Below are 57,221 nucleotides of genomic sequence, written 5' to 3' on the forward strand. Positions count from 1 at the left end.
GCCCGCCTGCCCGAGGGGCTGGCCTTGGCCGCAAGCGATCCTTGCGCCGAAGCCACCGGCCTCTGGCCAGACGAGGCCACCGCCATCGCGCGCGCGGTGCCCAACCGCCGCCGCGAATTCGCCGCCGGCCGCCGCGCGGCGCGCCGCGCCCTGGGCGCCCTTGGCCACGCCCCGGCCGCCATCCCCATGGCCCCCGACCGCGCGCCGCACTGGCCCGAGGGTGTGACCGGCACGATCAGCCACGGTGCCGGGACCTGTCTGGCGCTGCTTGGACATTCCAGGGACTGGGCCGGACTTGGCCTTGATCTGGAACCAGCCCTGCCCCTGCCCGATGACATCCTGACCACAATCTGCACCCCCGCCGAACAGGCGGCCTTGGCCCAAGACGCCGGCGGCCTCCTGTCCCGCCGCCTCTTTTGCGCCAAGGAAGCCACCTACAAGGCCCAATATGCCCAGAGCCGCAGGCTGCTGTCCTTCCACGATCTTGAGGTCACATTCGACGGGCCACACCGCTTTTCCGCCGAACTCCTGACCGTTTGCCCGCCCTTTGTCCCCGCCACGCGCTTTGCGGGACACATAGTCGAGGCGGATGGGATTATCGCCACCGTGGTCGCCCTGCCCCGCCTCTGAACACTCTGTTTCCAGAACGCGATGAATAACCTGTGGCGAAATTGTGGCACGATTGCTAGATTGTGGCCAAGTTGAGACTTAAATCTGTCAGGGCCGTTTGGGGGCATTCGGCTGACAGGATGGCATCCCGCGCGTGCGGGTCTGTCCGTCAGCAGGAAACATCCCGAGCGGCTTTTCGTTTTCGGCACCTGCGTTGACCACCTTGAAACGACACCGATAGGCAAGCCATGAGCGCGATCCAGTCCATGCCCGATCTGATGCGGCTCCTGCACCGCAGACTGTGGCTCATCGCGCTTGTCGGCGTTATCGGCGCGATCCTCTCGGTCCTCATCGCCCTCAGCCAACCCAAGGTGTTTCAGGCCACCGCCGTGATTCAGATCGAATCCCCGCAGGTGGGCAGTGATCTGGCCGGGCAGACGATTGCCACGGACGCCAACCACCGTCTGCAACTGATCGAGCAGCGCCTGATGGCGCGCGACAATCTGGTCAAGGTGATCGAGCGGCACGGCCTCTTTGCCAATGTTCCCAACATGCCGCTGGCCGAAAAGGTGCATCAACTGCGGATTTCTGCCCGGATCACGCCCATCACCGTCGGCATCCCCGGCATGGGACCGGCCACCACCCCCTCTGGCCTCAGCGTGACGGTAAATCTCAACGATCCGGTCAAGGCCGCCGAGGTGGCCAATGATTTCGTGGAAACCGTGATCACCCAGAACCGCGAGCGGCGCATGGACCTTGTGCGCGAAACGCTCGATTTCTTCAGCACCGAAGAGGCGCGGGTCAGCGCCCAGATCGCCGAAGTCGAAGGCGTGATTGCCGATTTCAAACGCGCCAACGGGGCGTCGCTGCCCTCCAGCATCACGCCCGTGCGCGAGGAATTGCGCACCCTGAATGAAACCCTGCTCGCTCTCGACCAGCAGATCATCGCGCTGGAAACCGAATCCACCCGCCAGCGGCAAGAGGTGTTTGCCCGCCAGATCGGCCAGTTGACCGACCAGCGCGCGCTGGTCTCGGCCCGTATCGCCGCGAATGAGGCTGCCTTGGCCGCAGCCCCCCGTGTAGAGCGGGAATTGGGCGCGCTCACCCGCAACCTCACCCAGCTTCAGGATCAGCTCAGCACCATCACCACCAACCGGGTCGAGGCGGAAATGGCCAGCGTCCTTGAATCGCGCCAGCAACAGGAACGGTTCGAAATTCTGGAAACCGCCATTCCGCCGGAATTTCCGGTGTCCGCCAGCCGCAAGAAACTGGCGATTGCCGGGGCACTGGCCAGCCTTGTGCTGGGTTTGGCGCTCGTCATCACGCTCGAGCTTCTCAACCCGGCGATCCGCAGCGCCGCGCAACTGGAAAAAGAGCTTGAGATCACGCCGGTCGTGACCATCCCCGTGGTGCGCCTGCGCCATGAACGCCGCCGCCGCGCGCTGCGCATTGCCGGAACGGTGCTTGCGGTCCTCTTGGTCGTGCCGCTTGTCCTGCGTCTGGTGCAGGACCGTCTGATGCCGCTGCGCCTCTTGGGCGGGAACTGATCCGGCTCACAGCTTGGATGAAATGACGCCCGTGTTGAACCCGCCCATGCGCAACTCTCCAAAGAGCCGCTGATATTCGATCTTGGGGCAGCGGTTCATCACCACATCGACACCCCGCGCTCGTGCCATTTCCGCAGCCTCCGCATTTTCAACCCCGATCTGCATCCAGACCGTGCGCAGCCCCGGCAGCACCTCCAGCGCCTCTTCCACGATAGGGCCGACATGCTCGGACCGGCGGAAAATGTCGATCATATCGACCGCGCCCGCAATATCGCGCAGCCCCGCCACCACCGTTTGACCAAAGAGCATCTCACCGGCATGGCCCGGATTGACCGGCACCACCTCGTATCTCTTGAGGCTGAGGTAGCGCGCCACATAGTAGCTCGGGCGCACGGGGTTCATCGACACGCCGACCACCGCCACACGCCGGGTGCGGGTCAGGATCTCGCGCAGATGGGAATCGCTATACTCTTCGCTCATGCCCCTATGAACCACGGATAGCGCGCAGAAAAAAGCGCCCAAGTCAAACTTGGGCGCAAGTCGCGGAACGAGGGACAGTGATAAAAGGCATCAATGTTCCGTATCGACGCCTCTGGGACAGATGTAGGTCCGATTCTCAGGATATAAAGGGTTTGTAATATACCTGTGACTGCCCTTGATCGCGCGTCATCGCGGCGGCTTCAGTCGAAAATGTCCTCGACCGCGTCCCAGATCTCTTCCAGCATCCGCCGCCCAAACCCTTTGCGCGGCTTGGATTTCCGCGCGCGCTCGGGGGCTTGCCGCTCGTGCCCATGCTCCTGCCGGGGCAGCGTCATGGGCCGCGTCTTGGGCCGCGCGGCGCCCCTTTCGCGCGCGGGCATCGCCTTCATCTCGTGCAGCGGCGCGCCACAGCTCGAACAGGCCAGCTCATGCCGGGCCCGGTCCAGCACCAGAACCGCCCGCGTGCCGCAATATGAACAGGTCGCAATCTTGTGTCCCATGCGCCCCATATCGGTCAGGGACGGCAGATTGCCAAGGGCTCAGCGCCAAAATGCCCCAACGCCACGCCGTTCTCAGTAATTCTGCGCCTTGCGGATCTTGGTCATGCGCCCCTCTTCGGCAATCGCCCCGCCCAGCGTTGTCACACCCTTGGCCTGCAAGAGACCCAGCATCCGCACGAATACCTCTGCCGTGGCCACAGTATCGCCCATCGCGGTATGCCGCGCCTCGGGCGGGATGGTGATCCCGAACCGCTCGCAGAGCGCATCCAGCGTATGCTGACCGCTGTGATCGAACAGCCCCGCCGACATCAACACGGTGCAAAGCACCGGATTGTCGAACCGCCGCCCGATGACCTTTTCCTTGAGCCGCAGAAACGCCAGATCGAAGGGCGCGTTATGCGCCACCAGCACCGCGCCCTGACAGAAATCGTGAAACCGCCGCCCGGCCTCGACAATATCCGGCGCACCCTGCACCATCTCGTCGCTGATATGATGCACCCGCGTCGAGGCAGGCGGAATCGGGCGGCCCGGATTGACCAGCATGTCGAAACTCTCGCCGCGCAGAATGCGCCCGTTGACGATCCGCAACCCGGCAATCTGCACGATCTCATCGCCCCCCCGCGGCGAGAGGCCGGTGGTTTCGGTGTCGAACACCACGAAACTCAGGTCCGACAGGGGGCGTTCGGCCAGATCTCCGCCCGCCACCTCTGGCAGGTTGAAATCATAGAACTCGGGCCGCGCATCGCCGGGCTGTAGCGGTGGTGCTGCGGTGGCAAGCGGCAACACGATCCGGTGCCCCCCGGCCATTGCCTCGGCCCAGACATCCGTCTGATGCGCGCTCAGCGCATCGCGCCCGGAATAGTCCCCATAGGCGGTGGACAGCGGCGCCTTGAGCCAGCCGGTCAATTGCCCATCCGTCACCGCCTCGCCCTGCCAACTCAGGATCAGCCGCGTTTCGGCCCCGTCCTGCTCGGCGCTCAGGCTGAATCCGTCGCGGCTGCCGTCCTCGGCCAGATGCCCCAGCAACCCGCCCAAGAGCGTGGTCACGGCAAAACCGTCGCAACTCAACATCGCCTCGCTGCGCGCCACGCTCAGCGGCACCCGCGCCTGCACGCTCAACCCGTCGAACACATGCGACGCCGCAACCGGCGACATCGGCCAGCGCCGCGATTTGACCCCGGCATGTTGCACGCCCATCTCGCGCAGGCACTCAAAGAGCCGCGCCACCTCGTCCTCGATCCCTTTGCGAAACTTGGCGCGGCTCTCGGGGGGCAGATCATCCGCTGATTGCAGCACATCCAGCAGCGCGCCAATGGTGGCCGCCGGTCGGCGCACCCCCTCCAAGAGCGTGTTGAACAGATGGTCCTGCTGCGCATGCGCGCTCAGATCCTCCGTCGCATCGCGGAAAATAAGCACATGCCCCGACAATTCCTCATCCGAAAGGATCGGGCTGACACGGCCCAAGAGAAACCGCTTGCCATTCGCAGAGGCCGCAAGGAATGTCTCGGCCCCGATATGCCCACGCACCCGCCCCTCCTGCATCCGCGACAGCGCATCCATGATCGGCTCGGGGCGCAGGACATTCGACAGCGGGCGATCCAGACCGATATCGCCCAACAGCTCTTGCGCCATCCGGTTATAGAGCATCACCCGATTGTCCGGCGTGGCCACCACCGCCCCCTCGCCCAGATCGCGAAAGAGCGCCTCGAAGAGCGCCTTTTCCCGAGCAATCCGTGCGGTCTCCCGCTCGACCGCGCGGGCGCGCGCAGCCCGCGCCTCCGACAGCGCCGCATTGATCGCATTGGCGGCGGGCGCCAGCGTGCTCAGATGCTTGGCCTGCGCCTCGTCGATCTGCAAATCCACATCGGCCCGCGCCCGCGTCGTCAGGTCCGAGGCCAGCGCCAGAATGGGCTTGGCCACGTTCTCATCGAACAACAGCCCGATCCAGGCGGCCAACCCCATCACGCCCAGCGCCGCAACCATTCCGCCGATGACATACCCATCCAGCGGCCCGCCCGCCCGCGTATAGCCAAACCAGAGCGCGCCCGCGATGACCACGGCCCCCCCCAGCGCAAGCGCGGCAAAGAAGAGCGCAAATCGCAGCCGTAGACCCAAACGCGCCGTCAGGCGCTCAATCATGATCCGCCCCGGCCAGCAACTCGCCGATCTGCGCGGTCAGATCAGCGGTGGCGAAAGGCTTGGTCATAAAGGCATCCGCCCCCACCGCCAGCCCCTTGCGGCGTTCGACCTCGCCCCCCCCGGCGGTCATCATCAGCACCTTGATCCCCTTGAGCGCGGCGTCGGCGCGGATCAACTGGCAAATCTCATAGCCCGACCGCTCGGGCAGCATTACATCCAGCACCACCAGATCAGGCCGGTCCTCGGCCATCGCCGCCAGCGCGGCATTGCCCGTGGCCACCCGGCGCAACCGGTATCCCGCGCGCCCGATCAGATGTTCGAGCGCAAGCGCGATATTGTCCTCATCTTCAACCAGCAGAACGGTTTTTTCAGGCATGACGGGCCTCCTCTCCCGGTTACGACTGACTTAGCTTTGGCAGAGCGCCTCGATCACGGGGTCCTCCAACCCCACGGCAATCCACTCCGCCTGCGACGGATCGGCCAGCGCCACCTCACTCACATCGGCGCGCGCCGCCTTGGCGCAATCCACCAGTTGCGGGCGCATCATCGGCGCGGCCCAACGCCCAAAGAGATAAATATCCGCCAAGAGGATCTCAGGTGCCGCCGGATTGGTCTGCACCCCGGCGCGGTCCAGCACCATCATCCGCGTGACCTGCGGTACGATATAGCTCCACGGCTTCCACGGCTTGCTTTCTTCAACCGCGCTGACCACCTCGACACTGTCAGGCAGGGTGCTGAGCGTGCGGTTGGCCCAAGTGTATTCCGACCAGACCACATAGCACAGCATCGCGATCCCCGCCGCAAAGGGCGCGGAGTAGCGCGGCAAACGGCCCCGGCTCAGATGCCCCACGACTAGGGCAGTACCGGCAGCGCCGATGCCAACGGCGAAAGTGGCGATCAATTCCAAAAACATAAGTTATCCCGGTGCTCCTCTGGATTGTCCGATGGCGGATTGCATGGTCTTGACCACCATGAACGCATCCCGCAAGTGGTTGCGCTCAAGGTCCGACAGATCGGCAGGGGCCATGAAATTGTCCGGGGTGCGTCCGGCGCGAATGCGCGATGCCTGATGCCGCAGCCGCGTTTCCGCAATGAGATCGTAGGCATCCAGCAAATCGCGCGCGCCGCTCTCGGAAATCACGGCCCCGGCCCGCGCGCTCGTGATCCGTTCGCGTGTGCCCGCCACCTCCAGCGATCCCAACAGCGCATAAATCCGCCCCAGATCGACCACCGGCACCACGCCCGAATGCTTGAGGTCGATCGTGTTCTTGTGCTCGCCCGACCGGATCAGGGCAAAGCCGCGCAAAAGGCCCAGGGGCACCGTATGCTTGAGTGAATTGGACACCATATGCGCGACAAAGATCGAATTCTTGCGCGCACTTGCCAGCACTTCGGCCTGCAAATCGTCAAACAGCGCATTCTCCCCCGCAATCGCCCGCAGATCGAACATCACCGAGGCCAGCATCTGCGCCTCCGTGTCCGGCTGCGCGATCCAGCGCGCGAAATAGCTGCGCCATACCCGGCGTGGCTGCCGCCAGCGCGGATTGGTCGCCATCATGTCGCCCGGACAATAGAAAAACCCGCAGGTGTTCAGCCCGTCGCTGACAAACTTGGCCAGCGCCGCGAAATAGGCGTCATGCTCCGGCTGGAAACTATCATCCAGGATCAGGCAATTGTCCTGGTCGCTCACGCCGGTCTGTTCCCGCCGCCCCTGACTGCCGCAGGCCGCCCAGAGATAGGGCACAGGGGCCGGGCCAAGCTGCTGCTCCGCCAGCCGCAGCAATCGGCGGGTAATCGCGTCGGTAATATCGGTGATCCGCCGCGTGATCGACTGCGGCCGCACCCCGGCCTGCACCAGTTGCACCAACAGCATCGGCACCCGTTCCATGACATGCGCCATGTCCTCGGGCGCCTCGGCACTGGCAATATCGGCCACCATATGGCTCGCCGTGGCGGCCTGTTGGCGAAAGAGATCGGTTTTGCCGATCATGCCCAGCACCCGCCCCCCCTGCGCCACCGGCAGGTGATTGACCTTGAGGTCCGACAAGAGCATCAGCGCATCAAGACCCAGCCGCCCCGGCTCGATTGTCACCGGGTCCGGCGTCATCACCTGGGCCACGCTGACATCCCCGCTCAGCCCTTCGGCCAATACCTTGTTGGCCAGATCGCGCACCGTGATGATCCCCGCCAGGCGCGCGCCCTCCATCACCACCACGGAAGAAATCACATTGTCCCGCATGAGCCGCGCCACATCTTGGATCGTGGCCTCTGGCCCGCAGGTGATCGGCGTGGCGGTCATAAGGTCCGACACCTGAAGGGCTGTCAAACCCGTGGCATAGGGCCCGTCATCGCCCTGCGCCGTGGGCCGCGCACGGGCGAACCAACGCGCAATCTCGTCCGATTGCTCCATCAGGTCGAGAAACGACTCGCGCGGAATAACGATAAGATCAGAGGGCTCCGAGGCCCGCGCCGTCAAGAGCGCATTGCCATCACGCAAGAGCCCGCGCTCGCCCATGATGTCGCCCGGGCCCCGGTGCGACACCAGATCGGCATGCCCCGTCTCGATATCAAGCCCACCTGTCTCGACCACGTATAGCCCGGCCAGCGGCGCGCCTTTTTCAAACAGCAAAGCGCCTTGCTCCAACACCACCCGCGCCAGCTTGGGCGCCAGTGCAGAGCGCAGAGCATGCGGCAAGCCGGAAAACGGCGCATGGCGTGTCAGGCTGTCAATGGGATCGGGTTTGACGTCGCTCATCGGGCGCGGCTCTCCTCGGATTTGGTGGGGAATCACCTAAAAGCACCCGGTTTCCGGAAATATCGGCAGGTGTCAGAGGGAACAGGGGCGGCACGTGCCGCCCCTGTCCATTGCTTGCTTAGTGATTCACAGCCGTGCCGGCACCGCGCGGAATACGCACGCTTTCGACCAGATCCTGAATCTCCTGCGGCGGTTCTGCCGTCATGCTCGACACGAGATAGGCAACTGCAAAGTTCAGCAGCGCGCCAATCGGGCCGAAATGGGTCGGCGGAATACCGAACAGGTATTGATCCGCAGTCAGCATGTTCGTGCCGGGGATAAAGAACCAACCCAGGTAGAGGAACAGGTAGAGCGTGGTCGAGATCAGACCGGCCAGCATACCCGCCGTCGCACCCGCAGAGTTGATGCGCTTCGAGAAGATGCCCATCATCAGCGTCGGGAAGAGCGACGCCGCCGCCAGACCGAACGCCAAGGCCACAACCTGCGCCGCAAAGCCCGGAGGGTTGAGGCCCAGATAGGTTGCCACCACGATCGCCACCGCCATCGAGACACGGGCAGCCAAAAGCTCGCCTTTTTCCGAGATGTTGGGATTGATCGTCGATTTGATCAGGTCATGGCTCACGGCCGAGGAAATGGCCAGGAGCAGACCCGCCGCCGTCGAGAGGGCCGCCGCGATACCACCTGCGGCGATCAGCGCGATCACCCAGCCCGGCAGACCGGCGATTTCGGGGTTGGCCAGCACGAGGATGTCACGGTTGAACGTCACAAGCTCGTTGCCCTGCCAGCCACGCTCGGCCGCCAGTGCGGTCATCGCTTCGGACTTGTCGTTGTAGTACTGGATCTTGCCGTCGCCGTTCTTGTCTTCCACAGCCAAGAGGCCGGTGGTCGACCAGGTGCGGAACCAATCGGGCAGATCGTCCACGGCCACAGCTTCGCCCTGAACGCCCTGCGGCCACATGGTGGTCATGATGTTCAGGCGCGCCATCGCACCCACAGCCGGAGCGGTGAGATACAGCAGCGCGATAAAGACCAGCGCCCAACCAGCAGACCAACGCGCATCAGACACTTTGGGAACGGTGAAGAAGCGGATGATCACATGCGGCAGACCGGCAGTACCGATCATCAGCGACAGGGTGAACAGCGCCATCAGCCACGGGCTCGACCCGGTGGTGTACTGGTTAAAGCCCAGATCGTTCAGCAGACCGTCCAGCGTGACCAGCAGATACTGACCCGATGCCGCATGTTCAGAGAACAGGCCCATCTGCGGCAGGAACTTGCCCGTCAGTTGCAGCGAGATGAAGATCGCCGGAATGGTGTAGGCGATGATCAGAACGCAATACTGTGCCACCTGCGTATAGGTGATGCCCTTCATCCCGCCCAGAACGGCGTACACGAAAACCACACCCGACGCGATCAACAGACCGGTGGTGTTGTCCACCTCAAGGAAACGCGAGAAGGCCACACCGGCACCCGCCATCTGACCGATCACATAGGTCACCGACATGGTGATGAGCGCGATCACGGCCACGACGCGCGCGGTCGGGCTATAGAACCGGTCGCCCACGAACTCGGGCACGGTGTATTTGCCGAACTTGCGCAGATAGGGCGCAAGCAGCATGGCCATGAGAACATAACCACCGGTCCAACCCATCAGGAAGGTCGAGTTGTTATAGCCCACAAAGGCGATGAGACCCGCCATCGAGATGAACGAGGCCGCCGACATCCAGTCCGCCGCCGTGGCCATCCCGTTGATGACCGGATTCACGCCGCGTCCAGCCGCGTAGAATTCAGCCGTAGATCCCGCCTTGGCCCAGATCGCGATACCGAAGTAAAGCACGAAGCTGAGACCAACGACGATGATATTGAGTGTTGTTTGATCCATTGTCCCTCCCCCTATTTATTCTTCACCGACGCCATGTTCGGCATCGAGTTTGTTCATCCGCCAGGCGTAGAAGAAGATCAGAACCAGAAAGACGATGATCGACCCTTGCTGCGCGAACCAGAATCCCAGGTCGGTGCCGCCAATGGCGATCCCCGACAGCATGGGCCGCAGCAAAATGCCAAAGCCAAACGAGGCAAAGAACCAGACCACCAGGCTCCATGTGATAAGACGCAGATTGGCCTTCCAATACGCGTTTGCTCTTTCTTGATCGGACAAAGCGTGCCCTCCCTTTTATAACGGCTTCCTCCAGACCGCGCCGGGACCATCCCGGCACGGGCACTCCTTTACGCGACCGCCTTGGCGACGATGGCGTTCAGCTCTCTTGCGACGGCCTCGATCTCGGCCATCGCATCGACGCGGGCCAGAACGCCGCGCGATTCGTAATAGGAAATCAGCGGCGCGGTCTGCGCGTGATAGGCGCGCAGCCGCTGTTCCACTGTCTCCGCATTGTCATCGGCACGCCGCTTCATCTCGGTGCCGCCGCATTTGTCACAGGCACCGGGCTTGCTCGGCACCTTGAACGTGTCGTGATAGCCCTCGCCACAGCCGCCGCAGGTGTAGCGGCCCGAAATCCGCGTCACCATCGCCGCATCATCCACCTCCAGGCTGATCGCGGCGCGGATACCTTGCCCGATCTCGGCCAAGAGACCATCCAGCGCCTCGGCCTGCACCGTGGTGCGCGGAAACCCGTCGAGGATCACGCCCTTGGCACAGTCCGGCTCGGCCAGACGGTCGCGCAGAATGGCGATGACGATCTCGTCGGACACCAGATCGCCCGCTTCCATCACCGCCTTGGCCGCACGGCCCGCCTCGGTGCCCGCCGCCACAGCGGCGCGCAAGAGGTCCCCGGTCGACAGTTGCACAAGCCCGAATTGCTCCTCCAGCATGCGCGCTTGCGTGCCCTTGCCTGCACCCGGCGGCCCCAAGAGAACCAGATTGGCGGCGTTGCGGGGTGTGTCGCTTCCGTCCATCATCATCCCCTCTCAGGCCTTGGTGCGATTGGCAATCAGCTCATCCACCACCGATGGATCGGCCAGTGTCGAGGTGTCCCCCAAGCTGTCAAAGTCATTCTCGGCAATCTTGCGCAGAATACGGCGCATGATCTTGCCCGAGCGGGTCTTGGGCAGGCCCGGCGCCCATTGAATGACGTCCGGCTTGGCAATCGGCCCGATTTCCTGACGCACCCAGTTGCCCAGCTCCGTGCGCAGCGCCTCGGTCGGCTCCACCCCGTCCATCAGCGTGACATAGCAATAGATGCCCTGCCCCTTGATGTCATGCGGATAGCCCACAACGGCGGCCTCGCTCACGGTGGCATGGGCGACCAGCGCCGATTCCACCTCGGCGGTGCCCATCCGGTGCCCCGAGACGTTGATCACGTCATCCACACGGCCCGTGATCCAGTAATCGCCATCCGCATCACGACGGCAGCCATCACCCGAGAAATAATAGCCTTTGAACATCTCGAAATAGGTCGAGACAAACCGGCTGTGATCGCCCCAGACGGTGCGCATCTGCCCCGGCCAGCTATCCTTGATCGCCAGCACACCCGAGGTTTCGCCCTCCAACTCGTTGCCCTGATCGTCCAGCACGATGGGCTGCACCCCAAAGAACGGCTTGGTGGCCGAGCCCGGCTTGGGCGTGTCGATCACACCGGGCAGCGGCGTGATCAGGATGCCGCCGGTCTCGGTCTGCCACCAGGTATCGACGATCGGGCATTTGCCCTTGCCGACATTCTCATTGTACCAGTTCCACGCTTCGGGATTGATCGGCTCGCCGACCGAGCCAAGGATACGCAGGCTGCTCAGGTCGCTGCCCTCGACAGGCCCGGTGCCCTTGCCCATCAGCGCGCGAATGGCGGTGGGGGCGGTATAGAACTGCGTGACCTTGTGACGCTCGCACACCTGCCAGAACCGGCCGGCATCCGGATAGGTCGGAACCCCCTCGAACATCAGCGTGGTCGCGCCATTGGCCAGCGGTCCGTAAACGATATAGCTATGGCCCGTGACCCAGCCCACATCGGCCGTGCACCAGTAAATATCACCTTCGTGATAATCGAAAATGTACTCATGCGTCATCGACGCATAGGTCAGATAGCCACCGGTTGTGTGAACGACGCCCTTGGGCATCCCGGTCGAGCCTGAGGTATAGAGAATGAACAGCGGGTCCTCCGCGTTCATTTCCTCGGGCGGGCAGTCGGCGCTGACCTTCTCGGCCTCTTCATGCCACCAGAAGTCCAGATCGCGCCGCCAGGCGACCTGATCACCGGTACGTTGCACCACAAGGCACTTCACATCCGATGTATCATGCAACAGCGCCTGGTTCACATTGTCCTTGAGCTTGGTCTTGCGGCCCCCACGCGGCGCGTGGTCGGCGGTGATCACCACCTTGGCATCACAGCCGTTGATCCGCGCACCCAGCGCATCCGGGCTGAACCCCGCGAAAACGATCGAATGAATGGCCCCGATCCGCGCGCAAGCCAGCATCGCATAGGCCGCCTCGGGGATCATCGGCAAATAGATCACGACGCGGTCGCCTTTGCCCACGCCCATGGATTTCAGCACATTGGCCATCTTGCAGGTCTGCGCGTGCAGGTCCTTGTAGCTGATATGCTGCGGCTCATCATTGGGATCATCCGCTTCCCAGATGATCGCCGTCTGATCGCCACGGGTTGCCAGATGCCGGTCGATGCAGTTGGCCGACACGTTCAGCGTGCCATCCTCGAACCACTTGATCGACACATTGTCATATTCAAACGAGGTGTTCTTCACCTTGGTGTAGGGCTTGATCCAGTCCAGCCGCTTGCCATGCTCGCCCCAAAAGGCATCGGGGTTGCTGATCGAATCGGCATACATCCGCTCATACTTGGCCTGATCAATGTGAAATCCGGCTTTTTTCGCACCTGCGGTTGCGTTTGCGTCGCTCATGACTTGAAATCCTCCATCCCAGCGACCACCTGCTCCTCGTGACAGGCACTGCCGCATTCCTTGGCATACCCTAGCCGAAAATGCGCAGAAATTAACAAAATCCTGACAAACGCCCATAAGATCAGTGAATTTCTTGCATTAAACAGGGCGAAACTTTGTAAATAAATTTTCACACGATGTTTTTCTGGCCTTTAGCCCTTCCTTAAACGACCCATGTGCTCAAAATTGCGACAGCCCCCTTCGCGAAACCCGCATACGCCCGGCGGGTGCGGCACTATGCCCCGCACCCGAATCGTATGACGCAGCGTCACGAATCGCGAAATCGATTCGCGCACGCCCCGCGCCTGCTCTACCCAGAAGGGTCCGCGCGCGGCACCCGCTTTGGGGCTTGAACCCAACGGCAAAGAGAACAAATGTGGACATTGATCCACCGGAGCGCCCCATGCCCTATGCCCATTCCGACAAGACCCCGGCCGTGCTCAGCCATCCCGCGCCGGACGTAAAGTCCCGCCCCAAGCTCGAGGGTGGCAAGCGGTTTGTGCTGGCGTCGGATTTTGAGCCGGCGGGCGATCAGCCCACCGCCATCGCGGAACTGTCCCAAGGCATCACCGAGGGCGAGCGCAATCAGGTGCTTTTGGGGGCCACCGGCACCGGCAAGACCTTTACCATGGCAAAAATCATCGAGGCGACGCAGCGCCCCGCCATCATCCTTGCCCCCAACAAGACGCTGGCCGCGCAGCTTTACGGGGAATTCAAGGGATTTTTCCCCGAAAACGCCGTCGAGTATTTCGTCAGCTACTACGACTACTATCAGCCCGAGGCCTATGTCGCCCGCTCCGACACCTACATCGAGAAGGAATCCCAGATCAACGAACAGATCGACCGGATGCGCCACTCCGCCACCCGCGCGCTTCTGGAACGTGACGATGTGATCATCGTGGCCTCGGTCTCTTGCATCTACGGTATCGGCTCGGTCGAAACCTACGGGGCCATGACCCAGGATCTCAAACTCGGCGAGAGCTATGATCAGCGTGCCATCATGGCCGATCTCGTGGCGCAGCAATACCGCCGCAACGATCAGGCCTTTCAGCGTGGTTCATTCCGCGTGCGCGGCGACAGTCTGGAAATCTTTCCCGCCCACCTCGAAGACCGCGCGTGGCGCTTGTCCTTCTTTGGCGAAGAGCTCGAGGCGATCACCGAATTCGACCCCCTCACCGGCGAGAAAACCGACACGTTCGACAAAATCCGAATCTACGCCAATTCGCATTACGTGACACCCAAACCTACGATGCAACAGGCCATCATCGGCATCAAACGCGAATTGCGCACGCGTCTTGATCAGTTGGTCAACGAAGGCAAACTGCTCGAGGCGCAGCGTCTGGAGCAGCGCACCAACTTTGACCTCGAAATGCTCGAAGCGACGGGCGTCTGCAACGGGATTGAAAACTACTCCCGCTACCTCACGGGCCGCGCCCCCGGCGAACCGCCGCCCACGCTCTTTGAATTCATCCCTGACAATGCCATCGTCTTTGCCGATGAATCCCACGTTTCCGTGCCCCAGATCGGCGGCATGTACAAAGGCGACTACCGGCGCAAATTCACGCTTGCCGAACACGGCTTTCGCCTGCCCTCCTGCATGGACAACCGCCCGCTGAAGTTCGAGGAATGGGACGCCATGCGCCCGCAATCGGTCTTTGTCTCCGCCACCCCCGCCGCATGGGAGATGGAGCAAACGGGCGGCGTCTTTACCGAACAGGTGATCCGTCCCACCGGCCTTCTTGATCCTCAGGTCGAAATCCGGCCCGTGGAAACCCAGGTCGATGACCTTCTGGACGAGGTGCGCCGCGTGGCCGCCGATGGCTACCGGGTGCTTGTCACCACGCTGACGAAACGCATGGCCGAAGATCTGACCGAATACATGCACGAACAGGGCATCCGCGTCCGCTATATGCACTCCGACATCGACACGATCGAGCGGATCGAAATCCTGCGCGACCTGCGCCTTGGCGCCTTCGACGTGCTGATCGGCATCAACCTGCTGCGCGAGGGGTTGGATATTCCCGAATGTGGCCTTGTCGCCATTCTCGATGCCGACAAAGAGGGCTTCCTGCGCTCGGAAACATCCCTGATCCAGACCATCGGCCGTGCCGCCCGCAACGCCGAAGGCCGGGTGATCATGTATGCCGACCGCATCACCGGCTCGATGGAGCGCGCGCTCAATGAAACCAACCGGCGCCGTGAAAAACAGATCGCCTATAATGTCAAACACGGCATCACCCCCGCCACGGTCCGCAAGAATGTCGAGGATATTCTGGCCGGGCTTTACAAAGGCGACGTCGACATGGCGCGCGTCACCGCGCAGGTTGACAACCCCTTGGCCGGGGCCAATCTCGCCGCCGTGCTCGACGGGCTGCGCGCCGACATGCGCAAGGCTGCCGAAAATCTGGAATTCGAAGAAGCCGCCCGCCTGCGCGACGAGGTCAAGCGGCTGGAGGCTGTGGATCTGGTGATCTCCGACGATCCCCTGGCCCGCCAATCCGCCGTCGAGGCCGCCAGCGCCGAGGCCGTCAAAGGACGGGGACGGTCCACTGCGGGCAGACCGGGACAAAGGGGCGGGAATGTGAAACGGCGGGGGCGGTAGCGCACCAACCTTAACGCCTCCTTAACCCCTCATCCGGCATGGTCACGCAATGCAAAACCGTAACTCCCCCCTCTCGCCCGAGGTCTGGCTACATGACCTCTTCACGTCAAAATCGGTGCAGGAAGGTGCCGTGATCCGGCGCAAGGCCCGCGACATCGAACGTTTCGCGGGCATGGCGAGTTTCCTGCGCGAAATTGACCGGCGGGGCTATCAGGCCGTTGAGAACTCTGGCCAGATCGTGATTTTCTGCAACCGCGCCCCAATCCGCTGGCTCACCGCCCCAAACCCGATTTCTTCAAAAGAAATCGGACCGAAATCTTTTCAAGATTTCGGCACCCGCACTCTGGGCTGAACCCCGCACATCCCCCTTGCCTTCCAGCAGGGGGAAGCTCCTATATCCCGATTGCGACCACAACCGAGGATACACCCATGCGCCTTGCCCCCCTGACCGCCACGCTTCTGACCCTCACCCTCTCGCCCGCTCTTGCCGACAACCATGACCACAGCGGCCACGCCGCGCACATGTCCCACAACCTGCCTGCCTCGACCCGCGCCTATATGGCGGCGAACGCCGCCATGCACGGCGCGATGGACATGGAGTTTACTGGCGACGCAGACATTGATTTCCTGCGCGGCATGATCCCGCATCACGAGGGGGCGGTTGCCATGGCGCGGATCGTACTCGAGCACGGCAAGGACCCGGAGGTCCGCAAACTCGCCGAGAATGTGATCGCCGCGCAAGAGGCGGAAATCGCCTGGATGCGCGCGCGTCTCACCGAACTGGGCCATTGATCCGCGGGGGGCTTGCCGCCCCCCACCTGGACTTCCTGCAATCTTGTACAAAATCCGCGTACAAAGCTTACAGAGCTTACACGCAGACGCTACGGATCAGAGCTGTTCCATCACCGCATCCGAGGCCTCGAAATTGGTGGTGACGCGCTGCACGTCGTCATCATCCTCCAACGCCTCGATGAGCTTCATCAGCTTCTGCATGCTCTCAAGGTCCATTTCGGTCGTCGTGGTGGGTTTCCACACCAGCTTGGTCGATGTGCTCTCGCCCAAGGCGGCCTCCAGCGCCGTGGCCACCTCGCTCAAATCCGTATCCGCACACCAGATGGTGTGGCCGTCCTCACCAGATTCCACATCTTCTGCCCCCGCTTCCAGCGCGGCCATCATCACCGTATCGGCATCACCGACGCTCGCCGCATAGGTCACCTCACCTTTGCGCTCGAACATAAACGCGACGCTGCCGGTCTCGCCCAGATTGCCGCCGTTCTTGGTAAAGGTCGAACGCACGTTCGACGCGGTGCGATTGCGGTTATCGGTCATCGCCTCGACGATGATCGCTACCCCATTGGGGCCGTACCCTTCATAGCGGATTTCTTCATAATCCTCCGCATCGCCCCCCATCGCTTTCTTGATGGCGCGTTCGATATTGTCCTTGGGCATGGATTGCGCCTTGGCTTCCTTGATGGCCAGACGCAGGCGCGGGTTTTTGTCCGGGTCGGGGTCGCCCATCTTGGCCGCGACCGTTATCTCTTTGGAAAACTTTGAAAAAAGTTTCGCGCGCACGGCGTCTTGGCGCCCTTTGCGGTGTTGAATATTCGCCCATTTGGAATGGCCGGCCATGGTGCCTTCTCCTGCATATCCGGGAATCTGCCGCCTTTTATACGCTTGCCGCACCTAGGGCAACGCCCCGCCCCGCGACGTCGTTGTTTGATTTATGTCAAGTTTTTTAGACACATTAAACTGTAATCTAAAATGATACACAGGGAGTCCCGCCATGCGCATCGTCTTGATCCATCCCAACTACCACTCTGGCGGGGCCGAAATCGCCGGAAGCTGGCCCCCCGCTTGGGTGGCCTATCTGGCGGGCCACCTGCGCGATGCAGGCTATACCGATGTCACCTTTATCGACGCCATGACCAACAATCTCGAGGATGACGCCCTGCGCAGCCGTCTGCGCGATCTAAACCCAGATGTTGTGGGTGTCACCGCCATCACCCCCTCGATCTATGTTGCGGAAAACATTCTCAAACTCGCGCAAGAGGTGGTGCCCGGCGCGCTGCGGGTGCTGGGCGGCGTGCATGCGACCTTCATGTATAAGCAGGTGCTGTCCGAGGCCCCTTGGGTCGATGTTATCGTGCGCGGCGAGGGAGAAGAGATTTTCCTCAACCTGATCCGCGCCGCCGACTCTGGTGATTGGCTAGAAAAGCGTAAATCCATCAAAGGCTTGGCCTATCTCGACGGCGACACGATCACCGCCACACCCGCAGCATCGACCGTCAAGGACCTCGACGCCATCAACCCCGACTGGTCGCTCCTGGAATGGGAGAAATACATCTATGTGCCGCTTGGCAAACGCGTGGCCATCCCCAACATGGCGCGCGGCTGCCCGTTCACCTGCTCTTTCTGTAGCCAGTGGAAATTCTGGCGCGACTACCGCGTGCGCGACCCGAAAAAGGTGGTGGATGAAATCGAGAACCTTGTGAACAACCACGGCGTCGGCTTCTTCATCCTCGCGGACGAAGAACCCACTATAAACAAAAAGAAATTCGTGCAGTTTTGCGAGGAACTCATCGCTCGCGACCTGCCGCGCCGCGTGCAATGGGGCATCAACACCCGCGTCACCGACATCTACCGCGACCGCGACCTGCTGAAATTCTATCGCAAGGCGGGCCTCGTGCATGTCAGTCTTGGCACCGAGGCAGCGGCCCAACTCAAGCTCGATCAATTCAACAAGGAAACCACCGTCGCCCAGAACAAGGAGGCGATCCAGCTTCTGCGCGAGGCGGATATCTTTACCGAGGCGCAGTTCATCGTCGGTCTTGACAACGAAACCCCCGAAACACTTGAGGAAACCTTTCAGATGGCCTGGGACTGGCAGCCGGACCTCGCCAATTGGGCGATGTATACGCCCTGGCCCTTTACGCCGCTGTTTCAGGAACTCCGCGATCAGGTAGAAGTGTTTGATTTCTCTAAATATAACTTTGTCACACCAATCATGAAACCCGCCGCCATGACGCGCGGCGAACTGCTTGACGGTGTTATGAAAAACTATCGCCGTTTCTACATGCGCAAGGCGCTCTTTCACTATCCGTGGCGCGGCACCGGCTATCGGCGGCGCTATCTCTTGGGCTGTCTCAAGGCGTTTCTCAAGGCGGGCTTTGCCCGCACCTTCTATGATCTCGGCAAGGCGGGGTATTGGGGGCCACAGACCAAGAACACCGTTCACTTCGATTTCGACGAAACCCGCACCATCGCAGAGGCACAGATGGAGGATTGGGAGGCCAGCGCCGACCGTGCCGCACGCGCGGCCGAACGCCGCGAGGCCGTGCGCGCCCAGATGAAGGACCGCGCCATCGACCGCAACGAAGGCTTCAATATGCCCAATGGGGCCGAGGTCCGCGCCTGCGGCGGCAGCACGCAGCAGATGGATGCCTGACGGCAGTCATATAAGTGCCCGCATCGGCCCCAATTCGGTGCTGCAACTGGCCCCCGCGATGGACCACATCGCAGGAACGGGCGCACGCCGCGCCCTCTTCGCCCCCCTTGGCTTTGATCCTCTGCCCGATGCGACCTCGATGATCGACGAGGCGCACGTCGCGGCCCTGCACGGCGCGCTGCGCAGGCAACATCCTGAAAATGCGCGTGAAATCTTTGTCGCCGCGGGTCAGGGCACAGGCGATTATATCCTCGCGCATCGCATTCCACACGCGGCACAAACCCTGCTGCGTGCCCTGCCCGCGCGGGTCGCAGCGCCGATCCTGACGCGTGCCATCCTTGCTCATGGCTGGACATTTTGCGGCACGGGCACATTGTCTGCCAAATCCGGCCCTCCGGTGGTCTTTACCCTGTCCGATAATCCGATCATTCGAGGTGAATCCGCCCCGGCCCCCCTCTGCCATTGGCACGCCGCGGTATTCGAGCGCCTTTTTGCCCGGCTCGTCCACCCGCGCGCGCATGCGATGGAGACTGCCTGCTGCGCCGCTGGTGCCGCGGCCTGCCGGTTCGAAATCGATTGGCGGCATTAACCTCAAAGCGGCCAGAGTAGCGGGATCAGCGCGCTTGCCAACAGACCGATGCTCAGGTTGAGCGGAATACCTACCCGCAGAAAATCGGTGAACTTGTACCCGCCGGGACCATAGACCAACGTATTGGTCTGATAGCCGATGGGCGTGGCAAAGCTCGCGCTTGCTGACACCATCACCGCCACCACCAGCGGTCGCGCATCAATACCCATGGCATCCGCCAAACCGATGGCAATCGGCGTGACAACCACAGCGACGGCATTGTTGCTGATGAGTTCTGTCAGGAGCGAGGTTAAAAGGTAAATCGCCCAGACCACCATGAACCCTGGCAAAACCGACAGCGCGGGCGCAATTCCGCCCACCATCAACTCGACCGCACCCGAGGTCTGCAAGGCAGCACCGATTGCCAGCATGGCAAAGATCAACGCCAGCAACTGTCCGTCAATAAAGGAAAAAGCCTCATCTGCATCAATGCAGCGCGCCAAGAGCACCATCGCCACCGCGATCACCGCAAGCGCCAGAATGGGGGCCACGCCAAGCGCTGCCAGCACCACGATCCCCGCAAGGGACAAAACCGCCAGCGGGGCATGCCCGCGGCGAAAGGCCCGTGCCGAGGGGTGCGAGACATCGACCATCTCCATCTCGCGCGAGAGGCGCTGAATATCCTCGGGTGCCCCCTCCAGTAGCAGAGTATCACCCACCCGCACCACCAACTCGTCCAGTTGCCGCCCGATGTTCTGATTGCGGCGATGCACGGCCAGCGGATAGACACCGTAGCGCCGCCGCAATCGCAGCGCGCCCAACGATCGCCCTACCATCTTGCAGCCCGGCGTGATCAGCACTTCGACCGTTGTCGTCTCGACCGCCGAGACCTGATCGACCCGCTTGAGGCTCTTGTTGCGCTGCAGGCTGAGCAATTCCGTCATCTGCGTCCGTAGAACCACCCGGTCGCCAACCTGCAAGGTGACATCCGCCAGATTGCGCCGGAGCGATTGATCGCCCCGGATCACATCGATCAGCCGCACCCCTTCCCGCTTGAAGAGCTGCACGCCGGTCACGTCGCGGCCAATCAGGTTGCTCTCGGGGGGGATGACCGCCTCAGTAAAAAACTTCATCTTGGAACGGTCCGACAAGAGATCCGCCATACTGTCGCGCGCAGGCAAGAGGAAGGGACCGAAAAAGCGCAGATAGATCGCTCCCCAGATCACCAATACAATGCCGAGCGGCGTCACCTCAAAGATCGTGAATGGGGCCATGCCCGCTGAACGGGCCACGCCATCAACCAAGAGATTGGTCGAGGTGCCGATCAGCGTCGTGGTGCCTCCAAGGATCGCGGCGTAACTCAGCGGGATCAGCAGCTTGGATGCCGGAATCTTGAGCGTACGCGCCAGTTGCACAAACACAGGGATCATCACAACGACCACCGGGGTATTGTTCATAAAGGCGGATCCGATCACCACCGAAATGAGCAGCATCGCAATGGCCACGCGTGGATTATGCTTGGCCTGCTGGTCGGCCAGCGTTGTAAAGGCGTCAAGCGCACCAGTGCGCACCAAGGCCCCCATTACGATGAACATCGCAGCAATGGTCCAAGGGGCGGGGTTGGAAAACACCTCTAGTGCCGCGCCATAGGGCAGCACGCCAAGCCCAAGCAACACCGCCACACCCGCAATCGCCACCACCTCAGTCGGATAGATTTCGCGCACGAAGAGAACAAACATCGCCGCAACGACCAGTAGTGTCAGCAGCGCCTGACCGGTCTGGGATACCCCGAGCATCTCAATCACTTAAACATACCCTTTCATGGCCCGCGCCAGTTTCCCCGATCCGTCGAGGGGCGGCAAGCGCCATGTGCACCACTGCGGCAAAGAAGGGAAAGGATGCGCCGCGCCGACCGCCTGTCGCAGGGTTTGTGCCACGTCTCGCCCTTCAGGGCCCCGACTGTTCCAAGCGCCCACCCTGGCGCACCATTTCAATCCGCGTGGCCCGCCCTGTGGCATCGTCGGTCTCGATATAGACACCCGAAACCGTAACCGCGCCCATGGCCGGGGTAAACCGATCCTTGGTCATACCGGTGACAAAGCGGCGCATCGGCTCGGTCTTGTCCATGCCGATCACGCTCAGGTAATCGCCGCACATGCCCGCATCGCCCTGAAACGCGGTGCCACCGGGCAGAATCTGGGCATCCGCCGTGGGAATATGGGTATGCGTGCCCACCACAAGGCTGGCGCGCCCGTCGCAGAAATGGCCCATCGCCATTTTCTCGGAGGTCGCCTCGCAGTGCACGTCGACCACCGTCGCCTGCACAGCGCCCCCAAGGGGATGAACCCGCAACACCGCATCGATCGCTGAAAATGGGTCATCATAGGCGCGGCGCATGAACACATTGCCCAGCACCTGCGCCACCAGCACCTTGCGCCCACGCCCGTCGGTAAACACCCGGTTCCCGCGCCCCGGCGCAGCCTTGGCATAGTTGAGCGGGCGGATCAGGCGTCCCTCACGTTCGACCGCCTGCATCATGTCCTTTTGGTCAAAGGCATGATCGCCCAAGGTCACGCAATCCGCCCCCGCCTCGAACAGGTCCTTGGCATGCGCCGCCGTAAGGCCCATCCCACCCGAGGCATTTTCGCCATTGACCACGACAAAATCCAGCTTCCACGCCTCGCGCAGCTTGGGAAGCCGTTCCGCCACCGCCGCACGCCCCGCGCGCCCCATCACATCACCGAGAAAGAGTATTTTCATGGGTATTGGTGTTAGGCCCCTGTCACGCCAAGGGCAAGGGCGAATACAGTCCCTCAGCTTCCGCGATAGGTCGTGTAGCCATAGGGCGAGAGCAAGAGCGGCACATGGTAATGCATCTCCTCCGACAGGGTGAAGCGGATTGGGATGAGGTCGAGAAAGCCGGCGTCTTCTCCCGCCGCATGCAAGTAGTCGCCTGCATGAAACAACAACTCGTAGAGGCCGGGCGCATACTCTGCCTCGGGCAGAATGGGGGTATCGGTGCGCCCGTCCGCATTGGTGCGCATCTCACGCAACAACAGGCGGCCTGCCTCCGTGATCCGGCTCAGCCGGATCAAAAGCCCCGCCGCCGGACAGCCGCGCGCGGTATCCAGTACATGCGTGGTCAAATAGCCTGACATTTCGGGGGCTCCTTGCGTGACATGACGGGTGTTTTCTGTATCTCCTTACGGAACTGGACCAAGATCAACCCCAGAAATGCAGCAAGCCCATTGACCAAGGACCTGCCCGTGGCCCAAGACCGCCCCTCGCAAATGGATCGTAACCGGTTCGTCGCCCGCTTTGGTGGGGTGTTCGAACATTCACCATGGGTGGCCGAACGCGCCTTCGATCTCGGCATAACCCCCGTCCATGACAGCGCCACCGGCCTGCATGATGCCTTCTGCCGTGTCTTTCGCGCGGCTTCAGAGGCGGAGCGCTTAACTGTGCTGCGCGCCCATCCTGACCTTGCGGGCAAACTGGCACAGGCGCGGCGGCTGACGCCCGACTCGACCCATGAACAGGCAAGCGCGGGGCTTGATGCGCTGACCGATGCCGAGCGCGCGGCGTTCGAGAACCTCAACGCCGCCTACACCGCGCGTCATGGCTTTCCCTTCATCATCGCGGTGCGGGAACACGACAAGGCAGGGATCAAGGCCGCTTTTACCCGCCGCCTGACCAACCGCAGCATCACGGAACTGGACGAAGCCTGCCGACAGGTAGAGCGGATCGCGCTTTTGCGCCTGCAAGACATGCTGTCCTGAGCCGGACACCATTCATTCTGGCCTTACGGATCAGCCGCCGCAAATCTCCTGAAGGCGCAGCCAATCGGCATCGCTGAGCAAGGGCGGCGGCGGGGCTTTGTCGGCATAGGGATCGGCCTCGATCAATGCCACAGTGGTTTCGCCGGTGATGTCGACGGCATAGGCATAGGGCCGCGCGCGCACCTGCCAATGGGCGAACCCCGCCAACATCGTCTCTGGGGCCACAGCCTCGGGCGGATCGCGCATCAGGCTCTCGGCATGGGCGCGCAAGACGTCGTCGGGCAAGAGCCCGGTTGCCAACAATCGCAGCGTCGCCGACAGCCCGCCCTCTTCCAGAAGCTTGGACAGAGGGTCATGCGCCTCTGCGCGCAGATAGGCCGCGATGATATGCCCTGCCACAACATCCGGCTCGTCGTGATCCTCGACCAGATCGGTATTTATCAACACGGCCCCGCCGGGCAGACGCAAGGCCCCTTCGATACCGCCGCGCACAACCAGAAACTCTGCCGTGCTCCCCGCACGCGACGGCAGGCGGCGCGCCAACTGCGCGAGCGCCGTGGCACCGCCCGGCCCCTCGCAGACCGGCCCTGTCACCCGTTGCAGATGCCCCAGCAGCGCGCGACCAATCTCCGCGCGCTTGACCATGGGCACCACCTCCAACGCGTGTTGCCGCGCGGCCCCCGGCAACCAAAAGAGCACCAGCGCCGCGACCGCCGCCACACTCGCAAGCATGCCAAACAACCTGAGCCGTCCCGGCTTGGGCCGTTGCCGCGCGACAGCGCCGCGCAGCGTCTCGATGGCCGCGATCATCTCGGCCTCGTCCTCGGCCAGTTCCAACGTCTCGCCGGGATCGCCATCGGGATGATAGATGGCGGGGTTCTGCCCCGGATTGGTCCGCGCCACCGCCGCGATCGACCAATGGGCCTGCACCCGCTCGCGCATATCGGTGATGGTCAGCGTCGCCTCGCCAACAGAGACGATTACATCCACCCGCTGCGCGTCCGGATTGGCCCGCCAAAGGCCCGCCGCCTCAAGCCGCTGATATCTGGTCAGTGCCGTCTTTTTCATGTTCCGGGGGCTGCCTGCCTTTATTTCTGGCACGCTAGCACGCCAGGGCCAAGGCGGGCAATCGCAAGAGTGCGGCGTGAAGGTGCCGGATCGTGCGGGTCAGGCGGGTTGTTTGCTCACATCAGCGCCTGCAACTGCCTTGGAACCACCCGGCACTAAGGCCGCCCGCAAGAGACGCGGCACGCCATCCAGATCGAATTGGCGCAAGCCACATGCATGCAGGAAACGCCCCGCGGGACCATGCCACAAACCGCACCACGCGGCTGCGCGGCGCGCTCGGCCCGATGCTGCGCGCCATCGCGGCGCTTGATCTCTGCCGGTAACGGCCTTGCCATGACAGAGCGGTTTGCATAGCCTCTGAAGGGGTATCCCACAGGGATGCTGGACAAAAATGCGGGGCATTCGAAAGACTGCGCCCTTGCCTAATCAGGGAGAAACAGATGCAACAGCTTGTCAGGGGCGCACGCGGCCTCATCGTAGGAGCGGCGCTGGTGGTCGGAATGGCCACGGGCGCGCTCGCGCAGGACCTCAAATTCTTTACCATCGGGACCGGCGGCACCGCCTATACCTACTATCCGGTGGGTGGGGTCATCGCCAACGCCATCTCAAACCCGCCCGGCTCGCGCCCCTGCGAAGAGGGCGGAAGCTGTGGCGTCGCGGGCCTCATCGCTTCTGCCGTGTCGTCGCGCGGATCGGTGGACAACGTCAACGCGATCATGTCGGGCCTGCGCAATTCGGGCTTTGCCCAATCTGACGTCGCCTATTGGGCCTATACCGGCACCGGCACGATGGCAGGCCAGCCGCCCGCCGAGAAACTTCGCACCATTGCGGCGCTATTTGACGAGCATATTCACCTTGTCGCTCTTGCCGACAGCGGTATCCAAAGCGTAAAGGATCTGGCGGGCAAGCGCGTCTCGCTCGATGAGCCGGGCTCGGGCACCTATGTCGATGCAGGGCTCATCCTCGAGGCAAACGGCCTCTCGGTCGATGACGTGACCGCCGAGGCGCTCAAGGGCGATGCCGCCTCCGAAGCGCTGCGCAATGGCAAGATCGACGCCTTCTTTGTTGTCGCGGGCTATCCGGCAGGTTCCTTGGTGGAACTGGCCTCTGCCGCCGATATCAAGCTTGTGCCCATCTCGGGCGACGGCGCGGCGACGCTGACCGAGAAGTACAACTTTTTCTCGCAAAGCGCGATCCCAGAAGGCGTTTACGAAGGGGTTGGCGCCACAGAAACCGTGTCGGTGGGCGCACAGTGGTTCACCTCCGCCGATGAGGACGCCGAACTGATCTACGAGATCACCAAGGCGCTCTGGAACGAAAACTCGCGCAAACTGCTCGATGTCGGCCATGCCAAGGGTGCCACGATCACGCTTGAAACGGCGCTGAGTGGCGTGGGCGTGCCGCTCCACGACGGGGCCGAACGCTTTTACAAAGAGGCCGGGCTGATCAAGTGACCGGTTCCGCCTGACACCCAATCCCGGCCGCCGCACCCCGGTGGCCGGGATTTTCTTTCCCCTTTTCTACGCAGGACAACCCCATGGCCGATCCCGAACTGACCGCCGAAGAGCTGCACGAGATCGAGCGGAAATACGATCCCGAACTGGCCTTTCGTCCGACTGGGCGCAGCATCGCTGTGCTGGTCTCGGTCTGCCTTGTCGCCATGTCGGCCTATCATTTCTACGCCTCGGGCTTTGGCCTTGTGCGCGAACTACTGCATCGGGGAATTCACCTCTCTTTTGTTCTGGGCCTCGTCTTCCTGCTCTTTTCATGGCGGCGCAGCACCAGCACCACGCTGCCAGCGTCAGCTTGGTTTCGGCTCTCCGGTGTGCCCATTCTCGACCTTGTCTTTGCCATCATGGCGGTGGCGGCCGCGATGTATCTGCCTCTGCTGCCTCCTGCGGCGCTCTCGGTCCGGGTCGGCAACCCTTCGGAACTCGACGTGCTGATGGGCACGGCGCTCTTTGTGCTGACGCTCGAAGCGACACGACGCTCGGTAGGCCCTACGCTGCCGATCATTGCCCTAATCTTCGTGGCCTTTGCCATTTTTGGCCCCTACGCCCCCGGCGCCTTGAAACACGGCGGGGCCAGTTGGGGCGGGTTGATCAACCATCTCTATATGACCAACCAAGGCATCTACGGCATCGCCATCGGCGTCATGGCGCAATATGTGTTTCTATTTATCCTCTTTGGTGTATTGGCCACCCGCATCGGTCTGGGCCAGTTGTTCATCGACCTCGCCATGGTCATCGCGGGCCGCTACGCAGGCGGCCCGGCCAAGGTCGCGATCTTCTCCTCAGCCTTCATGGGGACCATCTCGGGCTCCTCCATCGCCAATACCGTGACCACCGGCGCGCTCACCATCCCGGCGATGAAACGAGTCGGCTATCCGCCGCATTTCGCCGGCGCGGTCGAGGCGACATCTTCGACCGGTGGCCAGATCACACCGCCCATTTTGGGCGCTGCAGCCTTTATCATGGTGGAATATCTGGAAATCCCGCTGCGCGACATTCTGGCGGCGGCGCTGTTCCCGGCCATGCTGCATTATTTTGGCATCTTCATCATGGTGCATTTGGAGGCGCGCAAGCTGGGCCTGCGCGGCCTCCGGGCGGATGAACTGCCACGCGCGGGGCTTGTCTTGCGGCAGCACTGGCTGTCGATCATTCCGCTTGGCATCCTCGTCTACCTCATCCTCAGCGGCAAGACCCCCGATTTCGCCGCCGTCTACGGCATCATCGCTTGTGTGGTCGTCGGTTTTCTCAACCCGGTCAACCGCCTCACTCTGGGCGACCTATGGCAGGCCTTGGCGGACGGCGCGCGCAACACACTCGCGGTGGGGGCCGCTGCCGCGACGGTGGGCGTGGTCGTGGGCGTTGTCACCCTGACCGGGGTGGGCTTTCGCCTGGGCTATGTGGTGGTGCAGACCGCGACCGACATGGGCGGCATGCTCAGCGAAATATGGCTCCTGAGTTATTTCACCCTGCAACAATGGGCGCTCTTCGTCTCGCTCGTGCTGATTGCGGTATCCTGCATCATCATGGGCGCAGGTATTCCTACGACCGCGACCTATATCATCCTTGTCGCGGTCGCAGCCCCTGCTCTTGCCCATTTGCAGGTCGAGCCGTTGGTGGCGCATTTCTTCGTCTTTTATTACGGCGTTCTGGCTGACATCACGCCCCCCGTCGCGCTTGCGGCCTATGCGGCAGCGGGCATCGCCGGGGCCAATCCGTTTCGCACCGGCAACACCGCCTTTCGCCTCGGGATTGCCAAGGCGTTGGTGCCCTTCGTCTTTGTGTATTCCCCGGCCCTCCTGCTGGTGACGGACGGGTTCACATGGTCAGCCTTCACCATCACGCTCACAGGCGCGATGCTGGGCATCGGCGGGCTGGGCGCCGCGTTCTCAGGCTATCTGCTGGCACCGATGCGCAGGTGGGAGCGATGGGCGGTGGGGCTGACCTCGCTCCTCTTCATCGCGCCGGGGCTCTCGACCATGGCAATCGGTCTCTTGCTCTGGTCGCCCATTCTCATCTTGCAATGGCGAAAGGCGCGGCGCGGTGGGGCTTTGCCCAGATGAAACCCCCGCAAAACCCCTATGACGTGGACGGCTTTCACGCCGAGGCGATCGCCGCCGGACGGCACCGTGACGTCGTGGGCGGGCGGTGGGATGAAACCGGTCGAGTGCAGATGACCCTTCTGCGCGATGCAGGCCTCTTGCCGCATCATCACCTGCTGGACATCGGCGCGGGGTCGTTGCGGTTGGGATGCAAGGCGGTTTCTTACCTTGAACCGGGGCATTACTGGGCCACGGATGCTTCGCGCGCGCTGATGCTTGCAGGACATGCGGCAGAACTGAATGAGCCTGCCCGCCTCAACCCCGATCACCTGATCGAGGATGCGCGGTTCGACTATCCCGCTGTGCCGGGGTGCATCACCCATGCCATCGCCTTTGCGGTCTTTCCGCATCTGCCTATGGCGTATTTGCGCCGCGCGCTCATTAACCTGCGCCGCTTCGACCAACTCGAGGTGTTTTTCTTTACCGTTTTCCTAGTCTCGGACGCCACCGAATCCGCGACCGCCTATCGGCAGCCAGACGGTGTCGTCACCCACGACATCCGCCCCCCCTATCACGTTCTGCCGCAGGATGTTGACCACATGGCCCGTGTAACGGGCTGGAGCGCGACACGCAGCCCGATGCGCTTGCCCCGTGGCCAAGTGCTCTTTACCGCGAGAGCGATCCACTGACCGCACTGCTGCATTTTCTTGCGGCATAATATTTTTGCATCTGCTAAGGTGCCGCAAACCCGAAAGAGGTCGGAATGAGCAGCAAGCCCGAAATGAACGATGCGCTGCGCGAACATATCATCGCGCAACCCGATCTGATCCTTGAAGATCAGGACCTGATGCGCGCGCTGATCGCGGCCAACGAGCGGGCGATGGGCGGGAATATCGTGGACCTGCGCGGCATTGCGATGGACCGGCTCGAGGCGCGTCTGGACCGGCTCGAGGACACGCATCGCTCGGTGATCGCGGCGGCCTATGAAAACCTTGCAGGCACCAATCAGGTGCATCGTGCGATTTTGCGCATGCTCGATCCCATCGAGTTTGAGGCCTTCCTGCGGGATCTGGGGGGCGAGGTGGCGCATATCCTGCGGGTGGATGCCGTGCGATTGGTGCTTGAATCAGTGCAGAACGATAGTGATCCGGCCGTGCGCCGCCTGGGCGATGTGCTCTCGGTCGCGGAGCCCGGTTTCATCAAATCCTATCTCACCGGCACGCGCGACGTGCCTGCCCGCCAAGTAACCCTGCGCCAGATCGACGAAGGCGATATGCGTGTCTATGGCCGCGAGGCGCCCTATCTACGCTCCGAGGCCTGTCTTTTGCTCGATTTTGGCGCGGACCGCCTGCCGGGCATGCTGGCCATGGGGGCCGAAGACCCGCATCAGTTCAGCCCGCAACAGGGGACTGATCTTTTGGCCTTTTTCGCAGGAGTCTTCGAGCGCACCATGCGCCGCTGGCTGTCATGATTTCAGAGGCCGCCCGCGACGCCCTGTCGGCGTGGCTGGCCACGCAAAAGGCGCTCAAGGGGGCCGCCGCGAACACGATCGACGCCTACGCCCGCGATGTCGGCGATTTCCTCCGCTTCATCACGCAACACTACGGCGAGACACAGGGTTTGGGCGCGCTGTCTCGTATCACCACCTCTGACATGCGCGCTTGGATGGCCCATACCCGAGGCGACGATGTCGGCCCCCGATCGCTCGCGCGCAAACTCTCGGCGGTCAAGAGTTTCTACCGCTGGCTGTCGGAGCGCGAAGAGTTCGAGCCGACCGCAGTCCTCTCTACCCGCTCACCCAAATTCCAGCGCAAACTGCCCCGCCCCCTCTCTCCCGAGGCGGCATCTGAGATGATCGAAACGCTCGACGCACAGAGCCTCACGCCCTGGATCGCCGCGCGGGATCAAGCGGTCGTCACCCTGCTCTATGGGTGCGGGCTGCGCATTTCCGAGGCGCTCAGCCTGACTGGCGCCGATCTTCCGCTAGGTCCGGCGTTGCGCATCATCGGCAAGGGCGGCAAGGAACGGCTGGTGCCTGTGATCGAACCGGCCCGCGCAGCAGTGGCGCACTATGTCCGTCTTTGCCCCTATGACATATCCCGCAACAGTCCGCTTTTCCTAGGGGCACGCGGCGGTGCGCTCAGTCCGCGTCTGATCCAGAAGGTGATGGAAAAGACCCGCGCACAGCTTGGCCTGCCCGCGACGGCAACGCCCCATGCCATGCGCCACAGCTTTGCCACGCATCTTTTAAACGCAGGCGGCGACTTGCGCGCCATTCAGGAGCTTCTGGGTCATGCGTCGCTCTCGACCACGCAGGCCTATACGGGCGTCGATACCGCGCGACTGATGGAGGTCTATGCCCGCGCCCATCCGCAAGGGGGCGGATGACGCGCGCGTCAGGCGATCCGCGTCAGTATCCGTATTTGGCGATACTCTCGCCCTCGGCCCGGTTCATCACCACACCCAACAGCGGCGTATCCGTGCCGAACCGCGCCTTGACGTCGCGGATATGCTGCGCGGTCGTGCGCCCGCCGCCCACCACGATCAACACCCCGTCGAATTGCGGACGGAACCCAAGGACATCGTCGTAATATAGCGCGGGCGGCATATCGAAAATCACCACATCCGGGGCAAGGCGGCGGTAGAGATCCTGCAACACCTCGCCCGTCTCGGGCGCGTGCAGGATTTCTGCGGCATAGGGTTCTGCCCGGTCGTTGAGGCCCATGGCCAGGGTCTGACCGATATTGAGCGCATTCTCCTCGGGGCAGGTCAGGAACCGCTGAAGCGGAATGTCACCGCTCAGAAACCCGGCCATGCGACCGGGGTCGGGCTGCCCCAGAGTATGCGCCAGTGACGGGCGGCGCAGGTCCATATCCATCAGCACGGAGCGCACGCTCGATTGCCGTGACAGGCTGATCGCGAGATTGGCCGCAACAAAGGATTTACCGCAATCGGGCGTGGGCGAAGTGATCGCCACGCGGTGCCAGCCATGGGTGCGCAGCGCTGCCAAGAGCTTGGTGCGCAGCACATCGAACGCCACATGCGCAGGGTCCTCACGCGTGGCGGAAATGAGGCGATGCTTGGCCAGATGTTTGGGGTCAAGCACGACCCGGCGCAGCGCAGGCCAGAGCAGCGGCTCGGGCTCGGGCTCGGGCTCGGGCTCGGGCTCGGGCTCGGGCTCGGGCTCGGGCTCGGAAAGCTCTAACGATTCGGGAGGGGCGGCAAGCGCCGTTTCCTCTTGCGCAATCTCGTCTTGCGCAGGCGCTTCAGGCTCGGGCGTATCGACAACCTGCGGCACCTCATCGTCCGCCTCGGCCTCCATTTCGGCCCGGCGGGCAGCGCGGCGGCGCATGTATTCTTCATGGCGTTTGAGGGTCATGACAGCACCCCATGACACAGCCCCGCGCCAGGGCGCGTGCCTGTGGGTTTGCCGGGGGTGGCCTGTCCTGCCATTGCAAGGTCTCCTGCCTGTTGGCACAGATATGCCCGGCAATTCCGGCAACAATGCGACCAAAACTTAGGGATTGTATGCCGCCGATTCATATCTCAAAAGCCAAGCAACCCGGCGCGATCCACGGCCTCTTGCAGGAATTCCTCACGGTTCGACACCGGCGTCCAGCCCAACAAGGCCTTGGGTTTGGTATTGTCGAACTGAGCGTAATGCGCCCGCGACTGCCAATCCCGTAGCGAGGCGCGGATCACGCCGGAGCGGCGGAGGGCATGGGTCTTGAGCACGGATTTGACCGCATCCGCCGCACACATTGCCGTGAGATTACCGGAACTCACGCGAATTCGCGCTCCAAGCCGCATATGGATCGCGTTGAAGTAACTGCGCGCCGTCAGGGGCACATCGCCTACAAGGTTGAAGGATTGGCCCGGCGCGGCCCCGCTCTCGCCCATGCGGATAAGCCCGTCGGAGACATCCCCGATCAGCACGAAGGGCAGCGGGTTATCCCCTGTCCCCCAAAGACGTACCGCCCCCGCCCCATGCCATCGCCCGATGCCCCAATGCTGCAACGGCCCTCCCTGTCCGACCACGATGCCGGGCCGCGCGATGGTCAGCGGCAGGCCATGATCACGCGCCATCTCCCACAGCCGCCGCTCGCATTCCGCCTTGGAGCGGGCGTAGAGATTGCGGTCGGTCATATCCTGCGCGAAGGGCGTCGATTCAGTGATCACCGTTTGCGGGTTGGACATGTCATAAGACGCAATCGTCCCGGTATAGACAAAACGCTTGACCCCAGCCGCCTGTGCTGCCCGCGCAATGCGGTCGGACACGGCCACATCGTTTTCCAGACAATCCTCCCATGTGGTGCCCAAAGCACGGGCAAGGTTGTAAACAACCTCTATGCCTTGCATCGCATGGCGGAGCCCTTCCTCATCACGCAAGCTGACTGCGCAGGTCTCGATGCTCTCGGGCAGGTCGTCAAACGGGCCATGCGCCCCGCGCGAAAGAACGCGCACATCCTGTCCCCGCGCAACGAGCCTGCGCGTGAGGTCACGACCCAGAAAACCGGTGCCTCCGATGACAAGGGCGGTGGGATTTGGCCTGCGCCGGGGCTTGGGCGGGGTCCAAGTCTCGCGGCCCTGATCGGGCATAAGGGCAATCGCCGCGTCAATCGCACGCATCACCCCCTCTGCGGCCGCCCCGTCAAACCGCGTATCCAGCGGCTTGCCGTCGCGGATGGCACCATAAAACGCCTCGAATGTGCCAGCAAAGCCAAGGGCATAGGGCGATTTTCTGTTCAGCGATCCAATTTGCCGCGCGGCATTGCCGATGCCGTCGCGCAAATGCCCCCATGCCCCGCCCATTTGGCGCAGAAAAGGGTTGAGGACTAGATCAGCGGTGTTCTCATGGCTGACGCTCAGCACATCGGCGGCATAATCCAGCCGTGCCAGCCCCGAGGACCCGCGCAACGTAACAGAGCGGTCATCGACGCTCTCGACCAATTGCATGTTGAATGCGATATCGACGCCGCCCGCCTCTGCGGTGATCCGCCAGCTTTGCGGCCGCGTCCCCGCACCCGGCAGCGCCACCGGCTTGCCCAGATAGAGCCCGGTCACTGTGACAGGACCAAAGAGGTCATGGGCAAAGGCAAAAAGATGCGGTCCAAGCTCCAATAACAGGTTGCGCGGCTCACGCAAAAGCCAGAGGCCATAGGGACCAGAACGCAATGGGGCGAGGGGCAAGGCCCATGTCATCTCGGCGCTCGAAATACGGCCCAAGTCACCCCGCGCAATCTGCTGCTTGAGCCGTTGATAGCTGGGCAGCCCGAGGAAATTGTGACCGGCGGCAAAATGGCGATCCGCCGCCCGCGCCACATTGGCAATTCCGGCGGTTTCGTCCCCCGAGAGGGCCACCGGCTTTTCCACCAACACATGCAGCCCCGCCGCCAAACATTTGCGTGCCAAAACCGCGTGGCTATCTGGGGGCGTCAGGATATGCACCGCCTCGACCGTTCCGCTCGCGATCATATCGTCGAGCGCGGAGAACGCCTGTGCTCCATGCGCCGCCGCCAACCCATCGGCGGCCGAGGCCGACAGATCGCAAACCGCCGACAAACGCGCACCCGGCGTCAGCTTTAACGCCCCCGCGTGCCAGCCCGCGATATAGCCCGCACCGATGAGACCCACGTTGATCCGTTTATCCACCATGAAAATTGCTCACTTATATTCGATGATCCGCATTGCCGCACCCCGCCGCTTGCGCAAGCGATAGGTGAGCATGCCAATCAGGTTTGGAAATTTGGACAGGCTGAGAAAGACCGCCTGATGCAGCGCCGCCCGTGTGGCCATTCCAGACTTGCGCAATCCCTGCGCCGTCTTGACATAGGACATCGCGTAGGCAGCCACCACAGCCACCAAAAGCGGAAACCAGAAGAGCCCCGCGAAAGCCAACAGAGGCAGGACCAGACCATAGACCCAGACTCGCGCCCTCTCTCGCGCGAAGTAGCCGGGGTGCATATCCCCAACTTGCGCAAACCCATGCCCCGTCCGGACCGCGCGCCGCCACCATTGCCCAAAAGTTCGCATCGCGGCATCGTGCCGGGTCATCGGATGCGGCAACCGGATCAGGCGCCACCCTGCCTTGCGCAGCCGTTGACACAACTCGTCATCCTCGGCGGCGATAATTGACCCGTCAAAGCCGCCGACCTCTTGATAGGCTGCAACGCGAACCATCATGTCGCCGCCACACGCGGTAATTTCTCCTGCCGGTCGGTGCCACTCATGATCGCACAGCGCATTGTAGACCGACGCCTCGGGGTGAATTTCCGAGCGCCAGCCGGTCACAAGGCCGATTCCATCATCCGCCATCAGCGCCGCCGCCGCCCGGTCGATCCAGTCTGGCACCACGATGCAATCACCGTCGATGAATTGCACCGCGTCGGGCCAGTGCGGGGCCAGTGCGGCAAAACCCGCGTTGCGCGCGCGCGCGGCGGTAAAGGGTGTGGATGTGTCCAACTCCACCACCTCGGCCCCTGCCGCCCGCGCCGCCGCCACGCTGCCGTCGGTCGAGCCGCTATCGACATAGACCACCCGCAGCCCCTGCCCGTTGAGCGAGGCCAGGCTTGCGACGAGACGCGCACCCTCATTCCGCCCGATCAGAACAACCGCAATGCGCAGGGTCATGTGGTGGCCTTTGGTCGGAGGGATTTAGGCGGAACACCCGCGGAGTAGCCTGCAAAGAGCGCGGCAAGCCATGCCGCCTCGTGATCCGAGGCGAACTCGGCCTCAACCCGCAGCCGTCCCGCCTCGCCCACGTCTCGGCACAGGTGCTTATCGTACAGCAAGCGCCCAATTGCCGCTTGGAGGGCATGGACATCACCGGGGGGCACCAAGAGACCACTCACACCGTCCTCGACCAGTTCCGGCACGCCCGCGATACGCGTTGTCACGACCGGCACCCGCGCCGCCATCGCTTCCATCAGAACGACCGGCACGCCTTCGGCAAAGCTGGGCAGGACAAGAGCCGTCGCCGTGCGCAGCAGGTCCGCCACCTCGGCCTGAGATTTGTAACCTGCAAAGGTGATACGCGACGTTAGGACCATTTCGCGGGCACGCCGCTCCAGTGACGCGCGCTCTGGCCCGTCGCCCACCAGCGTCAGGTGCAGCGCGGGATGATCCGGGCTCAGGTCACGCAGGACGTCAAAGAGCATCGGCACGCCTTTGACTGCCGCCAGACGGCCCACAAAGAGCAATTGCGCTGGTGCAGGCGTGGCGGGGTGGTCATAGCGCGCGGGATCAACCCCGCAATGCACGATATGCAACTTGTGCCAATGCCGGGGGTCGGAAAAGGCCATCGCCTGCGAGCGGGCGAAATGGCTGATACAGGCGACAAAGCGCGCGCGGGCAATCTTTTCATCCAATCGCCAGCGATAGGGTTCGTAAAAGATATCCGGCCCGTGCAGCGTGAAGCTATAGGGAATGCCTGACATTTCGGACATGAGCATCGCCACCGTGCAGCTCGATTTGGCGATGTGGTTGTGCAGATGCGTCAGGCCACGGGCGCGCAGATGCTGCGCCAGAACGGCAGCCTCGGCAAGATAGATGAACTGGTATAGCGTCGCCTTGATGCCCCCGGGGCTGGTGCGCCACGCCAGACGCAAGGCGCGCAGCCACGCCCCCGGCCTGCGCCATGCCGCCAGATGCGCCGCGATCAGGCGGCGGGGCGAGCGGGCGGTTTCCAACACGTGAAACGTGCCTGCCGCCTCAGCCCGCTGTTCGGGTCCGGTGTGATGTTCGGCCCCGGTGCGGCGGATCGAACAGGTTTCGACCATGAGCCCCTGCGCGCGCAAGGCCGCCACCTCGCGCTGGATGAAGGTATCGGTGGCGCGAGGATACTCGCCAGTCAGATACGCGATGCGCAGGCTCATGTCGCCCCCTCCTGCGCCCGCGCCAGGGCGGTGTCGAAATCATCCTGCGGCACCCATCCAAGCGCCAACTCCGCCGCCGTGATGTCATAGCGAACCGGTCGCATCCGTGCGCGCAGGACGGCAGGGCGCAAGAGGCCCGGCACGCGCGCGCCAAGGGGTGAGAGAAACCATGCCAGGGGAACAAGCAGGCGCCAGTTGAGCGGCAGCACATGGCGGGGCCAGCCTGTGCGCCGCAGCGCCGCGACGTATCGCGCCCGCGAAGGCCGATCCGCCCCGAGAATATTCAGTGCCCGCCCCTCGCCCGATGCCTCTGCACCCAGAACAAAGGCGCGCGCGCAATCTCTGAGCGACACCACAGGCACCTCGCCCCCCCGCTCCATCAGGATAAGCGTGCGGCCGATCATCGGCCCCAGATGCACAGTCATCACCCGATCCGGCCCAAGGATCGCACCGGGACGCAGGATCGTATGGCGAAGGCCGCTGTCACGCATCAAGTCTTCCTGTGCCAGCTTGGCGCGGGCATAGGCATCGCGCCGCTCCGGTCGATCCTCGAGCGGCGTGGCCTCGGTGACAACGCCCGATGCATCGGCGCTATAGACGGCAATGGAGCTGGCCAGCACCAGACGTGGCGGAAGGGGCTGCGCCTGCATGGCGGCAATGAGGCACCGCGTGGCGCTGAGCGTATCGCGCGACTGCACGGCCCAATCCCCGGAAAGAGAGCCCGCCAGATGGATCACGCACTCTATCCCGTCCAGAAACCCGCTAAGGTCCCCTGTTGCCAGATCGACTTCGGCGCGCGTCACTTGGCGTACCGTGTGCCCTCGCGCGCGGGCTTCTGCAACCACGGCGCGGCCCAGAAACCCACCGGCTCCGGTTACAAGTAGGTTCAGGCCCATGTTGCCACCTCCATCGGGGCACAGCGGCTCTCGATCTCCACCACGCCACTGGGGCCCTGAAGGGCAAGCGTCACCTCGGTCAGGTGCAGCGCCATGGCGTTGGTCAACCGACAGGCGCGCCCTTCGGCCAGAGCCGCCAACATCTCGGCTGGACCAAGCGCGAAGTTCATCGACGCCGCCCCCCACCGCCCCACCTTGGGATGAGAGGGACCTCGCGCGCGGATGCGCCGCCCAAATGGATGCTCGATCAACCTGCGCCGCAGCGTGAAACGGCGGTGAAATCGCACAGCGGCTGCATTGTTCCACACCTCGCGCACCTGCAAAACGCCCTTGTCCCCAAAAACCCGCAGGCGGTGATCATGGGAGGCCACAATCGAGCAGGTGAGCCGCGCCATCGGACCTGTCTCGAAATGCAGCGTGGAAACCGAAACATCGGGCGCGTGCGCGTCACCGGGTTTGTCCGGGATAACCTCGGCAGAGGCCGACACCACCCGCGTCACGCTGCCGAACATGGCGATGAGCCAGCTTAGCACATAGCCCGCATGCTCCAGCGTGCAGCCAACCGCGAATTCATCGGCATGAGGCCACGGTGCTCCGCTCTCGCTCTGCCATTTGGCGTAGGGGGCTTGGGGGATGAACCCGTCGTCCATCTCGGCATAGATCAGCCGCGGCGTGCCCGCCACCCCGCGCCGCACCGCGCCGATCAGCACCTGCGCCGCCTCGCCCAACACAGATGAAGGCGCCGAGGCCAACATCAGCCCACGCGCCTCTGCCAGATCATGCAGGGCGCAGGCCTGCGACCGCTCCAGCGTCAGGGGCTTTTCACACCACACATGATGCCCTGCCTCCAGACAGGCGCGGCTCACGGCATAATGCGCCGAGGGGTTGGTCAGGTTCAGCACGACATCGTCGGGACCAAGCCGCGCCAAAAGCGCCGCAAGCGTCGGTTCCGCCACAACGCCCCAATGCGCCGCAAAGGCAGCCAGTCGCGCCGGGTCATGGTCGTGGACTGCGATCACGGCAATCTCGGGATGGGCCGCGAGCGACCGCATGTAGAGATCGGCCACGAATCCGCAACCCACCAGCGCCACGCGCCCCAGCCTTGCCTCTCGGCTGCTGTTCTCTTTGCCCTCTGCCTGCATCATTGCCCCTGTGTCTCGTCCTCTGGATAATCACAGGATCATGGCGAGAATCTGACCATTTCCCTACGGTTTCAAGCCTTTGAACACCTCTGATGCGACACGGTCACAGCCAAGCGCCGCGTCGCCGCGAAAGTCGCATAATTTCGCCCTAGTGTTACCATGGGCTGGGTTTGATATAGCATCAAAGTCCGCGACTGTTGCAGGGGGATCGGGTGGAATTTCGTATTCAGGATCAGGTGATACGCATTTCGCCCCGAGACGCTTCGCGCTTGCTGTCGGTCCTCACCGAGCGGTTGCAGGATCGGCGCGGCTTTGCTTTGGCAACGCTCAATCTCGATCATCTGGTAAAGTTGCGTCACGATTCTGCGTTTCTGGCGGCCTATATGCAGCATGATCTGGTGGTTGCGGATGGCAATCCGGTGGTGTGGCTATCGCGGATTGCCCGGCGTCCGGTGGGGCTGGTGCCAGGGGCAGATATGGTGGTGCCAATTGCACGCCTGGCGGCCGAGGCGGGGGTCAGCGTGGCCCTTGTGGGGAGCACCGAAGATGCCCTGCGCGCCGCAGGCGAGGGTCTCTGCGCCCACGTGCCGGGGCTGGTGATCGCCGCGCGGATCGCGCCGCCCATGGGGTTCGATCCGGCGGGCCAACAGGGGGCCGAGGTGATCGCCGCGCTGCGCGCCTCTGGCGCGGGGCTCTGCCTTTTGGCGCTTGGCGCGCCCAGGCAAGAGATTTTCGCCGCGCGCGCCCACACCGCTCTCCCGCAAATGGGCTTTGCCAGCATCGGGGCCGGGCTCGATTTCATCGCAGGGGTACAGCCGCGTGCACCTCTTTGGATGCGACGTCTGGCACTTGAATGGCTGTGGCGCGCGCTCTCAAGCCCGCGTCGGATGCTGCCGCGCTATGCGCGCTGTGCGGCTATTCTACCGGGCTTGATAATTGCGGCGTGGCGCCTGCGCCGCTAACGCTCTGCCTCTGTGGGCCCCATAGTGCCGCGGCCCCAAGGATCACGCCCGAGACCGTGGCGATCATGCCGGCCGCGCTGACTGCATTGTCATAGCCCAGCCAGAGCGGACCATAACCCGCCAGGACATAGCCCAAGACCGCCGACAGCGTGGCAAAAACAACGCTCCACGCCACCTGACGCCCCAAGCGGTCCGTCATCAGCCGCGCACTTGCGGGCGGGCATATGAACATCGCGATCACGATGATCGAACCCACCGCGTCAAAGGCAGCCACCGCCGACACAGCCGCCACTGCCACCAATGCCAACCCTAAAATGGCTGTGGGGATGCCCATGGCGCGGGCGAACCCCTCGTCAAAGGTGGCCATCACGAACGGCCGCCAAAGCAGCGCAACGAAGAGAGCGGTGAAGGCCAGTACAGCACCCATGCGCCCCAATTCGGGCGGCAGTCCAGCCAAGGCCGCCGGATCAGTCAGCGCCCCCCAGCCGTAACCATCCAGCCAGATCAGGCTTTCGAGATTGCCGTAGAGGGCGTGTTGCACATCGAGATGCACGCCGGACGCAGCGCTTTGTTCCAAGAGCAGCACACCGCCCGCAAACATGGCGGTAAAGACCACGCCCATCGCCGCCCCCGGCTCGATCCGGCCCAAGCGGCGGATTGTCTCGATCAGGATGACAGCCACCAGCGCCGCCGCGGCCGCCCCCAACATCATCGGTCCGGTGGCAACCATCCCGGTGACAAGGAACCCGGCCACGATCCCCGGCAACACCACATGGCTGATCGCATCGCCGATCAGCGCCTGCCGCCGCAAAAGCAGGAAGTTCCCCGGCAGCGCACAGGCCACCGCCGCCGCAATGCCAATCAGCAGCGGCGTGAGCGACAGCATAACAAAATCCTGTCCCATCACACCGCCCCCTCTGGCCCAAGCCCCCGGTCAAGGGCTGCAATCTGATCGCCTGTCAGCACCTCTTCCAAGGGTGTCAGCCCGTCATAGCGTGCCGCTGCCGCCTCGAACGCCGGGTCCGAGCGCAGGATTTGCCAACGCCGCTCGTCCAGGCGCGCGCGTGCCGCCATGGCGCGCCCTGCCTCGGTCGCAACCCCATCCGCCCGCGCCAGCCCGGCCCGGCGCATCAGGCGCAAGGTCAACGGTTCATAAACCGGCTGCCCGGCCCCCAGCGCCAACAATCCTTGCCGCAGATGCACTCGCCGCTGAAACCGCATATGCCGTACCGACGCCGCAAGCACGCCACGCCCCGGTGCCACCAAGAGCGACAGCACGAACAGCGCAAAGGCCGCCAACACAATGAGCGGTCCGGTGGGCAGGTCCGGCGCCGTTGCAGAAACCGCGGCCCCAAGATAGCCCGCCAGCCCGCCAATGATCCCTGCAATGACCACCACATTACCTGCACGTTCGGACCAGAACCTCGCCGCCACCGGCGGAATGATCAAGAGCGCCACGATGAGCACGAGGCCCACCACCTTGAGTCCCGTCACGGTGATGGCCAATGCCAACCCCATCATCGCCAGGTCGACACGTGCCAGCCGCATCCCCTGCCCCACCGCATATTCGGGGTCAAAAGCCACGAGGATCATGGGCCGATGCAAGAGACGCACCAGCGCGAGCACCGCAGCGCCACCCAAGGCAATGGTCAGCGCCTCATCGCGCAGCATCCCCGCCGTGGCCCCGAGAAGAAAGGTCTCAAGCCCTGCCTGACGCCCGGCATCCATTACCTGCACCACTGTCAGCAGGACAACGCCGAAGCCGAAGAATACCGACAGGACCGCGCCAATCGCTGCATCTTCATGCAAGCGCGTGTGCGTTGTCAGCCATGTGACGGCGAGTAGGCCAAGCCCCGCCGACAGCGCCGCCCCCAGCATGAGGCCGGGCAGAAACCGACCTTCGCCGCCGAGCGCTACCATCAGCATGAATCCCAGAACGACGCCAGGCAGAGTGGCATGGCTGATGGCATCCGACACCAGCGCACGCTTGCCCAGATAGAGATAGGTGCCTGTGGCCCCTGCGCCCACGCCCAGCATCATGGCCCCCAGCGTGACCAGCGTGGCGTTGTATCCCAGTTGCAGGGTGAGCGCGTCCCAAAGCATGCTCAGCCCGCCGCCGCGCCACCCATTTGCGCGAGCGCCAGCCGACCGCCATAGGCGGTTTGCAAATGGTCCGGGGTAAACACCTCGGTCACCGGTCCTTCGGCAATTGCGGTGGTGTTGATGAGAAACACGCGGTCGAAATAATCTGCCACCGTGGCCAGATCGTGATGCACGGCAATCACCGTCTTGCCCTCGGCCCGAAGCTCTTGCAGCACCGCGATGATTGCCTTTTCCGTGGCCGCATCGACCCCGGCAAAGGGCTCGTCCAAGAGATACAAATCCGCCTCTTGCGCCAAGGCCCGCGCGAGGAACACCCGCTGTTGCTGCCCGCCCGAAAGCTGCCCGATCTGACGATGGGCAAAGCCCGCCATGCCAACGCGATCAAGACAGGCCATCGCGCGGGTGCGGTGGCTGGCCCGCACTCGACCCAATAGGCCGAGTTCACGGGTGAGACCCATCATCACCACATCGAGCACACGGGCCGGAAAATCCCAATCCACACTGGCACGCTGCGGAACATAGGCAATCCGCGCGCGCTGATCATTAAGCGGGCGGCCGAGGCTTGTGACTTGCCCTGACAATGGCCGTATGATCCCGAGCGCCGCCTTGAGCAGCGTCGATTTGCCCGCACCATTCGGGCCGACGATAGCTGTCATCTGACCGGGGCGAAAACTGACATCAACGGAGAAAACCGCAGGCTTTTCACCATAGGACACTGTCAGACCCCGGATCGACAGAGGGCTGTCAGTATCGGGTGCGGGCCGTGATCCGACCAGTTCCAATGGCATTCTCATCCCCCTACTGACAGGTTTCCATCCATGCCCCGCGCCGGGGCGCTGCCGCCGAGGGCAATGGCAATGGTGGTCACATTATGATCAATCATACCAAGATAGCTACCTTCGTAGGTGCCGGGCGTGCCCATGGCATCCGAGAAAAGCTCGCCGCCGACGATCACCTCATGGCCCTGCGCCGCCGCTCCCTCGATCAGCGCGCGGATATTGCGATCCGAAACGGTGCTCTCGACAAACACCGCCCTGATTTGACGGCTGACCAACAGATCAACGAGATCACGGATACGCGCGAGACCGGCCTCGGATTCCGTGGACAGCCCCTGGATACCCTCGACGCGGTAGCCATAGGCGCGGCCAAAATAGCCAAAGGCGTCATGCGCCGTGACCAGCACGCGCGCCGGTTCAGGCACCGAGGCCAAAACATCCTTTGCATAGATGCCCAGCCGCGCCAAATCGTCCTTGTAGCGCGCGGCATTGGCAACAAAGAGCGGCGCACTCTCAGGTCTTGCGGCACTCAGCGCCTCGGCGATGCGGTCCACCACTGCGGACCATAATTCCGGCACCATCCAGACGTGAGGATCATAACGCCCTTCGTAATCCTCATGCGCGATGCGCGCGCTCTCCGGCACCGCCTCGCCAACGGCAACGACCGGCGACCGCGCCGCGAGTTTGAGGAGAAACTCCTCCATCTGCGCCTCGAGATAGAGACCGTGCCAGAGCACCAGATCGGCACGCGCGAGGGCGGCAATATCGCTGCGGGTCTGACGGTAAGAATGCGGATCGATCCCCGGTCCCATTAGGGCGCGCACGGCAACCCGGTCACCGCCCACAACGCGGGCCGCATCTGCAATCATGCCGGTGGTAGCGACCACCTCTAACGGGGCGGTTTGGGCAAAGGCTGGACGCGAGGTGAGGGCCACGGCACCCAGCGCAAGGCCAAGCACGCGGCGGCGGGTCAGTGAGGGAAGAGATTTCATAGGCTGCAACATGAGAATGAATATGAGAATTATTCGCAATAAGTCAAGGTCCCTCCAGCCGATTGATCCCCCTCCACTTTCATGCCACCGTCGCGACAGAGGCACGAGGGAGGGAACCACCATGCAGGGCCAGATGATGCATCGGCCGCTCAGGATCATCGACATCCTGTTGCACGCCGCCGAAGCGCATGCTGCCGAAGGCATCGTGTCCGCTCGGGTCGAGGGCGATCTGCACCGCCAGACCTACCCGCAAACGCTGGCGCGGGCGGCGCAGCTGGCGCAGGCGCTTACATCACTGGGTGTAGAACCGGGCGACCGGATCGGCACGCTGGCATGGAACGGACACCGGCATTTCGAGCTGTATTATGGGATTTCGGGCATCGGTGCGGTGTGCCACACTCTCAATCCCCGGCTGTCACGCGAACAATTGCTCTATATCATCGCCCATGCCGGCGACCGGATCTTGTTTCTCGATCTCACCTTTGTGCCGCTGATCGAGGCGCTCTTGCCCGACTTGCCACCCGATTTGCGCTTTGTCATCCTGACCGACCGCGGACACATGCCCGACTGCGCCTTTGACGCGCTCTGCTACGAAGAGTTGCTGGCGGCGCAGCCCCCCGATTTTGACTGGCCCAGCTTTCCCGAGGATACCGCCGCTGGTCTTTGCTACACCTCCGGGACCACCGGCAACCCCAAGGGCGCGCTCTATACGCACCGCTCCACGCTCTTGCATGCGCTGCAAGTGCCGCTCTGCCAGACCTCGAGCTTTCGCGCCGGGGCGCGAGCGCTGCCCGTGGTGCCGCTTTTTCACGTCAACGCGTGGGGACTGCCCTATGTCGCACCGCTCACCGGCATGACACTGGTGATGCCAGGGCCAAACCTTGACGGTGCCAGCCTCTTTCGTCTGATGGACGCAGAGAGTGTCTATTCCGCCTGGGGCGTGCCCACGGTCTGGGCGGGGCTGCTGGCGGAAATCAAGGCACAGGGGCGCGTTCCATCAGGTTTTGCCGATCTGGTGGTCGGCGGCTCGGCCATGCCGCGCGTGATGATCGAGGCCTATGAGACACGCGGCGTCGTGGTTTCGCAGGCCTGGGGCATGACCGAAACCAGTCCCATCGGCGCTTATGGTGTGCTGTCCCCCGCGCTGCAATCGGCACCGCTGACCGAACGTATCGCCGCCAAATGCTGCGCCGGGCGACGCCTCTTTGGAGTGGAGTACAAGATCGTCGATGACGCCGGCCAACGCCTGCCGCATGACGGACAGGCGGCGGGCGAACTCTTCATTCGCGGCAACACCGTCATCAGCGGATATTTCGAGAACCCCGAGGCCACGCGCGCTGCGATGGATGCCGAGGGCTGGTTTGGCACTGGCGACGTCGCCTCGGTCAGCCCCGAAGGGCGGCTCACGATCCGAGACCGGTCCAAGGACCTGGTGAAATCGGGGGGCGAATGGATCAGTTCGATTGATCTGGAAAACGCCGCCCTCTCGCATCCCGGCATCGCCGCCTGTGCTGTGATCGCCGTACCGCATCCGAAATGGGATGAGCGCCCCGTCCTGGTTGCGGTGGCCGCAGGGGCAGAACGCCCGACGCTGGCAGAGGTCTGCACCCATATGGAAACCCATTTCGCAAAGTGGCAATTGCCCGACGATCTGCTTTGGGTCGAGGCGCTGCCGTTGACCGCCACCGGCAAGGTCTCGAAACTCACGCTGCGCGACCAGTTCACCGATTACATCCACCCCGACCAACGCGGGGACGGCGCATGAGCGCGCTCGATACCGATGCCATCGCGGCATGGCTTGCCGCGCATCTGCCGGGCTTCGAAGGGCCGCTTACGGCACAGAAATTCAGCGGCGGGCAATCCAACCCGACCTACCGCCTGACAACGCCCAAGTGCAGCTACGTCCTGCGCCGCAAACCGCCCGGCGTGCTCTTGAAATCCGCCCATGCGGTCGAGCGGGAATTCCGCGTGCAGCGCGCGCTCCAAGGCACATCGGTTCCCGTGGCGCGCATGCATATTCTATGCGAGGATGAGCGTGTCATCGGCACACCCTTTTACATCATGGACGAGGTCAAGGGCCGCACCTTTGACGCCCCCGCAATGCCCGGCCTCAGCCCGCCCAAACGCCACGCCATCATCGACGAGATGAACCGCGTTCTGGCCGCCATACACGAGGTTGACCTGTTGGCGACGGGCCTCACGGATTATGGCCCCTCCGGCAATTACTATCGCCGTCAGGTGGACCGCTGGTGCGCGCAATATACTGCCACCGCCACCGAAGACCTGCCCGACATGACCGCCCTCATGGCATGGCTCGATGCGCATATTCCCGACGACGACGGGCAACGCACTCTGGTGCATGGCGACTACCGGCTCGACAATCTGCTCTTTGAACCCGAGGGCACCGCCTGCGTCGCCGTACTGGACTGGGAGCTTTCGACCCTCGGCCACCCCTACGCCGACCTTGCCGCCGTGATCATGCAATGGTCGATGCCCGCCACGGCAGAGGGGCGCGGCCTATCAGGTGTGGACCGCGCAGCACTTGGTCTCTGGTCGGATGCGGAGTTTATCGCCCGCTATTGCGAACGACGCGGAATTGCCCCGATCGAGGGGTTCCATTTCTACCTCGCCTTCAGCTATTTCCGCATGGCGGCCATTCTGCAAGGCGTCAAGAAACGCGCTCTGGATGGCAACGCCTCGGACCCTGCACGCGGCTTGCGTCTTGGGGACTATGTGCCGGAATTCGCCCGCGCGGGCCTGTGCGCTACCAAGGACAAGACATGACACAAGACCTTGACCCAAACCTGCTCGAACCGCCCTCGGCGCTGCAAAGCCATCTTGGATATCGCCTGATTGCCTGGTCCAAGGACTTTGCGCGGCTGGAATTGCCGCTGGAACCGTTCCTGATGAACCGCCAAGGCTTGCCCCATGGCGGCATTCACGCGACCATGCTCGATACCGCCATGGGGTTTTCCGGGTGCTATACCGGCGATCCCGCGCGACAGCAAATGGCGCTCACCCTGTCGCTTACGGTCAACTATCTGGGGCAGGCCAACGGAACGAAGCTGATCGCCGAGGCACGGCGCACGGGCGGCGGTAAATCCACCTATTTCGCTGAAGGCATGGTGTGGGATGATAACGGCACCCTCATCGCCACGGGCACGGGCGTATTTCGCTTGCGGCGAGATCACACGAAATAATCATAGATTATGGTTACATTTAGTAAATCCAATTATTAATTATTAAAAGCATCTGTTACACCGCGCGAGGATAACGCGCGTGGCCTCTGGAATCGGTCGCATCCTTAGCGGCGAATCCAACCACTCACCGACGAAAACGCTTCAGGTAGGAGACAAAAATGGACGGCAACAACATCGGCAAATGCCCGGTTATGCATGGCAGCGTGACCGAAACAGGCGCCAGCGTCATGGATTGGTGGCCTAAATCCCTCAATCTCGACATCCTGCATCAGCACGACCAGAAAACCAATCCGCTCGGCGCAGACTTCAACTATGCCGAAGAGGTCAAGACCCTCGACTTCGAGGCGGTCAAGGCCGACGTCAAGGCGCTGATGACCGACAGCCAGGATTGGTGGCCCGCCGATTGGGGCCATTACGGAGGTCTGATGATCCGTCTCGCATGGCATTCCGCCGGCTCCTACCGTCTGGCCGATGGGCGTGGCGGCGGCGGTCATGGCAACATCCGCTTTGCGCCCCTGAACAGCTGGCCGGACAATGGCAATCTCGACAAGGCCCGCCGCCTGCTCTGGCCGGTCAAGAAGAAATACGGCAACAAGCTGAGCTGGGCCGACCTTATCCTGCTCGCGGGCAACATCGCCTATGAGTCGATGGGCCTCAAAACCTTTGGCTTCTCGTTCGGTCGCGAAGACATCTGGCACCCCGAGAAAGACACCTACTGGGGCGCTGAAAAAGAATGGCTAGCCCCCTCTGACAGCCGCTATGAGAGCGTCGAGAACCCGGCAACCATGGAGAACCCCCTTGCCGCCGTGCAGATGGGCCTGATCTATGTGAACCCCGAAGGCGTGAACGGCAAACCCGATCCGCTGGCGACCGCAGGGCAGGTGCGCGAAACCTTTGCCCGCATGGCCATGAACGATGAGGAAACCGCCGCTCTGACCTGCGGCGGCCACACGGTCGGCAAGGCGCATGGCAATGGTGATGCGTCCGCGTTGGGCGCAGAGCCGGAAGCGGCAGATGTGGAAAATCAAGGCTTTGGCTGGGTCAACCCCAACCTTGGCGGCAAGGCCACCAATGCCGTGACCTCGGGTATCGAGGGCGCATGGACCACCCACCCGACCAAATGGGACATGGGCTATTTCAAGCTGCTTTTCGGCTATGACTGGGAACTCACCAAATCCCCCGCCGGTGCGCAGCAATGGCGGCCCATCGACATTCGCGAAGAGGACATGCCGGTCGACCCGACCGACGAGACCAAGCGCGTCATGCCGATGATGACCGATGCGGACATGGCGATGAAGATGGACCCGACCTATCGCGCCATCTGCGAAAAGTTCATGGCCGATCAGGCCTATTTCGAGGATTGCTTTGCCCGCGCTTGGTTCAAGCTGACCCACCGTGATCTGGGCCCCCGGACCCGCTACATCGGGCCGGACGCGCCGCAAGAGGATCTGATCTGGCAAGACCCGATCCCCGCGGGCTCGACCGGCTACGATGTCGCCGCCGTCAAGGCCAAGATCGCCGCAAGCGGTCTGAGCCTGTCGGACATGGTTGCCACCGCATGGGACAGCGCGCGCACTTTCCGTGGCTCTGACCTGCGTGGCGGTGCCAATGGCGCGCGCATCCGTCTGGCCCCTCAAAAGGACTGGGAAGGTAATGAACCTGCCCGTCTGGCGCGGGCGCTGGCCGCGCTCGAGCCCATCGCGGCAGAGACCGGCGCAAGTGTGGCGGATGTGATCGTTCTGGCGGGCAATGTCGGCATCGAACAGGCGGCCAAAGCCGCTGGTTTCGAGATCGAGGTGCCCTTTGCTCCCGGTCGCGGCGACGCGACTGCAGAGATGACTGATGCCGAGTCCTTCGGCCCGTTGGAACCGCTGGCCGATGGCTTCCGCAACTGGCTCAAGAAGGACTACGTCGTGTCCCCCGAGGAAATGCTGCTCGACCGGGCACAGCTCATGGGTCTCAGCGCGCATGAGATGACCTGCCTCATCGGTGGCATGCGGGTTCTGGGAACCAACCACGGCAGCACGGCCCATGGTGTCTTTACCGACAAGGTGGGCGCGCTGACGACGGACTTCTTCACCACGCTCACCGACATGAGCTACAAGTGGGAACCAAACGGCGATGGCACCTACAACATCACCGATCGCAAATCGGGCGCAGTGAAACACACCGCCACCCGTGTCGATCTGGTGTTCGGGTCGAACTCGATCCTGCGGGCCTATGCCGAAATCTATGCACAGGACGACGCCCCGGAGAAGTTCGTGCGCGATTTTGTCGCCGCGTGGACCAAGGTGATGAACGCAGACCGCTTCGATCTGGCCTGAACGCTTCTCTTGTTGAAATTAAGGAGGCGCGGCGAGAAATCGCCGCGCCTTTGCCTTTCCACACCCTTGATCGCTTTTGATTCGGAAACAATCGGGCTATTCTCTGAAGAGAGCCACATAACAAAGGGGCCGGACCATGCGAGCGGTATTTGTCGGAGTATTGAGCTTTGTAATCGGGGCACAGCCGGTGCTGGCCGGGGCGATAGAGCAATCGCTGCGCCCTCAGATGCGGCCCGGTTCTGGTCTCATCACGGCAGCGGTAATTGTGGCCAGTGACGTGCCGATACGCAGCCTCCGGCCCCAGATGCGCCCCTCTGGCGTGTCAGAGACTGCCATCGTGCCGGTTAACGCAAACCCCCGCTTCGACAGTTGGGTTGCCGGTTTTCGGGGCCGCGCCCTGTCGCAGGGGATCAGCGGACAGGTGTTCGACCGCGCCTTTCGCGGTGTGAGCTTTAATGCCGAAATCGTGTCCAAGGACCGCAACCAATCGGAATTCAAGCGCGAGATCTGGGATTATCTCGACAGCGCCGTCTCACCTGTTCGGGTCAATAACGGGCAAGAGGCGCTGCGCAAGCACCGCCGCGCACTAGAACGGATCGAAGCACATTACGGCGTGGAAAAAGAGGTGGTCGCCGCCGTCTGGGGCATGGAGAGCACCTATGGCGAACGGCTGGGCGATCTGCCGCTGATTCAATCGTTGGCAACGCTGGCCTATGACGGACGTCGCGGCGCGTTTTTTGAAAAACAGCTCATCGCCGCCTTGCAGATCCTGCAATCCGGCGATGTGACGCCCGAGAACATGAAGGGCTCTTGGGCCGGGGCCATGGGACATACGCAGTTCATGCCAACCTCTTACCTCGCCTATGCGGTGGATTTCACCGGCGATGGCAAGCGTGACATCTGGTCGGACAACCCAACGGACGCCCTCGCCTCTACCGCCGCCTATCTCAAGCGCTTTGGCTGGACCAAGGGTCAGCCCTGGGGTGTCGAGGTGCAAGTGCCGCGTGGCTTCAGCGCCGGGGCAGCCAAGGCCAAGCGCCTGCCGTCGCAATGGGCGTCGCAAGGCGTCGTCGGCATGGATGGGCGCGCGGTGCGCGATTACGGCAATGCCTCGATATTCTTGCCTGCGGGGCTTCAGGGGCCAGCCTTCATGGTCTTTGACAATTTCGGTGTGATCAAGCGCTACAACAATTCCGATGCCTATGCGCTTGGCGTCGGGCACCTGTCGGACCGGATCGGTGGAGGGCCTGAAATCCGGGGAGCCTGGCCTCGCGGCTATAACCCCCTGTCCTTTGAGGAAAAGATGGAGATGCAGCGCCGTCTGCAACGCAAGGGTTTCGCCATCGAAAAGATCGACGGCATCATCGGCCCCAACACGATCAACGCAATTCGCGCCTTTCAGCAATCCGTGGGGGTGACGCCAGATGGCCTGCCGTCGCAGGAACTGCTGGCGCTGCTGAAACGCTCGTGAGCGCCTGCGAGACGGACAGCGGCGCTCTGGCGGGCCTTATCTGCTGCCCGACCTGCGATCTGGTTTATACGGCGCCAGAGGTGGCGATGCGGCAACGCGCAGTTTGCGCGCGCTGCCATACGGTGCTGATCGCGCCCCGGCGCAAGGCGGGCAAGCAGTTGATTTCCCTGGCGCTGACGGTGCTCATTCTCATCGTGGCGGCGGTGCTCTTTCCGTTTCTGTCTATCGGGGCGGGCGGGATGCATCATGACGCCTCCATCCTTCAAGCGGCTTTCGTGTTTGAGGGCGGGCTGTCGGTGCTGGCGGTGGCCGTGCTTTTCTTTATCGTGGTGATCCCGGCGCTGCGCCTGCTCTTGTTGATCTATGTGCTCGCCCCCATCATCCGTGACCGCCCGCCTGCGCCCCTGGCGCGCCCCGCCTTTCGCCTCTCCGAGGCGCTCGTGCCTTGGTCCATGGCCGAGATTTTTGCCATCGGCTGCGCCGTGGCACTGGTCAAGCTGAGCGATTTGGCCGATGTGGTCTTTGGCCCGGCGGCGTGGATGTTCGCGGTGCTGGTGGTGCTCGTGGTGGCGACGGACAGCCTGATGTGCCGCTATTCGATCTGGGCCTCGCTGGATCAATGAGAACCGCGCGCGATATGGGGCTGGTCGGCTGCACCCGTTGTATGAGGGTTGCCCCTCTCGGCACGGCCCTTTGTCCGCGCTGCGGCAGCATCCTGCACTCCCGCGACCCCATGGCCCTGCAAAAGGTCTGGGCGTGGTGGCTCTTGGGTCTTGGGTGCTATATTCCCGCCAACCTCTACCCGATGCTAGAGACGCGGACATTGGTCAGCACGCAGTCCGATACAATCGTGGGCGGTGCCGTGACATTGGCGCAGCATGGCAACTGGGGGGTCGCGTTCATCATTCTGGTAGCCAGCGTGGTGATCCCGGTGGCCAAGTTCCTCGTCCTGGCCGGTCTGGCCTTTGGCGTCTGGCGTGGCACGCGCCTGTCAAAGGCGCGGCAACATCTACTTTACGAGATTGTGGAATATATCGGCCGTTGGTCCATGATCGACGTCTTCGTTGTGGCGATCCTCTCGTCTCTGGTGCAATTGCAGGCCCTGGCCACGATCACGCCGGGGCGCGCCAGCCTGTTTTTCGCCCTTTCGGTGATTTTCACCATGCTTTCAGCCCAGAGTTTTGATAGCCGCATGATCTGGGACAGCGCCCGCCCGCCTGACGATCAAGAGGACCGCCAACCGTGACCCAAACCGCCACGCCGCCGCCAGAGCCCCCCGTCACCCCAGCAGGGCGCGACCTGATCGACCGCATTTCGGTGATCTGGCTGGTGCCCTTGGCGGCGCTGCTCGTCGTGCTGGGTGTTGCATGGCAGGCCTATTCCGAACGTGGGCCACTTATCGAGATCGCTTTTGATAACGCGTCCGGCGTGCGCGCGGGAACGACGGAATTGCGCTATCGCGATGTCACCGTCGGAATGGTCGAGGACGTAAGCTTTGCGCCCGGGCTGGACCGCGTGCTGGTCAAGGTGCGCGTGGATCAAGAGGTAGCCCCCTATATCGACGGGGATGCCCAATTCTGGGTCGTGCGCCCCCAGGTCACGGCACGGGGGGTTACGGGTCTCGGGACGGTGCTGTCGGGCGTGTATATCGAGGGTCTGTGGGATAATAGCCCCGGTGCCGCGGTCACGCAGATCACCGGCCTGCCAGATGCGCCTCTGGAGCGTGTGGGGCAAGACGGTCTGCGCCTCATGCTGCGCGCACAGGGGCGTGCCTCGCTGGTCGAGGGCGCACCGGTGGTCTATCGCGGTATCGAGGTGGGGCGCATCGGGCGACCGCGGATCACCGCCGATGGGGCCTCGGCAGAAGCGGAGGCGCTGATCTTTGCCCCGCATGATCGGCTGATCAACAGCGCCACGCGGTTTTGGGACACGTCCGGCTTTTCCTTTTCTCTGGGGCCCGCCGGCGCGCAACTCGATTTTTCCTCCGTGGCAGCCCTTGTGTCGGGTGGTGTGACGTTCGAGACGATGATTTCAGGTGGCACCGCAGCACGCGCCGGGGACGACTACACGGTCTACCCCGAGGAATCCGCCGCCCGCGCCAGCCTCTTTCGCGGCGATGACAGCGAAGTCTTAACGCTGTCCGCGGTGTTCGAGGACAATATTGCTGGCCTCACCGTCGATGCTCCGGTGGAATGGAACGGGCTGCGCATCGGTCAGGTGAGTGCGCTCAATGGCGTGGTGGACGAGGACAGGTTCGGCGACGGGCGCGTGCGGCTCTTGGTTGATCTGGCGATACGCCCCGGACGGCTGGGGCTGGAGGGGGGCGCAGGGCGCGACACGGCATTGGAGTATCTGCACGAAAGCGTCGCGCGGGGGCTGCGCGCGCGCCTCGCCTCGGCCTCGCTTCTGACGGGCGGGCTCAAGATCGAACTGGTCGACGTCCCCGATGCCCCCCCGGCCGAGATCGAAACGATAGAGGGCGGCGACCTGCTCCTGCCCACCACCGAAAGCGAGATCGCCGATGTGTCCGCCACCGCGACGGGCGTGTTCGAGCGGATCAACGCCCTGCCCATCGAAGAGGTGATGGCCGAGGCGATCACGCTCATGCAAAACGCCAATGCTCTGGTCTCGAGCAGCGAGACCCGTGACATACCGGGCAGCGTCAACGCGCTTTTGGATGAGACACGCGGCGTCATCGGCGCGCCAGAGGTTCAGGCCCTGCCCGCGCGGCTTGATGCGGTGCTGACCGAGATGGAAACGCTGGTCGCACAAATCGCGCAAGAGGCACTGGCAACCAAGCTGAGTACCGCGCTCACCGATGCCTCCGCAGCCTCGCAGGGCGTGAGCGATGCCGTCAGCGGTGTGCCCGACCTAGTCGCGCGGCTGGATGCCGTGGCGCAAAAGGCCGAGAGTGTCGAGATTGACGCCTTGGCAGCAGAGCTGACCGAGCTCATCCGCAGCGCGGATGCGTTGATCGCCGGAGAGGGCGCGCAGGCGTTGCCAGGTACGCTGAATGCCACCCTTGAAGAATTGCGCAGCGTGCTCGCGCAATTGCGCCAAGGCGGCGTAGTCGAGAATGCGACCGCCGCCCTTGGCTCGGCCCGCGACGCGGCGGATACCTTTGCCGAGGCAGGGCGCGATCTTCCCGGTCTCATTGCCGAGGCCGAGGCGGTGCTGGCACAGGCGCGCGGCACATTGGCAGGCTATGCTGCGGACAATGGCGTGGGCCGCGACGCCCGCGCGGCAATGCGCGAGGTTGAACGCGCCGCCCGCGCCGTGTCATCATTGGCCCGTGCGATTGAACGCAATCCGAATTCGCTGCTGTTGGGAAGATGATGAGAATGAAGAACTTTTCCGCCGTCCTCGTGCTTGCCACACTCGCCGCTTGCACCTCTGCGCCCGAACAGCGCCTGACCGTGCCGCGCGCGCCGGTCGAGACCAAGCTGCGGATCGCCTTTGCGTCGGTCGCGCTGCGCGAAGTGTCCTTGCCAGGCTATGCAGCGGGCGAGGACGTCTATCTTTCGGATGCGGCGGGCGTATTGCGCACCCAACCGGGCCTCTTCTGGGCGGATGACCCAAGCCGCGCCATCACGCTGGAACTCAGCCGTCATCTGGCGCAGATCACGGGCGCCAGGATCGCGGCAGAGCCTTGGCCCTTTGGCGGATTTCCCGAGGCGCAGGTCGAGGTGCGGGTCGAAGAGATGCTGGCACAGGAGGGCGGCATGTTCCGCCTTGCCGGGCAATATTTCGTGTCGTCCGAGACTGGCCGCGCAAGGGCGCAACTCTTTGATCTGAGCGTGCCGTTGCCGCTTGAGGCGGGGGCCACCGCCATCGCCGCCGCGCGCGCCCAGGCGGTGCGGGATCTTGCGGTTGCAATCGCCCGCGACGGGCTTCGATAACACCTGCGCTACCGCCGCTTACGCTCCGCCTTGCGGCGATCAACCGCCGCTTTGCGCTTGGCGCTTCCCAGCTTGCGCTTGGGCGGTCTACCTCGAGAGGCCCGCGGGCCCTTTGGCAAAGTCTCGCCATCAAGGCTCACTAGTTCCAGCGCGATGCCACCTGTCACCGGCGCTGCCTCGGCCAGCTTGACCGTGACGCGCTGCCCAAGTCCAATCAGGAGCCCGGTATCAGACCCCATCAGCGTCCCCGCCTCGCGGTCGAAATGGAAATACTCACGCCCTAATGAGCGCACCGGGATCAGCCCATCGGCCCCGGTCTCGTCCAGTTTCACAAAGACCCCGAACTTGGCGATGCCGCTGATCCGTCCGGTGAATTCCTCGCCCAAGCGCTCCGACAGAAACGCCGCCAGATAGCGGTCATTGGTGTCACGCTCAGCCATCATCGAGCGGCGCTCGGTATCGGAGATGTGCTGCGCCGTGGCCTCAAGCTGAGCTTCTTCTTCGTGACTGAGGCCATCCTTGCCCCAGCCATGCGCCGAAATCAGCGCTCGGTGCACGACCAGATCGGAATAGCGCCGAATGGGCGATGTGAAATGCGCATAGGCCTGAAGGGCCAAACCGAAATGCCCGAAATTCTGCGGTGCATAGTAGGCCTGCGTCATCGCCCGCAGGGTGGACATGTTGATGACCTCGGAATGATCCGTATCGCGCGCGGCATGCAAAAGCGCGTTAAGATGCGCAGTTTTCAGCACCTGCCCCTTGGCCAGAACCATCCCCGCCGCCGCCGCCACGTCGCGCAGCGCGTCGAGCTTCTCGGGGCTTGGTTCCTCATGCACCCGGAACAAGAGCGCCGATTTGCGCGCCACCAGCGTTTCGGCGGCGGCCACATTGGCCAGCACCATACATTCCTCGATCAGCTTGTGGGCCTCCAACCGCTCGGTGAAATTCACCGACAGAACCTTACCCGCATCGCTCAGCACAACCTTGCGCTCGGGCAGGTCGAGATCAAGCGGCTGACGCCGCCGCCGCGCCTCTTCAAGGGCGGCATAGGCGGCATAGAGCGGCGTGATCACCTCCTCCATAAGTGGCGCGCATTTGTCATCCGGCGCGCCATCCTGCGCGGATTGCACCTGTTGATAGGTCAGCGAGGCGGCAGAGCGCATGAGCCCTCGCACAAAGCGATGCCCGATCTTGTCGCCTGTCGCGGTGATCTGCATCCGCACCGCGATACAGGCGCGCGGCACCCCTTCGTGCAGAGAACACAGATCGCCCGACAACCGGTCGGGCAACATCGGCACCACGCGGTCGGGAAAATAGCTTGAGTTGCCGCGCTTGCGCGCTTCATGGTCCAGCGCGGTGCCGGGGCGCACGTAATGCGCCACATCGGCAATCGCGACCCAGATCACATGCCCGCCCGGGTTCTTCGGATCGTCATCGGCATGGGCCCAGACCGCATCATCATGGTCGCGCGCATCCCATGGGTCGATGGTGATCAGCGGCAGGTCGCGCAGATCCTCTCGGCCCTTGAGCCCCGCCGGTTTCATCGCATCCGCCTCGGCGATCACCGCATCGGGAAAGGTATCGGGGATTCCGTGCTGATGGATCGCAATCAGCGACACGGCCTTGGGTGCCGAGGGATCGCCCAGCCGGTCGAGCACCCGCGCCCTTGGTAGCCCCATACGCCCCACCGGCCCCGCCTGTTCCCCTTCGACCAGTTCGCCGTCCTGCGCACCGCCTGTGGCATCGGCAGCCACCAGCCATTCCTTGCCGTCGCCCTTGTCGATGGGCAGGATACGCCCGCCCTCGGCCCCCTTGCGGAAAATCCCCAAGACCTTGCGTGGATTGGTACCGATACGACGGATCAGCCGCGCCTCGTAATGGTGGGTCTCGCCCTTGACCTCTTGCAGCCGCGCTAAGATGCGGTCGCCCGCTCCCATTGCAGGATCCGAAGCCCGTGGAACGAGCAGCACGACGGGTTCCACACCCTCGCCCGTCCACTCGAGGGGACGCGCCAAAAGCTCGCCGTCAGAGGCGGGTCCGGTGATCTGCAACACGCTCACGGGTGGCAGGCGATCAGGGTCACGATAAGTCTTCTTGCGCTTTTCCAGGTGGCCCTCGTCCTCCAGTTCCTTGAGCAGGCGCTTGAGGTCGATCCGCGCAGCCCCCTTTATGCCAAAGGCCTTGGCGATATCGCGTTTCGCGGTGAGGGTCGGGTTGTCCGAAATCCATTGCAGGATTTCGATCTTACTGGGCATCTGGCTCATGGATCGGCCCTAGCACGAAGCACGGGCGACGTCATCCGGGAAACCACCGAAATCCCGCGTCAGGCTTAGAGAATTCTTCACCCTTTGGCCTCTAAGGTCAGCCCTGACCCGCAGAGAGGCCCGCGATGAAAGCACCCACTCCCTTAGCCCGTCTGGCCCCGCCCCATCGTGGCGGGGTGGCGGCCCATCTGACGCGCTCGCAAAAGGCGGCTATCATCGTCCGGTTTCTGATCAATGAGGGTGCCGAAATCGCGCTGACCGACCTGCCGGATGTGCTTCAGGTACGGTTGACCACACAGATGGGGTCGATGCGTTATGTCGACCGCGGCACGCTCGCCGATGTGGTCGCAGAGTTCGCGCAGGAGTTGGAGGGCATGGGCCTGACCTTTCCGCGCGGGGTGGCAGGGGCGCTCAGCGCGCTTGATGGTCGGATCAGTCCTCAAACCGCCGCGCGCCTGCGCAAAGAAGCGGGCGTGCGTCAGCAGGGCGACCCCTGGGAGCAGGTCAAAAAGGCCGATCTCGACGCGCTCATCCCGATTGTCGAACGCGAGAGCACCGAGGTTGCGGCGGTGCTCTTGTCCAAGCTCAACGTGGCGCGCGCGGCAGATCTCTTGGGCAAACTGCCCGGCGAACTGGCGCGGCGGATCACCTGTGCGGTGTCGCAGACCGGCGCGGTCAGCCCCGAAGCGGTGGACAGGATCGGTCTGGCCCTCGCGGCGGAACTGCATGACATTCCAGAGGCCGCCTTTGCCCAAGGGGCGGTCGAGCGTGTCGGCGCAATCCTCAACTTCTCCCCCGCCGCGACGCGCGATGACGTCCTGACAGGATTGGACGAAACCGATCAGGAATTTGCAAACCTCGTGCGGCGGGCAATCTTTACCTTTGTGCATATTCCCGACCGGGTAAAACCCACCGATATTCCACGCATCACCCGCGAGGTGGATCAGGCTGTCCTCGTCACGGCGCTTGCAGGGGCGGCCTCGGGCGACCTGGCGCCGGTGGCGGAGTTCATCCTCAATAACATGGGCAAACGTATGGCCGAAGCCATGCGCGAGGAGATGCAAGAGCGCGGCCGCGTACGCCTGCGCGATGCCGAAGAGGCTATGACCGCAGTGGTCAACGCCGTGCGCACCCTCGAGGCGGCGGGCGAGATCACCTATGTCACCGCCCCTGAGGACGATGGCGCGTGACCACTGGACAAGCCCTGCCTTCCCTCCTACGCTTCTTGTCATGAGCGATTGGAATGGACGCCGTTGGCACGACATGGGCGGACAGGCTGCCGGGCCTGTGCCGATGCAAGGGCATGACTTCGCCCTTTGGGAGAAGCGTATCGACGCAATGATGGTGCTCTGCGGGCAAAAGGGACTGTTT

At 63.2% G+C, this 57,221-nt stretch carries 50 protein-coding genes and 1 pseudogene (1 of these 51 running past the window's edge); 25 read left to right on the forward strand and 26 right to left on the reverse strand.

The annotated features are described in order from the left end of the window. Both ROSMUC_RS13660 and ROSMUC_RS13665 read left to right on the forward strand, forming a co-directional pair. A partial coding sequence (locus ROSMUC_RS13660; protein WP_037274197.1) for a 4'-phosphopantetheinyl transferase family protein occupies positions 1-630 on the forward strand: 630 nt, incomplete at its 5' end. Positions 631-857: 227 nt separating this feature from the next. Next, positions 858-2,156 carry a GumC family protein gene (locus ROSMUC_RS13665; protein WP_037274199.1) on the forward strand — a complete coding sequence of 433 codons (1,299 nt, stop codon included), beginning with the start codon at positions 858-860 and terminating at the stop codon, positions 2,154-2,156. Between the two features lie 6 nt (positions 2,157-2,162). Here the strand turns inward: ROSMUC_RS13665 and ROSMUC_RS13670 are convergent, their stop codons facing one another. From ROSMUC_RS13670 to acs, 10 genes are all read right to left on the reverse strand, one after another. Continuing rightward, the gene (locus ROSMUC_RS13670) at positions 2,163-2,636 is read right to left on the reverse strand and encodes a CoA-binding protein (protein ID WP_037274206.1); all 474 of its coding nucleotides are present in this window, start codon (positions 2,634-2,636) and stop codon (positions 2,163-2,165) included. 200 nt (positions 2,637-2,836) lie between these two features. Then, on the reverse strand, positions 2,837-3,136 hold the full coding sequence (locus tag ROSMUC_RS13675) for a hypothetical protein (protein WP_037274575.1): 300 nt from the start codon (positions 3,134-3,136) through the stop codon (positions 2,837-2,839). Between the two features lie 72 nt (positions 3,137-3,208). Beyond that, on the reverse strand, positions 3,209-5,275 hold the full coding sequence (locus tag ROSMUC_RS13680) for a 3'-5' exonuclease (protein WP_037274213.1): 2,067 nt from the start codon (positions 5,273-5,275) through the stop codon (positions 3,209-3,211). Further along, positions 5,268-5,651 carry a response regulator transcription factor gene (locus ROSMUC_RS13685; RefSeq protein ID WP_037274216.1) on the reverse strand — a complete coding sequence of 128 codons (384 nt, stop codon included), beginning with the start codon at positions 5,649-5,651 and terminating at the stop codon, positions 5,268-5,270. The genes ROSMUC_RS13680 and ROSMUC_RS13685 overlap by 8 nt, the downstream gene beginning before the upstream one ends. A 30-nt stretch (positions 5,652-5,681) precedes the next feature. Further along, a complete protein-coding gene (locus ROSMUC_RS13690) occupies positions 5,682-6,188 on the reverse strand; it encodes a hypothetical protein (protein ID WP_037274219.1) in 507 nt (168 codons plus the stop codon). Positions 6,189-6,191: 3 nt separating this feature from the next. Further along, positions 6,192-8,030, reverse strand: coding sequence for a DUF294 nucleotidyltransferase-like domain-containing protein (locus ROSMUC_RS13695; RefSeq protein ID WP_037274222.1), 1,839 nt, complete (start codon positions 8,028-8,030; stop codon positions 6,192-6,194). A 118-nt stretch (positions 8,031-8,148) separates the two neighbouring features. Further along, entirely contained in the window at positions 8,149-9,912 is a 1,764-nt protein-coding gene (locus ROSMUC_RS13700) for a sodium:solute symporter family protein (protein WP_037274225.1), read from the reverse strand. A 15-nt stretch (positions 9,913-9,927) separates the two neighbouring features. After that, entirely contained in the window at positions 9,928-10,188 is a 261-nt protein-coding gene (locus tag ROSMUC_RS13705) for a DUF4212 domain-containing protein (RefSeq protein ID WP_037274227.1), read from the reverse strand. A 68-nt stretch (positions 10,189-10,256) separates the two neighbouring features. Continuing rightward, positions 10,257-10,943, reverse strand: a complete 687-nt coding sequence (locus tag ROSMUC_RS13710; RefSeq protein WP_037274576.1) for an adenylate kinase — start codon at positions 10,941-10,943, stop codon at positions 10,257-10,259. A gap of 12 nt (positions 10,944-10,955) precedes the next feature. Next, the gene (gene acs, locus ROSMUC_RS13715; RefSeq protein WP_037274230.1) at positions 10,956-12,896 is read right to left on the reverse strand and encodes an acetate--CoA ligase; all 1,941 of its coding nucleotides are present in this window, start codon (positions 12,894-12,896) and stop codon (positions 10,956-10,958) included. Between the two features lie 442 nt (positions 12,897-13,338). Here acs and uvrB point away from each other — a divergent pair, with 442 nt between their 5' ends. The 3 genes from uvrB (at position 13,339) to copM (ending at position 16,329) form a co-directional block, all read left to right on the forward strand. Then, the gene (uvrB, locus tag ROSMUC_RS13720; protein ID WP_037274233.1) at positions 13,339-15,537 is read left to right on the forward strand and encodes an excinuclease ABC subunit UvrB; all 2,199 of its coding nucleotides are present in this window, start codon (positions 13,339-13,341) and stop codon (positions 15,535-15,537) included. A gap of 49 nt (positions 15,538-15,586) precedes the next feature. Beyond that, positions 15,587-15,889 carry a hypothetical protein gene (locus ROSMUC_RS13725; protein ID WP_037274236.1) on the forward strand — a complete coding sequence of 101 codons (303 nt, stop codon included), beginning with the start codon at positions 15,587-15,589 and terminating at the stop codon, positions 15,887-15,889. Positions 15,890-15,966: 77 nt separating this feature from the next. Continuing rightward, positions 15,967-16,329, forward strand: a complete 363-nt coding sequence (gene copM, locus ROSMUC_RS13730) for a CopM family metallochaperone (RefSeq protein ID WP_037274239.1) — start codon at positions 15,967-15,969, stop codon at positions 16,327-16,329. Positions 16,330-16,425: 96 nt separating this feature from the next. On the opposite strand, the gene ROSMUC_RS13735 is transcribed toward copM, so the two are convergent. Beyond that, positions 16,426-17,166 (reverse strand): YebC/PmpR family DNA-binding transcriptional regulator, encoded by a 741-nt coding sequence (locus tag ROSMUC_RS13735; RefSeq protein ID WP_037274242.1) that lies wholly within the window; start codon positions 17,164-17,166, stop codon positions 16,426-16,428. 154 nt (positions 17,167-17,320) lie between these two features. Here ROSMUC_RS13735 and bchE point away from each other — a divergent pair, with 154 nt between their 5' ends. Together bchE and bchJ are read left to right on the forward strand one after the other, a co-directional pair. Next, positions 17,321-18,982 carry a magnesium-protoporphyrin IX monomethyl ester anaerobic oxidative cyclase gene (gene bchE / locus ROSMUC_RS13740; RefSeq protein WP_037274246.1) on the forward strand — a complete coding sequence of 554 codons (1,662 nt, stop codon included), beginning with the start codon at positions 17,321-17,323 and terminating at the stop codon, positions 18,980-18,982. After that, complete coding sequence (gene bchJ, locus ROSMUC_RS13745; RefSeq protein ID WP_037274249.1) at positions 18,975-19,571, forward strand: bacteriochlorophyll 4-vinyl reductase; 597 nt, start codon at positions 18,975-18,977, stop codon at positions 19,569-19,571. The genes bchE and bchJ overlap by 8 nt, the downstream gene beginning before the upstream one ends. Before the next feature lie 2 nt (positions 19,572-19,573). On the opposite strand, the gene ROSMUC_RS13750 is transcribed toward bchJ, so the two are convergent. The 3 genes from ROSMUC_RS13750 to uraH all read right to left on the reverse strand — a co-directional run bounded on the left by ROSMUC_RS13750 (position 19,574) and on the right by uraH (position 22,708). Further along, positions 19,574-21,346 carry an SLC13 family permease gene (locus ROSMUC_RS13750; RefSeq protein WP_075571742.1) on the reverse strand — a complete coding sequence of 591 codons (1,773 nt, stop codon included), beginning with the start codon at positions 21,344-21,346 and terminating at the stop codon, positions 19,574-19,576. 151 nt (positions 21,347-21,497) lie between these two features. Then, a complete protein-coding gene (locus tag ROSMUC_RS13755) occupies positions 21,498-22,310 on the reverse strand; it encodes a TIGR00282 family metallophosphoesterase (protein WP_037274252.1) in 813 nt (270 codons plus the stop codon). Between the two features lie 53 nt (positions 22,311-22,363). Then, positions 22,364-22,708 (reverse strand): hydroxyisourate hydrolase, encoded by a 345-nt coding sequence (gene uraH, locus ROSMUC_RS13760; protein ID WP_037274254.1) that lies wholly within the window; start codon positions 22,706-22,708, stop codon positions 22,364-22,366. A gap of 117 nt (positions 22,709-22,825) precedes the next feature. On the opposite strand from uraH, the pseudogene uraD reads away from it, so the two are divergent. Further along, positions 22,826-23,329, forward strand: a pseudogene (gene uraD / locus ROSMUC_RS13765) (2-oxo-4-hydroxy-4-carboxy-5-ureidoimidazoline decarboxylase); the annotation flags it as partial. A gap of 30 nt (positions 23,330-23,359) precedes the next feature. Here the strand turns inward: uraD and ROSMUC_RS13770 are convergent. Beyond that, positions 23,360-24,397, reverse strand: a complete 1,038-nt coding sequence (locus tag ROSMUC_RS13770) for a hypothetical protein (protein ID WP_037274260.1) — start codon at positions 24,395-24,397, stop codon at positions 23,360-23,362. A gap of 440 nt (positions 24,398-24,837) precedes the next feature. Here ROSMUC_RS13770 and ROSMUC_RS13775 point away from each other — a divergent pair, with 440 nt between their 5' ends. The 5 genes from ROSMUC_RS13775 (at position 24,838) to ROSMUC_RS13795 (ending at position 30,335) form a co-directional block, all read left to right on the forward strand. Next, a complete protein-coding gene (locus tag ROSMUC_RS13775; RefSeq protein WP_037274263.1) occupies positions 24,838-25,851 on the forward strand; it encodes a TAXI family TRAP transporter solute-binding subunit in 1,014 nt (337 codons plus the stop codon). An 83-nt stretch (positions 25,852-25,934) separates the two neighbouring features. Then, on the forward strand, positions 25,935-27,968 hold the full coding sequence (locus tag ROSMUC_RS13780; protein WP_037274266.1) for a TRAP transporter permease: 2,034 nt from the start codon (positions 25,935-25,937) through the stop codon (positions 27,966-27,968). Further along, on the forward strand, positions 27,965-28,636 hold the full coding sequence (locus ROSMUC_RS13785; RefSeq protein ID WP_037274579.1) for a class I SAM-dependent methyltransferase: 672 nt from the start codon (positions 27,965-27,967) through the stop codon (positions 28,634-28,636). The genes ROSMUC_RS13780 and ROSMUC_RS13785 overlap by 4 nt, the downstream gene beginning before the upstream one ends. Positions 28,637-28,710: 74 nt before the next feature. Beyond that, positions 28,711-29,418 (forward strand): DUF484 family protein, encoded by a 708-nt coding sequence (locus ROSMUC_RS13790; protein WP_037274269.1) that lies wholly within the window; start codon positions 28,711-28,713, stop codon positions 29,416-29,418. Further along, a complete protein-coding gene (locus ROSMUC_RS13795) occupies positions 29,415-30,335 on the forward strand; it encodes a tyrosine recombinase XerC (protein ID WP_037274272.1) in 921 nt (306 codons plus the stop codon). The genes ROSMUC_RS13790 and ROSMUC_RS13795 overlap by 4 nt, the downstream gene beginning before the upstream one ends. 22 nt (positions 30,336-30,357) lie before the next feature. On the opposite strand, the gene ROSMUC_RS13800 is transcribed toward ROSMUC_RS13795, so the two are convergent. From ROSMUC_RS13800 to ROSMUC_RS13825, 6 genes are all read right to left on the reverse strand, one after another. Beyond that, positions 30,358-31,326 carry a CpsD/CapB family tyrosine-protein kinase gene (locus ROSMUC_RS13800; protein WP_052115363.1) on the reverse strand — a complete coding sequence of 323 codons (969 nt, stop codon included), beginning with the start codon at positions 31,324-31,326 and terminating at the stop codon, positions 30,358-30,360. Positions 31,327-31,493: 167 nt separating this feature from the next. Further along, positions 31,494-33,602 carry an NAD-dependent epimerase/dehydratase family protein gene (locus tag ROSMUC_RS13805; RefSeq protein WP_037274276.1) on the reverse strand — a complete coding sequence of 703 codons (2,109 nt, stop codon included), beginning with the start codon at positions 33,600-33,602 and terminating at the stop codon, positions 31,494-31,496. Positions 33,603-33,611: 9 nt separating this feature from the next. After that, positions 33,612-34,577 carry a glycosyltransferase family 2 protein gene (locus tag ROSMUC_RS13810; RefSeq protein WP_037274279.1) on the reverse strand — a complete coding sequence of 322 codons (966 nt, stop codon included), beginning with the start codon at positions 34,575-34,577 and terminating at the stop codon, positions 33,612-33,614. Then, positions 34,574-35,821, reverse strand: a complete 1,248-nt coding sequence (locus ROSMUC_RS13815) for a glycosyltransferase (RefSeq protein ID WP_037274282.1) — start codon at positions 35,819-35,821, stop codon at positions 34,574-34,576. The genes ROSMUC_RS13810 and ROSMUC_RS13815 overlap by 4 nt, the downstream gene beginning before the upstream one ends. Continuing rightward, positions 35,818-36,717, reverse strand: a complete 900-nt coding sequence (locus tag ROSMUC_RS13820) for an NAD-dependent epimerase/dehydratase family protein (protein WP_037274285.1) — start codon at positions 36,715-36,717, stop codon at positions 35,818-35,820. Before ROSMUC_RS13820 ends, ROSMUC_RS13815 begins: the two co-directional genes overlap by 4 nt. Continuing rightward, the gene (locus ROSMUC_RS13825; RefSeq protein ID WP_052115364.1) at positions 36,708-37,862 is read right to left on the reverse strand and encodes a Gfo/Idh/MocA family protein; all 1,155 of its coding nucleotides are present in this window, start codon (positions 37,860-37,862) and stop codon (positions 36,708-36,710) included. The genes ROSMUC_RS13820 and ROSMUC_RS13825 overlap by 10 nt, the downstream gene beginning before the upstream one ends. 209 nt (positions 37,863-38,071) lie before the next feature. On the opposite strand from ROSMUC_RS13825, the gene ROSMUC_RS13830 reads away from it, so the two are divergent. Then, positions 38,072-38,821, forward strand: a complete 750-nt coding sequence (locus ROSMUC_RS13830) for a WecB/TagA/CpsF family glycosyltransferase (RefSeq protein WP_037274586.1) — start codon at positions 38,072-38,074, stop codon at positions 38,819-38,821. Here ROSMUC_RS13830 and ROSMUC_RS13835 read toward each other — a convergent pair. The 4 genes from ROSMUC_RS13835 to ROSMUC_RS13850 are packed head-to-tail and all read right to left on the reverse strand — an operon-like array spanning position 38,775 to position 42,692. After that, positions 38,775-39,725 carry a metal ABC transporter permease gene (locus tag ROSMUC_RS13835; protein ID WP_206018456.1) on the reverse strand — a complete coding sequence of 317 codons (951 nt, stop codon included), beginning with the start codon at positions 39,723-39,725 and terminating at the stop codon, positions 38,775-38,777. The genes ROSMUC_RS13830 and ROSMUC_RS13835 overlap by 47 nt on opposite strands. Continuing rightward, positions 39,725-40,924: a metal ABC transporter permease gene (locus ROSMUC_RS13840; RefSeq protein WP_037274290.1), complete on the reverse strand. Its 1,200-nt coding sequence runs from the start codon at positions 40,922-40,924 to the stop codon at positions 39,725-39,727. Before ROSMUC_RS13840 ends, ROSMUC_RS13835 begins: the two co-directional genes overlap by 1 nt. Before the next feature lie 2 nt (positions 40,925-40,926). Next, positions 40,927-41,718: a metal ABC transporter ATP-binding protein gene (locus ROSMUC_RS13845; RefSeq protein ID WP_037274292.1), complete on the reverse strand. Its 792-nt coding sequence runs from the start codon at positions 41,716-41,718 to the stop codon at positions 40,927-40,929. Beyond that, positions 41,715-42,692: a metal ABC transporter solute-binding protein, Zn/Mn family gene (locus ROSMUC_RS13850; protein WP_037274295.1), complete on the reverse strand. Its 978-nt coding sequence runs from the start codon at positions 42,690-42,692 to the stop codon at positions 41,715-41,717. The genes ROSMUC_RS13845 and ROSMUC_RS13850 overlap by 4 nt, the downstream gene beginning before the upstream one ends. Positions 42,693-42,813: 121 nt before the next feature. On the opposite strand from ROSMUC_RS13850, the gene ROSMUC_RS13855 reads away from it, so the two are divergent. From ROSMUC_RS13855 to ROSMUC_RS13895, 9 genes are all read left to right on the forward strand, one after another. Then, a complete protein-coding gene (locus ROSMUC_RS13855; protein WP_037274298.1) occupies positions 42,814-44,457 on the forward strand; it encodes a long-chain fatty acid--CoA ligase in 1,644 nt (547 codons plus the stop codon). Then, positions 44,454-45,476, forward strand: coding sequence for a phosphotransferase family protein (locus ROSMUC_RS13860; protein WP_037274301.1), 1,023 nt, complete (start codon positions 44,454-44,456; stop codon positions 45,474-45,476). The genes ROSMUC_RS13855 and ROSMUC_RS13860 overlap by 4 nt, the downstream gene beginning before the upstream one ends. Further along, the gene (locus ROSMUC_RS13865) at positions 45,473-45,892 is read left to right on the forward strand and encodes a PaaI family thioesterase (protein WP_037274304.1); all 420 of its coding nucleotides are present in this window, start codon (positions 45,473-45,475) and stop codon (positions 45,890-45,892) included. The genes ROSMUC_RS13860 and ROSMUC_RS13865 overlap by 4 nt, the downstream gene beginning before the upstream one ends. Positions 45,893-46,050: 158 nt before the next feature. After that, positions 46,051-48,216 (forward strand): catalase/peroxidase HPI, encoded by a 2,166-nt coding sequence (katG, locus tag ROSMUC_RS13870; protein ID WP_037274307.1) that lies wholly within the window; start codon positions 46,051-46,053, stop codon positions 48,214-48,216. Between the two features lie 136 nt (positions 48,217-48,352). Beyond that, a complete protein-coding gene (locus ROSMUC_RS13875) occupies positions 48,353-49,687 on the forward strand; it encodes a lytic murein transglycosylase (protein WP_037274310.1) in 1,335 nt (444 codons plus the stop codon). After that, positions 49,684-50,310 (forward strand): paraquat-inducible protein A, encoded by a 627-nt coding sequence (locus ROSMUC_RS13880; protein ID WP_052115366.1) that lies wholly within the window; start codon positions 49,684-49,686, stop codon positions 50,308-50,310. The genes ROSMUC_RS13875 and ROSMUC_RS13880 overlap by 4 nt, the downstream gene beginning before the upstream one ends. Then, positions 50,307-50,933, forward strand: coding sequence for a paraquat-inducible protein A (locus tag ROSMUC_RS13885; RefSeq protein ID WP_206018457.1), 627 nt, complete (start codon positions 50,307-50,309; stop codon positions 50,931-50,933). Before ROSMUC_RS13880 ends, ROSMUC_RS13885 begins: the two co-directional genes overlap by 4 nt. Continuing rightward, a complete protein-coding gene (locus tag ROSMUC_RS13890) occupies positions 50,930-53,023 on the forward strand; it encodes a PqiB family protein (RefSeq protein WP_037274312.1) in 2,094 nt (697 codons plus the stop codon). The genes ROSMUC_RS13885 and ROSMUC_RS13890 overlap by 4 nt, the downstream gene beginning before the upstream one ends. Before the next feature lie 5 nt (positions 53,024-53,028). Then, positions 53,029-53,586, forward strand: coding sequence for a PqiC family protein (locus ROSMUC_RS13895; RefSeq protein WP_052115391.1), 558 nt, complete (start codon positions 53,029-53,031; stop codon positions 53,584-53,586). Positions 53,587-53,594: 8 nt separating this feature from the next. Here the strand turns inward: ROSMUC_RS13895 and rnr are convergent, their stop codons facing one another. Continuing rightward, a complete protein-coding gene (rnr, locus tag ROSMUC_RS13900; RefSeq protein WP_037274317.1) occupies positions 53,595-55,850 on the reverse strand; it encodes a ribonuclease R in 2,256 nt (751 codons plus the stop codon). 125 nt (positions 55,851-55,975) lie between these two features. Here rnr and ROSMUC_RS13905 point away from each other — a divergent pair, with 125 nt between their 5' ends. After that, positions 55,976-57,040 (forward strand): flagellar motor switch protein FliG, encoded by a 1,065-nt coding sequence (locus ROSMUC_RS13905; protein WP_037274320.1) that lies wholly within the window; start codon positions 55,976-55,978, stop codon positions 57,038-57,040. A gap of 40 nt (positions 57,041-57,080) precedes the next feature. After that, on the forward strand, positions 57,081-57,221 hold the 5' portion of the coding sequence (locus tag ROSMUC_RS21685) for an SH3-like domain-containing protein (protein ID WP_037274322.1). 198 nt of this gene lie beyond the right edge of the window; the window shows 141 of its 339 coding nt (coding positions 1-141); its start codon is at positions 57,081-57,083; its stop codon lies beyond the right edge, outside the window.

It is taken from the genome of Roseovarius mucosus DSM 17069, assembly GCF_000768555.3.
Lineage (GTDB): Bacteria > Pseudomonadota > Alphaproteobacteria > Rhodobacterales > Rhodobacteraceae > Roseovarius > Roseovarius mucosus.

What these genes read in the sequence shown, in the direction of transcription:
- ROSMUC_RS13665 (WP_037274199.1), top strand. Translation starts at nt 858, where the DNA reads ATGAGCGCGATCCAGTCCATGCCCGATCTGATGCGGCTCCTGCACCGC.
- ROSMUC_RS13670 (WP_037274206.1), bottom strand. Translation starts at nt 2,636, where the DNA reads ATGAGCGAAGAGTATAGCGATTCCCATCTGCGCGAGATCCTGACCCGC.
- ROSMUC_RS13675 (WP_037274575.1), bottom strand. Translation starts at nt 3,136, where the DNA reads ATGGGACACAAGATTGCGACCTGTTCATATTGCGGCACGCGGGCGGTT.
- ROSMUC_RS13680 (WP_037274213.1), bottom strand. Translation starts at nt 5,275, where the DNA reads ATGATTGAGCGCCTGACGGCGCGTTTGGGTCTACGGCTGCGATTTGCG.
- ROSMUC_RS13685 (WP_037274216.1), bottom strand. Translation starts at nt 5,651, where the DNA reads ATGCCTGAAAAAACCGTTCTGCTGGTTGAAGATGAGGACAATATCGCG.
- ROSMUC_RS13690 (WP_037274219.1), bottom strand. Translation starts at nt 6,188, where the DNA reads ATGTTTTTGGAATTGATCGCCACTTTCGCCGTTGGCATCGGCGCTGCC.
- ROSMUC_RS13695 (WP_037274222.1), bottom strand. Translation starts at nt 8,030, where the DNA reads ATGAGCGACGTCAAACCCGATCCCATTGACAGCCTGACACGCCATGCG.
- ROSMUC_RS13700 (WP_037274225.1), bottom strand. Translation starts at nt 9,912, where the DNA reads ATGGATCAAACAACACTCAATATCATCGTCGTTGGTCTCAGCTTCGTG.
- ROSMUC_RS13710 (WP_037274576.1), bottom strand. Translation starts at nt 10,943, where the DNA reads ATGGACGGAAGCGACACACCCCGCAACGCCGCCAATCTGGTTCTCTTG.
- acs (WP_037274230.1), bottom strand. Translation starts at nt 12,896, where the DNA reads ATGAGCGACGCAAACGCAACCGCAGGTGCGAAAAAAGCCGGATTTCAC.
- uvrB (WP_037274233.1), top strand. Translation starts at nt 13,339, where the DNA reads ATGCCCTATGCCCATTCCGACAAGACCCCGGCCGTGCTCAGCCATCCC.
- ROSMUC_RS13725 (WP_037274236.1), top strand. Translation starts at nt 15,587, where the DNA reads ATGCAAAACCGTAACTCCCCCCTCTCGCCCGAGGTCTGGCTACATGAC.
- copM (WP_037274239.1), top strand. Translation starts at nt 15,967, where the DNA reads ATGCGCCTTGCCCCCCTGACCGCCACGCTTCTGACCCTCACCCTCTCG.
- ROSMUC_RS13735 (WP_037274242.1), bottom strand. Translation starts at nt 17,166, where the DNA reads ATGGCCGGCCATTCCAAATGGGCGAATATTCAACACCGCAAAGGGCGC.
- bchE (WP_037274246.1), top strand. Translation starts at nt 17,321, where the DNA reads ATGCGCATCGTCTTGATCCATCCCAACTACCACTCTGGCGGGGCCGAA.
- bchJ (WP_037274249.1), top strand. Translation starts at nt 18,975, where the DNA reads ATGCCTGACGGCAGTCATATAAGTGCCCGCATCGGCCCCAATTCGGTG.
- ROSMUC_RS13750 (WP_075571742.1), bottom strand. Translation starts at nt 21,346, where the DNA reads ATGCTCGGGGTATCCCAGACCGGTCAGGCGCTGCTGACACTACTGGTC.
- ROSMUC_RS13755 (WP_037274252.1), bottom strand. Translation starts at nt 22,310, where the DNA reads ATGAAAATACTCTTTCTCGGTGATGTGATGGGGCGCGCGGGGCGTGCG.
- uraH (WP_037274254.1), bottom strand. Translation starts at nt 22,708, where the DNA reads ATGTCAGGCTATTTGACCACGCATGTACTGGATACCGCGCGCGGCTGT.
- ROSMUC_RS13770 (WP_037274260.1), bottom strand. Translation starts at nt 24,397, where the DNA reads ATGAAAAAGACGGCACTGACCAGATATCAGCGGCTTGAGGCGGCGGGC.
- ROSMUC_RS13775 (WP_037274263.1), top strand. Translation starts at nt 24,838, where the DNA reads ATGCAACAGCTTGTCAGGGGCGCACGCGGCCTCATCGTAGGAGCGGCG.
- ROSMUC_RS13780 (WP_037274266.1), top strand. Translation starts at nt 25,935, where the DNA reads ATGGCCGATCCCGAACTGACCGCCGAAGAGCTGCACGAGATCGAGCGG.
- ROSMUC_RS13785 (WP_037274579.1), top strand. Translation starts at nt 27,965, where the DNA reads ATGAAACCCCCGCAAAACCCCTATGACGTGGACGGCTTTCACGCCGAG.
- ROSMUC_RS13790 (WP_037274269.1), top strand. Translation starts at nt 28,711, where the DNA reads ATGAGCAGCAAGCCCGAAATGAACGATGCGCTGCGCGAACATATCATC.
- ROSMUC_RS13795 (WP_037274272.1), top strand. Translation starts at nt 29,415, where the DNA reads ATGATTTCAGAGGCCGCCCGCGACGCCCTGTCGGCGTGGCTGGCCACG.
- ROSMUC_RS13800 (WP_052115363.1), bottom strand. Translation starts at nt 31,326, where the DNA reads ATGACCCTCAAACGCCATGAAGAATACATGCGCCGCCGCGCTGCCCGC.
- ROSMUC_RS13805 (WP_037274276.1), bottom strand. Translation starts at nt 33,602, where the DNA reads ATGGTGGATAAACGGATCAACGTGGGTCTCATCGGTGCGGGCTATATC.
- ROSMUC_RS13810 (WP_037274279.1), bottom strand. Translation starts at nt 34,577, where the DNA reads ATGACCCTGCGCATTGCGGTTGTTCTGATCGGGCGGAATGAGGGTGCG.
- ROSMUC_RS13815 (WP_037274282.1), bottom strand. Translation starts at nt 35,821, where the DNA reads ATGAGCCTGCGCATCGCGTATCTGACTGGCGAGTATCCTCGCGCCACC.
- ROSMUC_RS13820 (WP_037274285.1), bottom strand. Translation starts at nt 36,717, where the DNA reads ATGGGCCTGAACCTACTTGTAACCGGAGCCGGTGGGTTTCTGGGCCGC.
- ROSMUC_RS13825 (WP_052115364.1), bottom strand. Translation starts at nt 37,862, where the DNA reads ATGATGCAGGCAGAGGGCAAAGAGAACAGCAGCCGAGAGGCAAGGCTG.
- ROSMUC_RS13835 (WP_206018456.1), bottom strand. Translation starts at nt 39,725, where the DNA reads ATGGGACAGGATTTTGTTATGCTGTCGCTCACGCCGCTGCTGATTGGC.
- ROSMUC_RS13840 (WP_037274290.1), bottom strand. Translation starts at nt 40,924, where the DNA reads ATGCTTTGGGACGCGCTCACCCTGCAACTGGGATACAACGCCACGCTG.
- ROSMUC_RS13845 (WP_037274292.1), bottom strand. Translation starts at nt 41,718, where the DNA reads ATGAGAATGCCATTGGAACTGGTCGGATCACGGCCCGCACCCGATACT.
- ROSMUC_RS13850 (WP_037274295.1), bottom strand. Translation starts at nt 42,692, where the DNA reads ATGAAATCTCTTCCCTCACTGACCCGCCGCCGCGTGCTTGGCCTTGCG.
- ROSMUC_RS13855 (WP_037274298.1), top strand. Translation starts at nt 42,814, where the DNA reads ATGCAGGGCCAGATGATGCATCGGCCGCTCAGGATCATCGACATCCTG.
- ROSMUC_RS13860 (WP_037274301.1), top strand. Translation starts at nt 44,454, where the DNA reads ATGAGCGCGCTCGATACCGATGCCATCGCGGCATGGCTTGCCGCGCAT.
- ROSMUC_RS13865 (WP_037274304.1), top strand. Translation starts at nt 45,473, where the DNA reads ATGACACAAGACCTTGACCCAAACCTGCTCGAACCGCCCTCGGCGCTG.
- katG (WP_037274307.1), top strand. Translation starts at nt 46,051, where the DNA reads ATGGACGGCAACAACATCGGCAAATGCCCGGTTATGCATGGCAGCGTG.
- ROSMUC_RS13875 (WP_037274310.1), top strand. Translation starts at nt 48,353, where the DNA reads ATGCGAGCGGTATTTGTCGGAGTATTGAGCTTTGTAATCGGGGCACAG.
- ROSMUC_RS13885 (WP_206018457.1), top strand. Translation starts at nt 50,307, where the DNA reads ATGAGAACCGCGCGCGATATGGGGCTGGTCGGCTGCACCCGTTGTATG.
- ROSMUC_RS13895 (WP_052115391.1), top strand. Translation starts at nt 53,029, where the DNA reads ATGAAGAACTTTTCCGCCGTCCTCGTGCTTGCCACACTCGCCGCTTGC.
- rnr (WP_037274317.1), bottom strand. Translation starts at nt 55,850, where the DNA reads ATGAGCCAGATGCCCAGTAAGATCGAAATCCTGCAATGGATTTCGGAC.
- ROSMUC_RS13905 (WP_037274320.1), top strand. Translation starts at nt 55,976, where the DNA reads ATGAAAGCACCCACTCCCTTAGCCCGTCTGGCCCCGCCCCATCGTGGC.